49 protein-coding genes (2 of these 49 cut by a window edge) are annotated in these 57,671 nt (G+C 50.2%); 28 read left to right on the forward strand and 21 right to left on the reverse strand.

Going from position 1 to position 57,671, the window contains the following annotated elements:
- A protein-coding gene (locus tag QMZ30_RS10905) for a DUF2254 domain-containing protein (protein WP_283227374.1) crosses the window boundary here: on the forward strand, nt 1-898 show its 3' portion. Its footprint begins 347 nt before the window's first position; only the last 898 of its 1,245 coding nucleotides appear in the window; its start codon lies off the left edge, out of view; its stop codon occupies nt 896-898.
- Between the two features lie 20 nt (nt 899-918).
- On the opposite strand, the gene fos is transcribed toward QMZ30_RS10905, so the two are convergent.
- The 3 genes from fos to QMZ30_RS10920 all read right to left on the reverse strand — a co-directional run bounded on the left by fos (nt 919) and on the right by QMZ30_RS10920 (nt 2,291).
- The gene (gene fos, locus QMZ30_RS10910) at nt 919-1,317 is read right to left on the reverse strand and encodes a fosfomycin resistance glutathione transferase (protein ID WP_283227375.1); all 399 of its coding nucleotides are present in this window, start codon (nt 1,315-1,317) and stop codon (nt 919-921) included.
- 76 nt (nt 1,318-1,393) lie between these two features.
- Nucleotides 1,394-1,603, reverse strand: coding sequence for a hypothetical protein (locus QMZ30_RS10915; protein WP_058962480.1), 210 nt, complete (start codon nt 1,601-1,603; stop codon nt 1,394-1,396).
- 97 nt (nt 1,604-1,700) lie between these two features.
- On the reverse strand, nt 1,701-2,291 hold the full coding sequence (locus tag QMZ30_RS10920; protein ID WP_283227376.1) for a TetR/AcrR family transcriptional regulator: 591 nt from the start codon (nt 2,289-2,291) through the stop codon (nt 1,701-1,703).
- A gap of 77 nt (nt 2,292-2,368) precedes the next feature.
- Between QMZ30_RS10920 and bdcA the strand changes: the two genes are divergently transcribed.
- Nucleotides 2,369-3,082, forward strand: a complete 714-nt coding sequence (gene bdcA / locus QMZ30_RS10925; RefSeq protein ID WP_283227377.1) for an SDR family oxidoreductase — start codon at nt 2,369-2,371, stop codon at nt 3,080-3,082.
- A 64-nt stretch (nt 3,083-3,146) separates the two neighbouring features.
- Here bdcA and QMZ30_RS10930 read toward each other — a convergent pair whose 3' ends face one another.
- Together QMZ30_RS10930 and QMZ30_RS10935 are read right to left on the reverse strand one after the other, a co-directional pair.
- Entirely contained in the window at nt 3,147-4,712 is a 1,566-nt protein-coding gene (locus QMZ30_RS10930; RefSeq protein WP_283227378.1) for a sensor domain-containing diguanylate cyclase, read from the reverse strand.
- 419 nt (nt 4,713-5,131) lie between these two features.
- On the reverse strand, nt 5,132-6,865 hold the full coding sequence (locus QMZ30_RS10935) for an ABC transporter ATP-binding protein (RefSeq protein ID WP_283227379.1): 1,734 nt from the start codon (nt 6,863-6,865) through the stop codon (nt 5,132-5,134).
- Nucleotides 6,866-7,096: 231 nt separating this feature from the next.
- Here QMZ30_RS10935 and QMZ30_RS10940 point away from each other — a divergent pair, with 231 nt between their 5' ends.
- Complete coding sequence (locus QMZ30_RS10940) at nt 7,097-7,519, forward strand: NUDIX hydrolase (protein ID WP_283227569.1); 423 nt, start codon at nt 7,097-7,099, stop codon at nt 7,517-7,519.
- Between the two features lie 1,178 nt (nt 7,520-8,697).
- Here QMZ30_RS10940 and QMZ30_RS10945 read toward each other — a convergent pair.
- The 4 genes from QMZ30_RS10945 to QMZ30_RS10960 form a co-directional block, all read right to left on the reverse strand.
- Complete coding sequence (locus QMZ30_RS10945) at nt 8,698-9,750, reverse strand: RepB family plasmid replication initiator protein (RefSeq protein WP_058962421.1); 1,053 nt, start codon at nt 9,748-9,750, stop codon at nt 8,698-8,700.
- A 949-nt stretch (nt 9,751-10,699) separates the two neighbouring features.
- Nucleotides 10,700-11,635: a ParB family protein gene (locus QMZ30_RS10950; RefSeq protein ID WP_283227570.1), complete on the reverse strand. Its 936-nt coding sequence runs from the start codon at nt 11,633-11,635 to the stop codon at nt 10,700-10,702.
- 35 nt (nt 11,636-11,670) lie between these two features.
- Nucleotides 11,671-12,873: an AAA family ATPase gene (locus tag QMZ30_RS10955; RefSeq protein WP_283227380.1), complete on the reverse strand. Its 1,203-nt coding sequence runs from the start codon at nt 12,871-12,873 to the stop codon at nt 11,671-11,673.
- A 1,394-nt stretch (nt 12,874-14,267) separates the two neighbouring features.
- Entirely contained in the window at nt 14,268-14,405 is a 138-nt protein-coding gene (locus tag QMZ30_RS10960) for a hypothetical protein (protein WP_283227381.1), read from the reverse strand.
- Nucleotides 14,406-15,152: 747 nt separating this feature from the next.
- Between QMZ30_RS10960 and QMZ30_RS10965 the strand changes: the two genes are divergently transcribed.
- Nucleotides 15,153-16,688, forward strand: a complete 1,536-nt coding sequence (locus tag QMZ30_RS10965) for an FAD-dependent oxidoreductase (protein WP_283227382.1) — start codon at nt 15,153-15,155, stop codon at nt 16,686-16,688.
- 158 nt (nt 16,689-16,846) lie between these two features.
- Here QMZ30_RS10965 and QMZ30_RS10970 read toward each other — a convergent pair whose 3' ends face one another.
- The 3 genes from QMZ30_RS10970 to QMZ30_RS10980 all read right to left on the reverse strand — a co-directional run bounded on the left by QMZ30_RS10970 (nt 16,847) and on the right by QMZ30_RS10980 (nt 21,166).
- On the reverse strand, nt 16,847-17,554 hold the full coding sequence (locus QMZ30_RS10970; RefSeq protein ID WP_283227383.1) for a type 1 glutamine amidotransferase domain-containing protein: 708 nt from the start codon (nt 17,552-17,554) through the stop codon (nt 16,847-16,849).
- A 254-nt stretch (nt 17,555-17,808) separates the two neighbouring features.
- Nucleotides 17,809-20,082 (reverse strand): FepA family TonB-dependent siderophore receptor, encoded by a 2,274-nt coding sequence (locus QMZ30_RS10975; protein WP_283227384.1) that lies wholly within the window; start codon nt 20,080-20,082, stop codon nt 17,809-17,811.
- A gap of 217 nt (nt 20,083-20,299) precedes the next feature.
- Complete coding sequence (locus QMZ30_RS10980) at nt 20,300-21,166, reverse strand: LysR family transcriptional regulator (RefSeq protein ID WP_160869055.1); 867 nt, start codon at nt 21,164-21,166, stop codon at nt 20,300-20,302.
- 93 nt (nt 21,167-21,259) lie between these two features.
- On the opposite strand from QMZ30_RS10980, the gene QMZ30_RS10985 reads away from it, so the two are divergent.
- From QMZ30_RS10985 to QMZ30_RS11035, 11 genes are all read left to right on the forward strand, one after another.
- Nucleotides 21,260-21,760: a lactoylglutathione lyase family protein gene (locus QMZ30_RS10985; protein WP_283227385.1), complete on the forward strand. Its 501-nt coding sequence runs from the start codon at nt 21,260-21,262 to the stop codon at nt 21,758-21,760.
- Nucleotides 21,753-22,727 (forward strand): zinc-binding dehydrogenase, encoded by a 975-nt coding sequence (locus tag QMZ30_RS10990; protein ID WP_283227386.1) that lies wholly within the window; start codon nt 21,753-21,755, stop codon nt 22,725-22,727. Before QMZ30_RS10985 ends, QMZ30_RS10990 begins: the two co-directional genes overlap by 8 nt.
- A gap of 314 nt (nt 22,728-23,041) precedes the next feature.
- Nucleotides 23,042-24,298, forward strand: coding sequence for a 3-oxo-tetronate kinase (gene otnK / locus QMZ30_RS10995; RefSeq protein WP_283227387.1), 1,257 nt, complete (start codon nt 23,042-23,044; stop codon nt 24,296-24,298).
- Nucleotides 24,295-24,951: a 3-oxo-tetronate 4-phosphate decarboxylase gene (gene otnC, locus QMZ30_RS11000; RefSeq protein WP_283227388.1), complete on the forward strand. Its 657-nt coding sequence runs from the start codon at nt 24,295-24,297 to the stop codon at nt 24,949-24,951. The genes otnK and otnC overlap by 4 nt, the downstream gene beginning before the upstream one ends.
- Before the next feature lie 10 nt (nt 24,952-24,961).
- Nucleotides 24,962-25,744, forward strand: coding sequence for a DeoR/GlpR family DNA-binding transcription regulator (locus QMZ30_RS11005; RefSeq protein WP_283227389.1), 783 nt, complete (start codon nt 24,962-24,964; stop codon nt 25,742-25,744).
- Between the two features lie 109 nt (nt 25,745-25,853).
- Nucleotides 25,854-27,209, forward strand: coding sequence for a GntP family permease (locus QMZ30_RS11010; RefSeq protein WP_283227390.1), 1,356 nt, complete (start codon nt 25,854-25,856; stop codon nt 27,207-27,209).
- Nucleotides 27,210-27,237: 28 nt separating this feature from the next.
- A complete protein-coding gene (locus QMZ30_RS11015; RefSeq protein WP_283227391.1) occupies nt 27,238-28,605 on the forward strand; it encodes a hypothetical protein in 1,368 nt (455 codons plus the stop codon).
- A 436-nt stretch (nt 28,606-29,041) separates the two neighbouring features.
- The gene (locus QMZ30_RS11020; protein ID WP_283227392.1) at nt 29,042-29,785 is read left to right on the forward strand and encodes a DeoR/GlpR family DNA-binding transcription regulator; all 744 of its coding nucleotides are present in this window, start codon (nt 29,042-29,044) and stop codon (nt 29,783-29,785) included.
- 18 nt (nt 29,786-29,803) lie between these two features.
- Complete coding sequence (locus QMZ30_RS11025) at nt 29,804-30,880, forward strand: oxidoreductase (protein WP_283227393.1); 1,077 nt, start codon at nt 29,804-29,806, stop codon at nt 30,878-30,880.
- 336 nt (nt 30,881-31,216) lie between these two features.
- On the forward strand, nt 31,217-31,420 hold the full coding sequence (locus QMZ30_RS11030; protein WP_034830833.1) for a type II toxin-antitoxin system VapB family antitoxin: 204 nt from the start codon (nt 31,217-31,219) through the stop codon (nt 31,418-31,420).
- Nucleotides 31,420-31,797, forward strand: coding sequence for a type II toxin-antitoxin system VapC family toxin (locus QMZ30_RS11035; protein WP_283227394.1), 378 nt, complete (start codon nt 31,420-31,422; stop codon nt 31,795-31,797). The genes QMZ30_RS11030 and QMZ30_RS11035 overlap by 1 nt, the downstream gene beginning before the upstream one ends.
- A gap of 91 nt (nt 31,798-31,888) precedes the next feature.
- Here QMZ30_RS11035 and QMZ30_RS11040 read toward each other — a convergent pair whose 3' ends face one another.
- From QMZ30_RS11040 to QMZ30_RS11060, 5 genes are all read right to left on the reverse strand, one after another.
- Nucleotides 31,889-32,248: a hypothetical protein gene (locus QMZ30_RS11040; RefSeq protein WP_283227395.1), complete on the reverse strand. Its 360-nt coding sequence runs from the start codon at nt 32,246-32,248 to the stop codon at nt 31,889-31,891.
- 77 nt (nt 32,249-32,325) lie between these two features.
- Nucleotides 32,326-33,135, reverse strand: coding sequence for an SDR family oxidoreductase (locus QMZ30_RS11045; protein WP_283227396.1), 810 nt, complete (start codon nt 33,133-33,135; stop codon nt 32,326-32,328).
- Nucleotides 33,135-34,043, reverse strand: a complete 909-nt coding sequence (iolE, locus tag QMZ30_RS11050) for a myo-inosose-2 dehydratase (RefSeq protein WP_283227571.1) — start codon at nt 34,041-34,043, stop codon at nt 33,135-33,137. The genes QMZ30_RS11045 and iolE overlap by 1 nt, the downstream gene beginning before the upstream one ends.
- Nucleotides 34,044-34,059: 16 nt before the next feature.
- Nucleotides 34,060-35,904, reverse strand: coding sequence for a 3D-(3,5/4)-trihydroxycyclohexane-1,2-dione acylhydrolase (decyclizing) (gene iolD / locus QMZ30_RS11055; protein WP_283227397.1), 1,845 nt, complete (start codon nt 35,902-35,904; stop codon nt 34,060-34,062).
- A gap of 152 nt (nt 35,905-36,056) precedes the next feature.
- Nucleotides 36,057-36,992 (reverse strand): MurR/RpiR family transcriptional regulator, encoded by a 936-nt coding sequence (locus QMZ30_RS11060; RefSeq protein ID WP_283227398.1) that lies wholly within the window; start codon nt 36,990-36,992, stop codon nt 36,057-36,059.
- 427 nt (nt 36,993-37,419) lie between these two features.
- Here QMZ30_RS11060 and QMZ30_RS11065 point away from each other — a divergent pair, with 427 nt between their 5' ends.
- The 10 genes from QMZ30_RS11065 to QMZ30_RS11110 all read left to right on the forward strand — a co-directional run bounded on the left by QMZ30_RS11065 (nt 37,420) and on the right by QMZ30_RS11110 (nt 48,608).
- Nucleotides 37,420-38,853 carry an NAD-dependent succinate-semialdehyde dehydrogenase gene (locus tag QMZ30_RS11065; RefSeq protein ID WP_283227399.1) on the forward strand — a complete coding sequence of 478 codons (1,434 nt, stop codon included), beginning with the start codon at nt 37,420-37,422 and terminating at the stop codon, nt 38,851-38,853.
- Nucleotides 38,854-38,862: 9 nt separating this feature from the next.
- The gene (locus tag QMZ30_RS11070) at nt 38,863-39,681 is read left to right on the forward strand and encodes an HpcH/HpaI aldolase family protein (protein WP_283227400.1); all 819 of its coding nucleotides are present in this window, start codon (nt 38,863-38,865) and stop codon (nt 39,679-39,681) included.
- Between the two features lies 1 nt (nt 39,682).
- Complete coding sequence (locus tag QMZ30_RS11075; protein ID WP_224934630.1) at nt 39,683-40,675, forward strand: hydroxyacid dehydrogenase; 993 nt, start codon at nt 39,683-39,685, stop codon at nt 40,673-40,675.
- Between the two features lie 33 nt (nt 40,676-40,708).
- Nucleotides 40,709-41,704, forward strand: a complete 996-nt coding sequence (gene iolG, locus QMZ30_RS11080; protein ID WP_283227401.1) for an inositol 2-dehydrogenase — start codon at nt 40,709-40,711, stop codon at nt 41,702-41,704.
- Between the two features lie 10 nt (nt 41,705-41,714).
- Nucleotides 41,715-42,830 (forward strand): Gfo/Idh/MocA family protein, encoded by a 1,116-nt coding sequence (locus tag QMZ30_RS11085; RefSeq protein WP_283227402.1) that lies wholly within the window; start codon nt 41,715-41,717, stop codon nt 42,828-42,830.
- 359 nt (nt 42,831-43,189) lie between these two features.
- Nucleotides 43,190-44,116, forward strand: coding sequence for a substrate-binding domain-containing protein (locus QMZ30_RS11090; protein ID WP_283227403.1), 927 nt, complete (start codon nt 43,190-43,192; stop codon nt 44,114-44,116).
- A gap of 70 nt (nt 44,117-44,186) precedes the next feature.
- Nucleotides 44,187-45,239 (forward strand): sugar phosphate isomerase/epimerase family protein, encoded by a 1,053-nt coding sequence (locus tag QMZ30_RS11095; RefSeq protein WP_283227404.1) that lies wholly within the window; start codon nt 44,187-44,189, stop codon nt 45,237-45,239.
- A gap of 10 nt (nt 45,240-45,249) precedes the next feature.
- Complete coding sequence (locus QMZ30_RS11100) at nt 45,250-46,422, forward strand: Gfo/Idh/MocA family protein (protein ID WP_283227405.1); 1,173 nt, start codon at nt 45,250-45,252, stop codon at nt 46,420-46,422.
- Between the two features lie 29 nt (nt 46,423-46,451).
- On the forward strand, nt 46,452-47,033 hold the full coding sequence (locus QMZ30_RS11105) for a hypothetical protein (RefSeq protein ID WP_283227406.1): 582 nt from the start codon (nt 46,452-46,454) through the stop codon (nt 47,031-47,033).
- Between the two features lie 120 nt (nt 47,034-47,153).
- Nucleotides 47,154-48,608, forward strand: a complete 1,455-nt coding sequence (locus QMZ30_RS11110) for a sugar porter family MFS transporter (RefSeq protein ID WP_283227407.1) — start codon at nt 47,154-47,156, stop codon at nt 48,606-48,608.
- A 55-nt stretch (nt 48,609-48,663) separates the two neighbouring features.
- Here QMZ30_RS11110 and QMZ30_RS11115 read toward each other — a convergent pair whose 3' ends face one another.
- Nucleotides 48,664-49,680 carry a LacI family DNA-binding transcriptional regulator gene (locus tag QMZ30_RS11115; RefSeq protein ID WP_283227408.1) on the reverse strand — a complete coding sequence of 339 codons (1,017 nt, stop codon included), beginning with the start codon at nt 49,678-49,680 and terminating at the stop codon, nt 48,664-48,666.
- 136 nt (nt 49,681-49,816) lie between these two features.
- On the opposite strand from QMZ30_RS11115, the gene QMZ30_RS11120 reads away from it, so the two are divergent.
- The gene (locus QMZ30_RS11120; RefSeq protein WP_283227409.1) at nt 49,817-50,962 is read left to right on the forward strand and encodes a phytanoyl-CoA dioxygenase family protein; all 1,146 of its coding nucleotides are present in this window, start codon (nt 49,817-49,819) and stop codon (nt 50,960-50,962) included.
- A 65-nt stretch (nt 50,963-51,027) separates the two neighbouring features.
- On the opposite strand, the gene QMZ30_RS11125 is transcribed toward QMZ30_RS11120, so the two are convergent.
- Nucleotides 51,028-53,448 carry a membrane-bound PQQ-dependent dehydrogenase, glucose/quinate/shikimate family gene (locus tag QMZ30_RS11125; RefSeq protein WP_283227410.1) on the reverse strand — a complete coding sequence of 807 codons (2,421 nt, stop codon included), beginning with the start codon at nt 53,446-53,448 and terminating at the stop codon, nt 51,028-51,030.
- A 372-nt stretch (nt 53,449-53,820) separates the two neighbouring features.
- Between QMZ30_RS11125 and QMZ30_RS11130 the strand changes: the two genes are divergently transcribed.
- Nucleotides 53,821-54,828 (forward strand): LacI family DNA-binding transcriptional regulator, encoded by a 1,008-nt coding sequence (locus QMZ30_RS11130; protein WP_283227411.1) that lies wholly within the window; start codon nt 53,821-53,823, stop codon nt 54,826-54,828.
- 244 nt (nt 54,829-55,072) lie between these two features.
- Here the strand turns inward: QMZ30_RS11130 and QMZ30_RS11135 are convergent, their stop codons facing one another.
- Nucleotides 55,073-56,005 carry an ornithine cyclodeaminase family protein gene (locus QMZ30_RS11135; RefSeq protein ID WP_283227412.1) on the reverse strand — a complete coding sequence of 311 codons (933 nt, stop codon included), beginning with the start codon at nt 56,003-56,005 and terminating at the stop codon, nt 55,073-55,075.
- 47 nt (nt 56,006-56,052) lie between these two features.
- A complete protein-coding gene (locus tag QMZ30_RS11140; protein WP_283227413.1) occupies nt 56,053-57,153 on the reverse strand; it encodes a cis-3-hydroxy-L-proline dehydratase in 1,101 nt (366 codons plus the stop codon).
- A 101-nt stretch (nt 57,154-57,254) separates the two neighbouring features.
- Between QMZ30_RS11140 and QMZ30_RS11145 the strand changes: the two genes are divergently transcribed.
- Nucleotides 57,255-57,671: the 5' end (the start) of a GlxA family transcriptional regulator gene (locus QMZ30_RS11145; RefSeq protein ID WP_283227414.1), read on the forward strand. 612 nt of this gene lie beyond the right edge of the window; 417 of the gene's 1,029 nt are visible here — the first part of the coding sequence; its start codon is at nt 57,255-57,257; its stop codon lies beyond the right edge, outside the window.

Below are 57,671 nucleotides of genomic sequence, written 5' to 3' on the forward strand. Positions count from 1 at the left end.
GGGCATTGTTGCACTGAGTATGGGGGCTTACGGATCTCAGGGACGTGTCATCCTGTTCTTTGTCACGCTGGTTGTGATTGTGATGATTGTGATTACGTTGTTGCGATGGATCCAGCATCTGGCGCAGTTTGGTCGTATGGCAGAGACTTCCCAACGTGTCGAAGAGGTCACTCAGGCTGCGCTAGTTAGTCGGTTACAAGACCCATATATGGGCTGCTCTCCCTGGCATGTCTCCGATGAACTGCCGGACTCCTTTATACCTGTTTATGCTGAAGAAGTGGGTTATCTACAACATATTGATTTCAGTATGTTGTCTGATTTCGCTGAAGCACAGGGGATCTATCTGTATGTTGCGGTTCAGCCGGGCGCCTTCATATATCGCTCGACTCCTCTGGCCTGGCTTAAGACATCAACAAGTCTTGCTGCTGAAACGGTAAAAGATGCGTTCACGGTTGATCAGCTGCGTTCTTTTGATCAGGACCCACGCTTCGGGTTGTGCGTTTTGTCTGAGATTGCGTCACGAGCACTCTCTCCGGCAGTCAACGACCCCGGGACTGCCATTGATATTATTGGCAGACTGGTCAGGCTCTTTTGCTTGCGCGTGCAACCTGACATTGGCGATACCCGTTTTCCTCGTCTCTTTCTGCAAAAACCGTCCATTCAGGATATGTTCGATGACGCGTTTACCGCTATTGCACGTGACGGCGCAGGCATGATTGAAGTACAAATTCGCCTGCAGAAAGCGTTTATCGCATTGGCACAATTTAATGCCGCCAGGTATGAGTCTGACGCCAGGCGTCACGCGGAGCGAGCCATTGCCTTTGCCAGTGCCGCTATACCAATTGAGACGGATATAGAGAGACTCAGAACGTTGGCCAAAGGCCTTCATCAACCTTAATGTCAGGGATGGGCAAGAAACTAATAAAACGTCATGTCTTCATACGGTTGTGCCATGCAGGCGTTTAATCTACTTTCCAGAGAGCCCGCATGGAGTTCCAGCTTGTGACCATCCGGATCAAGGAAATAGAGCGATTTCCCCTCACTTCTGTTGACCTTCCATTCTTTCACGCCTGAAGCTTTCAGCCTTTCGGCAAACGCTTCAAACACTTCATCTTCAATGCTGAAGGCATAGTGCGTGTAATCTTTACCGATGGAAACGGCATCCAGTGAGAGGCACAGCCAAAGCTCACCTATCGAGAGATAAGCGCCATTCTTCCATTGTGCGCGGGGAGTGAATCCCAGCGTCTCAACATAAAAGGTGAAACTCGCAGAGACATTGCTTACAGCAAGGGTGATGTGATTCAAACCGGTCAGCATGTTGAACTCAATACAAGAAGTTGAAGCGCTAATTTAGCACAGGCGATGCGATGGAATGCGGTTGTCACGCGAGTAGCTAAGCAAACTTCTGCAGAATTCTTATCGCCATTTCCATGCCCTGCTCACGCTCGGCATCGTAGTGATGACCATCGTTTTGCGCTTCCTGCAAGACATCAATCAGCGACTGAACGGCGAACTCGCTTTTTCTGCCCAGAACTTCCAGCACCGCGCCGCCGATCTCATTGCAAATGGCTTTTCCTTCCGCGTGTTCATTTTGTTCAGACATGACTAACTCCTTTGGACTTTTAGGGATTAAACACCACCAAGCCATAAAAGCGAAAATTCAATCCTCAATTCCGCCAGCAACTTCATCAGAACTCGAATCAAACCGGAAGTAACTGCGCCAGCATCTGACCAGCCATGCGCGATGTCTCCTGCAAACGCTCGGCGCTGGCGCCCTGCCGCGACCGAGCCGACAGGCCCGACATGATCGTCACCATAAAATCTGTTATCCGCACGGCCTGTTCCGGATAGCGTTCAGCAATATAGGCGTGGAACATCTTCTCGGCTGCCGTATGAAAACCACAGGCTAGCTCGCGCGCAGAAAGATCATCGCTATGGATACCTTCCAGCACCAGACATCCGGTCGCTTCTGGATCGGCGGCGTAGCGACTTGCGGCTTCATTCAGAACTGCAGAGAGACACTCCGCCACCGGGCGATCGTGACGCAATAGCGCCTTGAGACCAATAGCGCCATTTTGGGCATAACGATCCAGCACCACGCGATAAAGCCCGAGTTTACTGCCGAAGGCGGCATAAAAGCTGGGCGGATTAATGCCAAAGGCTTTGGTCAAATCCCCCACACTCACCCTGTCGTAACCACACGAGTGAAACAAATTCTGTGCAATGCATACCGCCTGTTCCGCATCAAACTTGCGTGGGCGGCCTGGCGTACGGCTAATTTTTGTAGTCATCACTACATAATCCTTTGACAACCTGACTGACTCAATAATATTGTAATGACCACTACAATACAATTGAGGACACTCTAATGGCGGTATTTACTAACAAATCGGTACTGGTGTTGGGCGGGAGTCGGGGCATTGGTGCGGCAATCGTGCGGCGTTTTGCCTCCGATGGTGCTGCCGTGGTGTTCAGTTACGCCGGCTCGCGCGAAGTGGCAGAAAAACTGGCGGAAGACACGGGCAGTACAGCGATTCAGGCGGATAGCGCCGATCGCGATGCCGTGACTAAGCTGGTACGTGATTCCGGACCTCTGGATGTGCTGGTGGTGAATGCGGGCGTCGCAATATTTGGGGATGCCTTAGAGCTGGAAAGCGATGCCATTGATCACCTCTTCCGCATCAACATTCACGCACCTTATCACGCTGCAGTGGAAGCCGCCCGCCAGATGCCTAAAGGCGGTCGCATTATCGTAATTGGTTCCGTCAACGGAGACCGGATGCCAATGCCAGGAGGCGCGGCCTATGCCGTCAGCAAATCCGCTCTGCAGGGATTAGCACGCGGTCTGGCACGAGACTTTGGACCACGCGGAATAACGGTGAATGTCGTCCAGCCGGGACCCGTCGATACGGATATGAATCCAGCAGACGGCCCGATGAAGGAGCTGATGCACAGTTTTATGGCCATCCAGCGTCACGGTAAGCCTGAAGAAGTGGCCGGAATGGTTGCCTGGATTGCCGGCCCGGAAGCTTCATTCGTGACAGGTGCCATGCACACGATTGATGGTGGATTTGGCGCGTAAGATGTCATCAATGAACTTGAGCCAGGTTGCCCCAATAAACCTGGCTGCATATGCTCTCTCAGCTTTAGTTATTGAGATATGACTCTTCGCTCTTCACCTGATTTCTGCCCGCCTGCTTAGCAGAATAAAGTGCCATATCAGCCTGTCTGATCAACATCTGAGACGAGCGATTTTCTCTTTCTGTATTCAGCGATGCACATCCCGCGCTCAGCGTCACCCGTTGAGAAGGTAACAGAGACGAGGCATGTGTGATGTCCTGCTCACGCACGGCTTGCACCGCAGCAGCAGCCACCTTCATCGCATGTTCAATATCGGCACCAGGCAGAACGATGGCGAACTCTTCACCTCCATATCGCGCCACCAGATCGGTACCGCGCAAGGAGATGGCGTTTATCGCCTGCGCCACACGATTCAGACATTCGTCCCCGGCCACATGGCCGTAAGTGTCGTTATAGCGTTTGAAATAATCGATATCGATCATCACCAGCGAAACCGGCTCGTTGTGCGTGTCAGCGGCCAGGATGCACTCCTCAAGGTAGCGATCAAATGCACGTCTGTTCGCCAGCCCCGTTAACGCATCCGCATGCGCCAGTCTGTTCAGTGCATGGTTGGCTACGCTCAGTTCATCACGAAGATTGGTCAGTTCAAGCTGGTAATGCAAGCTGTGCCGGGCCTGACGCAGCACGAATACGCCCATGGCAACGATGGCGGATAATAGTGCAAGACTCAGCAACACATCCTGTACGCGTCCTTTCATCCATTTAATGAACAGGCTATGCGTGTCATACCCTGCTGCAACCACCAGCGGGTAACGATCCGATCGTGCAAAACCAAAGATACGCGGTTTGCCATCAAGAGCCGAGGTCCACTGCCCGCTTCCACGATTTGCGGCCTGCAGCATCTGCTGAAACAGATGGCTGGAAGAGAGGTCTTTGCCGATAAAACTATCAGGCATCGGCCGTGCGTATAACACGGAACTGTCAGACAGCATTAACACCAGTACGTCCTTGGGCCCCATCTCGTAATAAGCGTAAAAGTGCCGGAAATAGTCAACTTTCACCGTAGCCAGCAAAACGCCCTGAAACCCGCGCAGCGCATCGCTGATGCGAAGTGAGACGGGGATCACCAGATCACCGGTGCTTCGGCTACGGATCACCGGACCAAGATGAATGCTGTTGCGCGGATTGTCGCGTTGAAACCTAAAGTATTCGCGATCGGAGTTATTGATGTCTGCCGGTATCTGCGATGCAGAGGTGGCTATCCACTTGCCCTGGGCGTCGTAATAGAAAAGACCGTGCAGCTGCGGCAATCGCCCCTGAAGCTCCCGCATGGTCTGGCTCAGATTGCAGCTATTGATACCGGTCACCAGCTGCGATTCAACGTCACGCTGCATTTCACGCATCGCGAGCTCAGTTTGCAAGAAGGTATCTTCTGCCTGCCGCGCCTGCGACAGCGCCAGATTGGTCGCCGTTTCTTCACTCTGCCTGACGGTATCGTTCCAGTCCTGATGCAGCGTCCATATGCTGATACCTAACACCGCGGCAATAAGCACAATGCCTGCAAGCGTGATACTTCTGATGAGGGAGTGATAAAGGAGCCCTGCCTGTTCGCGCGTGTCTTTTTTATCCATCCTTATCCCCATCATCTTTATCCAGCATTCAGTTAAGCAGATAAAGAGAAATGCGAAAGCTTACGTGGCATTACCCGCTAAAAAGGCTGAACTATAGGATATTTCTTGCTGCCTGGTGTTGATAACGCTCAGGAATGATTACTAATTGATATCAGTAAAAATGACGAAGGGTGTTAAACAAGAAAGTTTAAATAAAGATATGTATTTTTGATGATTTTTAGAATGCCATAATCAAATTTATTTTATATACGCCATGTTGAAACTGACCTGCCTGAAAGGCCAGTTTCTATCGATGACAGGTTTTAAATATTTAATCCAGTGCGCCATTATTATTCAACCTTCTGAAGAATGCCTTTTTTTGACGCACCGGATTAACAGCATGAACTGGCTTCTCTTTCAAGGCAGTTCCGACGATTGCATTAGGCCGATTCAGCAATGACCGATTTAAACTGAGCGTGCCACATATTATAAAACTTACCCTGTTTACCCATCAAAAAAGCAAAACTTCCGTTTTCGATCACTTTTCCCTCCGCCATGACCACGATTCTGTCGAACTCTTTGATATTTCCCAGACGGTGAGTCACGGCTATAACCGTCGTATCGAGTGAAAGGATTTCATTAAACAGGCGATGTTCAGTTTCTGGATCGAGCGAGGATGAAAACTCATCAAAGATGAACAGATTGGCTTTCCGGTATAACGCACGCGCTATCGCCAGCCTTTGCCACTGCCCGATTGAAAGCTCATCTCCGCCAAACTGCTTACCCAGTCGGGTCTGCTGCGGATGAGGAAACGCGACTTTCCTGAGTAAATCGTCAACCTGAGCGGAATGCGCTTCTGTGTCATATTGACTCAGTGCGATATTCTCACCGACGGTAAATTCATACTTACCGTAGTCCTGAAACACGGTTGCCACCTGCTTACGGTAACCGTCAATCTCCAGACTCTGCAGCGGAACACCGGAAATGCTGATATCACCCTGATCATAGGCATACATTCGCAGCAGCATTTTAATCAGCGTGGTTTTACCACTTCCGTTATCCCCCAGAATCGCCACTTTCTCACCCGCCCTAATCTCAAGATCAATGCCGTCTAAGGCCCTCTTGCTACGGCCTTCATAACCAAAGCTCAGGTGCCTGATACTGAGTGAGAATGGCGTGTTATCGGGGAGTAATTTTTGGCCGTTGGTGACGGGCTCAATCTCCTCGGTCATAAAGGAGTGGTAACTATTAAAAAAGCTGCCCATTGATGTCAGATTGGCACCGTAATTCGCAATTTCATCCAGATGCGATTTCATCATCACAATGGACTGAAACACCATCACTAACGCGCCCACCGCGATATCACTGCTGCGCAGATTGCTCAGGAAAAGATACACCCCGGCAAATAACATCACCAGGCTAAGCAGCATGGCGGGAATGGGCGTTATCAGCGCCCTGACGCGTTGCTGGTGCATACGTCGATAGGTATTAAATGCTGACCCTGAGAATTTTTTTAGCAGATAACTACCCAGCCCATAGAGTCGAATTTCCTGTAAAAAGCTTTTATCCATACTGACACCATAGACGTAACGCATTGCAATTGCGTCCTTAGAGTTTTTGAATAACTCGTGCACATATTTTTTCTGGATATGGATATTAATGATAATCATCGGTAATACGGACAAGGCGCAAATGGCCGCCCCAATCCCTGAATACGCTATTAGCACCAGTAGCAAGCTTCCAGCCATCACGGCTGCTCTGAAGGCGTAAATAATGCAAATGATGAAACTAAGCGGTCGGTATGCTGCTTCTTTTTTCAAAAATTCCAGCTGCTCGTAACGCTCCTTGTTATCAAACAGGCTCAGAGTAAAAGATTCATTCATTCTCCGCATGATATTTGCGCTGAAATGGCTGGTCGAAATTTCCGTTACGTCACCCTGAATGAGATTCACCAGCGGGGTCATCAGTTGAATACCCAGCAAAGACAGACACCAGATAGCAACACTGAACATCAGTGCATGATCACTGATTTGAGGCGTATGAAGTGTGTTAATTATCTTTCCTGTCATGAAGACATTAAGCGCCGGTATCAGGCCCTGAAGAAGGACGATGGCGATGAGTGCAGTAATACGAAGCGGGCTGGATGCAAAAACGTACCTGATTGCCAATAACACTGACTGCCTCCCTTGTTGCAGTTGGAATGGGTCACGCGGGTCGAAACAATGATAGTTGAGAATGAAATTCATTTAGACTAATCGCTCACATCTACTTCGCAGCGCGTAACGAGGAAATGCGAAAAGATTTATCAAACATGTAATTAATAACCATTCTCACTTGAGCTATACTCCTCCCTCCCTTCCGCCGAACTGGTGCGAAGGCGCAGTAACAAAGAATGGAGGATGAAGATGATCGCAGACAAGGTTATCCGCATTGCGGCGGCAATCATGATCAATGCGGAGGGGCGAGTACTTTTGGTTCGCAAGCGCGGTACCCGCTATTTCATGCAGCCCGGAGGGAAAATTGAGTCGACTGAACGGCCTGTGGCTGCATTGATTCGTGAACTCAAAGAGGAACTGCAAATCAATGTCACTGAGCAGGATACGCAATATGTCGGTCAGTTCATTGATACAGCCGCAAATGAGCCAAGACATACGCTTATCGCTGAAATATTCACTGTTCTTGCACCCACTACAACGATAATGCCAGCGGCTGAGATTGAAGAGATCGCCTGGCTCCATCCTTCCGAGAATGCTTCGCTGCCGTTAGCGCCGCTCACCGGCCAGCAGATACTCCCCCTCATATTGAACGCAGGCCAAAGCGCTCACTGAGTCTAGCTATTACCAGCCAGTCATGATGAGCAAGAGCAAACGTGAAATGAAGGGGATCTACACCTGATCAGGATCGCGTGGAGCAAGTCGATCCTGTGGAACAACCACTATAGAGAGTAAACCACTCCTTCATACCCTGACGCGCTGCAATGATGACAATTATCCGTTCCTGTGCACTCGCGCCCATCACCTTTAGGTTAGTAATCACTAACACCAGTATTGCCAAGCCTTGCGAGGTTAGTAATCACCAGGGGGGTAGGTTAAACATAACCACTATAGTGAGTAGTTACTCTCTATAGTGGTTGTTTCTACTCTCTATAGTGGATGTTTGATCCTCTGCCCCGCAAATCAACGATCTTGCGATCAATATGGGATCTTCAAGTTCTTCCGATATGTGCATTGCTTGAAATTTTACTCTCTATAGCGGTTAGCCAAAAAATCAAACATCAAAAATAAATACTATAAATCATAGCCTTAAGATAATTAAACGAAACCAAATAACCGCTATAGAGAGCAAGCTCACTCTCTATAGTGGTTATTGCAGGATGCGAAAATCCCGCAATAGCGTTCCTGCTAGCAGGATCTCGGCTAAGCCGCTCATCAATGCCACCAGCAGTGCTATCCACTGTAGTGAGTAACTCCTCTCTATAGTGGATATACAGAGAAGGAAAAGCAGTTTCCGGCAGTGAAAGAGAATAACTCTATGATAATAAAACAATAAGTGTTGAGTTTTAGGCGGTATTGAACATAAATTACACTGTTATCTGAACAAATATCCCTCAATAATGATCAAATAACTCAATAAGATAGAAGTGATAACGTCACTTCCGTCTAATAACCACTATAGAGAGTACATACCTACTCTCTATAGTGGTTGTTAAAACCTGGCGACGATGCTGGACCATTCCATGACGACTAACCACAAACAGTCCCCTCTTCTATCACACTGAAAGCAGTCACATTGCGGGTTTTAGCTGGTAATGGTGCAAATTGTGAGCGATTTCCAGATAACCACTATAGAGAGTACAAGCCTACTCTCTATAGTGGTTACTGGGTCACAAATGTCTTGGTAGCAGTGAATGTGGGAGGTGAACGACGTGGATTGCAGCAGCAAATAACCGCTATAGAGAGCAGCCACTCTCTATAGCGGTTATCAAATGGGGGGCTAATTCAGAAGACTACTTCACTTTACCTTTGCGTATTTCCTCGAGGATCTTCAGCTCCGCTTTTGACAGCATCACCATTTCACCCTGCGGCTCGCTGACTGCAGCAACATCATTGGTCTCAATAGGATCATCCAACTCCAGCTCATCTTCGAGGATATCCGGCAGCTTAAGTGGCAGCTCTGCAGGTTTGAGCTTAGGCCGGCGATAGTGAATGTGGAATACCACGGAGCTACCGCGTTTTAGCTCAGTGTAATCAAGGTAACCAATGTCTTTGAGCTGTTCCATCGCCCTGCGTACGGTCGCGTTTTGCGTGATGGGACGAGATGTCAGATTCAGACGCTGTCGCAGGCGCGCCATGGAGATAGGCGCCGGATTCGGAGGCAGGCTTTCGATAAAGGTATAAAGCGCCTGAGCGGACTCCTTACGAGCCAGAGCGTTTATGGCGCGTAACTGCAGCAATACCTTGCGATCAAACTGATACAGTTCGAACAGCTTGGGATCGGCCTGAAGCTCGACCGTATCCTTTTTGACACTGTATTTAGCGGATTGCACCAGATGCGTGACATAGAGTTCATCTTTGTCAGCAGTACCGAACTGGATGGTATTGGATGCAATGCGGATCAGCGAAGCTTCCAGTCGCTCCCTCAGCTTGGCTGAAGATCGAGAGGAAGGAATGCCACACAGTTTGACGAACTCGACGAAGGGTAAAACGACTTTGTCATTGGTGACGTTGTACTTTGCAAACGCGTGAATGATCCCGACCCATGTCTTGAAATCATTGTCCATATCGAGTCGCTGGCCAATGATCCTAATCTTCTCATAACCTTCTGATTTTACAAGCGACAGCAACTTAAGCTCGTTCGTGACATCAGTAACGGCTGTCGTGTCGTTTTTACGGTTATTGGTCGATTTTAACGTAGGAACGAACAGGCCCAATCGCATTAAAGCAACTGGTTGAACCGTGTTATCTCTGTTGGGGGTAAGTACAACCAGTTCGCCAGTTCGTTTATCTGTTTCTGAAAAGGCTTCAACTATCTTGTTGTTTTTTAGCTCATTTTCCGACATTTTCGAGGATCCGGTTTATACACAGGGACATCGCGCGTTTACTCTCTATAGCGGATACTAGCACTCACTTCATCGGTTAGACTACTCTCTATAAAGGATAATTTACTCTCCATAGCGGTTAGTTTACTCTTTATAGCGGTTATCAATCTCTCCTCAGGGCTTGCGGCACAAGGCTTTAACCGTAGTGGGGATCTGTTAGGAACTTCTATGATCTTATAAGGATCTATTCTTGGATCGGGTCAGTGAATAATGGGGATAACCTTTTCTGGATAACCGCGGCTGATCTTCAGTCAATCACGCTGCAGAAATCATAGTTATGCACAGCAGAACCAGTTACACACAGCTTTCATCAATGCCTGCTCACTACAGCGGTTATCAGTCACTCTCTTCATCGGTTGTTTCACTCATTTCATCGGTTATTTTCCTCTCCATAGCGGTTAGTTTACTCCTTATAGCGGTTATTAAAGCCCTTTCAGCCCAGTCATATCAAGGCCTACAGCGATCCGGGATCTTCTTTGATCTCAATGGGATCTCATTATGATCGAATAATTGGATCTACCCTGTGGATAAAGGGGATAAAAATCAGCGTTAAATGAGACTGTTAAGCAGGTTTCAGCTGGAAGACGGTGATTTCGTTCAATTATGAATGTCGATCCTGAGAAAAAGATCCCTTTGTATAACTCGCTGGATGGATGAGCCCAGCTTTTGGATAAACACACCATCAACAAGCAGATGTTCGTAAATTGAGCCTGTACACGGTTTTAGGCGCGTTAAGGGGATTTGGCTTGCAAGATACGATAGTAGAACGTAAATCGCTTAGAACGTTGCTGAAGCGCTTAGGAGCACAGATTCAAACGGAAGGTGAATTAATGAAATGTGGGAACGGTATTAAAACAAAAGGACGTGAAAATCACGTCCTTTTGGATTTGCGTTGAACGAAGGAGCCGGATCAAGATTTAGAAAGGATCGCCTTAATAGCAATATCGATCTCTTCCAGCGTATTGGCAGGCAAACGGTGGAATTCATACTGCACATGGCGTTTTTCTGCGTTAGTTTTGCGCTTAGCGTAAGCGGTACGATCTGAGAAATGGCCAAACTTCTCAGTGGTGACACTCTTGTTTTTCACTGGCTTAACCAGCTGCTTTTTAGCAGTGGTGAAAAACGACAGGATCCGGGTTTTCTGATCATCGGAAGCCAGTTTGTGCAGCGCCTTATCGTCATCCATTCGCGCTTTGACCTGAGCCACAACCTCTTTAACCGCCACACCCTCTGCTTTCGCTTCTTCTGCCACATCCAGCAGCAATTTGTAGTCCGGAATGCTGAGGTCGGAAACGACCGGTATTAACTCGATAAATTCAGCAGGAACCCACGCAGCCTGAAATGCACGCGTCACTTTGGCGTTTGAGATCCCTTCTGCTTTCGCAATCTCGGTCTTGTTCATGCCTTGCGCTTCCATCATCAGGAAACGTTGACCCAGTTCACGCAGATTGTGCTCTTTTGCTGTCTGAATATCCGCAGCCAGCTGGCGGGCATCACTGATATCAATTTCATCCTCGGTCACCAGAACTTCGAGGCCCGTTCCGGCGAACAGACAAGCGGCACGACGACGAGAACCATCCATAATTTCAATGCGGCCATCCACCAGGCGACCAATTGCCGGAAAGAACTGCTGCAACTCAATGGTGCGCGTAATGTCTTTTACTGATTCTTCAGTGAGCGCTGACTGGTCTCGCCCATTCACCTGCGCGTCAACAAAGGTTTTGCTTTCCACTTCACCGCTGGGAATGAGCTGGCGGCTGAATGTCGCTGTGTTACCGGACTTCAGAGTGAATACGCGTGACTGATTGCCGCTGTTGATAAAGCTCGACATCTGGGATTGGCCCATGGTGCGGCCAATTCTTTTGAGTGATTTGGGTTCGGTCACTTGGTACTCCTGATATATTCAATGCGGTCAAATACAGCGCGTGAAAAATTCTCGGCTTCCTGTTTCGCCTTTCTGAGTGCATCGGCACTGCCTGGATACGAAGTCGGATTTGCGCTGATCACCGTGTCAAATGACTCACCACAGCGCTCAAAACCATCTAAACGGGGTAATACCGCATCCAGCATCGATTTTGTGAACACCTCACGTGCATAGCTATGAGACGTAATGTGGTCATGTTTGGTGGTCATCTTCGACATAAAGCCAATATTTGCTTTCAATCTTGGCTCTATCCCCTCGTTCTCAATGCGCTCAAGCATTTCCGGCAGTCGCGTCAGGTATTTCATCGTTGAGTGAAAATCAACCTGTGCTGGCGGTGTCGGCGTAAGCAGTAAGTCACTAGCGGCAATGGCATTGAGCATAAAGGCATCAAGATGCGGGCCGGTGTCGATAAAGATGAAATCGTAATCTTCAGCCAAACGATCAATGACGTTGCGGCGCAGAACTTCAGAGGGTGCGATCCCAGGTAGATTCTCAGCAACCAGTGCATCCCAGTCGCTGGCGACAAAGCCATCATCGATAGAGGCAGGCATCACATCGACGCCAGGCATCACTGTGGGTTTCACAAACTGCTCACGCAGTTGCTCGGTGCTGACATCGTTTAGCATCGCCTGTGCAGCCGTTTCCAGCACCGTACCGACACTGTTGGTATGGCTGAGGAACATGGTGCTGGAGGCCTGCGGATCCAAATCAATCACCAGAATTCGCAGATCATTATGCAGCAAGCCTGGGTGAGCACGTAAACCGTGTGCCAGGGTAACGGTCGTGACGGTTTTGGACACGCCACCTTTGAGGTTGACTACAAAAACGACGAAGGGATCTTTATGTTTGTCGCGATATTTGGGCACCTTGCGATGCTTATAGATATCGACGACGTTTTGAATGCTCATTGCATATTGAGAAGTGCTGCCGGTCTGCTTTCTGCCGAATTCATAACCCGCCTCTTCCATCTCACTGATGGCGGCGGCAACCGCGTGTTTACTCAACAGCGGTAAGTTGGCGACGGCATTACGAGTAAAGGTATGGTAGTAGCCTTGCTGGTTAAATTCCTGACGCTGCTGCTCGATATGGCTGCTGAGTCCGTGCAGCATGCCATTCGCACGGTTAGCGATGTCAAACACGTCACCGTAATCACGCTTCATAAGCACCTCAATAATAATGATTTGTTGTATTGTACTAAAAAAGCTTCCGCATGCCAGTTTTTAGGTAAAAATCAATAAAAGTGGATTTTTTAATGATTGAGTGATTTTCGCCTTTATAAATATATTTTAATTAAATCAATAGTTTATGTAGTTAAAACGTTCACCCAACCAATCAATTCATGAAAGTCATGTTTCAATCAATTCCCCTACCCTATCGTACTTAGCACGATATTTAAACAAAAGGTGTTCAGCCGAGTTATTGAAAAAAACAGGGTTGATGGTCAAGCTAATTGATGAAATGGTTGGCCGGCGTTTTCATCGGCAGGATGAAGTTGACAATATGAGGCTGCACGAGCTTTGGTATAAAAATGGTTGTAGAGGCTGCAGTGATTTTGCGTATTATCACCCACATGCGATCGTCATACAAAATACGCCTTCCCTTCCCTTCCTATGATTCATTTAAATAATGACAGTTAACGCTGTTCATTAAAATTATGCGCTACAAGCTGTGACCGCACCTTTTCAAAAAGTAGCTAATGTTGGTACGCAGTCATTTTCACTAATTTATTTACTCGCCAAACACTGAATGAATTTTATAAAACATTTTAATTTCAAAGTACATCTACTACACATTTAGCTCACATCAATGATGTGAACTTCTTCTCTGCAGCATGTTTCAAACACGCTCCTCAGAATAATTCAGTGTATGAATGTGCTAACTCTTGATCTGGTTAATTTAAGTGACAATAAAAATTCATCTGGATATGGCATTAGTATTGCCACCATTGTGATCACGTGTGTTTCAATGTACACCACACCACACCACACCACACCACACCACACTACAACTTGTATAGATTAAAATCTGTTGATAAGACTCGAGGCTTTTATTATTCGAGTTCGCGTTGATTTTGCGGTGTACAAAATAATTTGCGCACAACATTACGTAAGTACATCTAGCGCTCGATTTTCAGAATCAGAAATGTTCTGGTGGTTCAAACTGGGATTGCCTGACGGTTAACTTGAATAGGATTTGATTGAAGACTTTTATCAACCCTGACACCTGAATCTGAGAAGTATAATGCACGTAATCTAATTGAGAGAAGAACTGTAATAGTGAAAATTTATCTAAGAATGTAGATAATTTTAGATATTTAGGTGTTAACAATTAGCTCTCGAAACTTCTGCGCTGCATGTAGCATTGAGCACGTAAAAGATATCAACCTTAGATTAGGTTGAAGCCAAGGTAGTAACACACTTTGCAGGAAAATGTTTAAATTTGGCTAACTGCATGGTGATTTTCAGCCTGAAAAAGTGTGATTATTTGTTATTATTCAATATCTTAAGTTGATTTTTCGGTGGTGTGAAAATCATTAAACTGAAGGGTTTTAACTTCACTTTAGGTTATTAATGGTAATACTGCATTGTCCAGCGTCCAGCGTCCAGCGTCCAGCGTCCAGCGTCCAGCGTCCAGCGTCCAGCGTCCAGCGTCCAGCGTCCAGCGTCCAGAGTCTTACTTTTGACAAATTCATCCGTTTTCAACGACCCTGACAATTCGACAAAATTTACCTATTTGACCAATTCTCATAGCAGCATTACGTGCCGATCATCCAACCAATGTGCAACTGACCCTTACATGTAGTTATCAGATGCCATTAATCACACCTACTGGTGATATAAACGAGGAGAAATCTGGAGAAGGCTTAAATGCTGGTTTTAGCATAAAAGTCGCATTGCGCGGAAAGTGGAGGATAACGAATTACCTACTGTCGTTTAGATGCATTTCGTTATCCTGGAGTTCTGCCTGGAACAGCTGCAAAGGGATGAAGGACACGAAATGCGTTATGCAGAAATACCATCGTCATGACTCACTCGGGCATATGAAAGTAGCGTACAGACCATCCTAAGCGCCATCACTATCACTGCCTTCACCACCAATCAAAAATCCATGGTGATTTTCAGCCTGAAAATTTCAGGAAATTTCTTTTAATACACTACCTTATAGCGTTTTCAGGAAGGTGAAAAAATCCATCTGAAAAGGTGACAATGTCATTTCAAGCTTAAAGCATCAACACTCATGACAGCGAGCCCGGAAGGGCAGGGCGCCCCTCTACTGCCGGTAAGAATGCTTTACTCAGTGCGTGCGGAAGACAGTGAGCAAAAGCACGCCCAGTTCAATCAAGCACAATTATACTTTGCATTGAGCTGTGTAAATCACACTAACCTTACGCGTTCACCATGGCGTTCCTTTTTAACTCACCCCACAGTCGGATAGTCCCATGAACAATATCGACGTACTCATCGTTGGAGCAGGGCCCACTGGTTTGGTGCTGGCACTCTGGCTCACCCGGCAAGGCGTGTCAGTTCGAATCATCGACAAGAGTCAGGGACCGGGTGAGACATCACGAGCAATGGCCGTTCAGGCACGCACGCTGGAACTTTATCGACAGTTGGATTTGGCTGAAGAAACCATCGAAGCAGGCTACAAAATGCCAGCAATGAATATGTGGGCGAAGGGAAAACCGAGGGCGCGCATTCCTCTGGAGAATGCCGGAAAGGACATTTCTCCGTATCCGTTCGTGCTTGTCTTACCCCAAGACAGACATGAAAAACTGCTGGTCACCCGTCTGGAAACGGCAGGTGTTGTCGTCGAACGACAAACAGAATTCATGTCGTTCAGGGAAGAAGGCGAACAGATTGTTGCCACGATCAAAACACCTGGAGGTCAAACGGAAACCTGTACTTCCACTTATCTTGCAGGCTGTGATGGAGCGCATTCCCCGGTGCGTCATCAGATTGGTAGTGACTTCGAAGGCGGTACTTACAACCACCTCTTTTACGTAGCAGATGTACTGGCCAGTGGAGTGTCACCCGCGAATGAGGGACATATCGCCTTCGACAAGTCTGATTTTGTCCTGGTGATGCCTTATGGGCCGGAGAATCAATATCGTTTGATCGGCACTGTTGAAAGTGAGGAAGGGGATAAGCAGCAACACTCTTTTGACGATGTCAGCCAAAGGGCCATCAGCGGATTAGGGCTCAGTATCAAACAGGTAAACTGGTTTTCTACCTACCGTGTCCATCACAGGGTAACCAATCATTTTCGACATGGTCGTGCATTTCTGCTGGGGGATGCAGCACACGTCCATAGCCCGGCGGGAGGGCAGGGGATGAATACCGGCATTGCCGATGCGATAAACCTTGCGTGGAAATTGTCTGCGGTAATTAAAGCGCAGGCCCCTGAAACCTTGCTGGATAGTTATGAGGCGGAGCGAAAAGGCTTCGCTCACCAACTGGTAAAAACCACAGACCGGGTCTTCACTTTCATCACTGCCGCTGGCGGGTTTGCAGATTTCGTGCGTACACACATTGCACCGTCGATCGCCAGTCAGGCCTATCGATATGAACGTGTACGCGAATACCTTTTCCGCGTCATCTCACAAACGACGATGAGCTATCCGGACAGTCCTTTAAGTGAGGGAAAAGCGGGAGAGATAAGTGCGGGCGACCGCTTACCGTATATCGCTATGGGTGAGACAGACAATTATGCATTACTGAGAAAGATAGTCTGGCAATTACACATCTATGGTACAGCCACTGAAGAAGTCAGGAACTGGTGCGATCGCCATGGTGTGGAATGGCATGTCTTCCCCTGGCAGGATGTATTTGAGAAAAAAGGATTCAAACAGGACACCGCTTACCTGATTCGACCGGATGGCTATATCGGCCTGGTGGTCACTGAAGGACATGTGGAGCGTCTTTCCGCTTATGTCAGTCGTCTTGGAATACAGCGAGCTTTGTTGTTGAGGCATTGAAAGTCAGCTCGCTCGTGTTACTGGCCCATTCATCAGTTCATTGAGTGGCGTAGCAAGTTGCATCAACATGAGTGTGCCAACTTCGATTTGTGGGAAAAATCAGCCTATGTTGTTGGCACGAATTCAACACTGCGTCAGCCAGTTTCAGCAACAGTGTTTTAAAACGCAAGAGTCGCCGCCAGCAACGCGTGACACAAAGCCTCACCAACTGCGCTAGCCGATTGCGGGTTCTGACGGGTAATCAGCAGGCCGTCGATCACCACATTGCACTGCCAGTTATCCGCAGGCTGGTGGCGTGCCCCTCGCGCTTTGAGCGCCGCTTCCAGCATAAAAGGCACTACATTTGCCATACCGACTTCCATTTCCTCGGTATCAGTGAAGGCCGCCACGCGTTTGGCTTTTACCAGATACTGGCCGTTACGCAGTTTCACATTGATCAGCGCTGCCGGGCCGTGGCAAACCGCCGCAACGGGTTTGCCGCTCTCATACATCTGGCGCGTCAGGTATTTCAGCACGGCATCATCGGGGAAATCCCACATCGTGCCGTGTCCGCCGACAAACAGGACCGCGCTGTAATCCTCACTTTTGGCCGCCGCCAGCGGTAAGGTGTTATTCAGCCGCTGCTGAAAGCCCACGTCCTGCCAGTAGTGCTGATTGATCGCATCATCTTCGATACCATAAACCGGTGGTTTTCCTCCTTTGACAGAGGCAAAGGTCGTTCGAATACCGGCTGATTCAAGCACATGTAAAGGGTGAGTCAATTCTGGCAGGTAAAAGCCGGAGATTTCATGCCCGGCGACGATATCGCGAAAACTACTCAGTACCAGCAATACTGGTTTAACTGAGTGCGGCTGGACGCCATTCATAAAGGATCCTCAAAGTCTTATTCATTTTTTGCGTAGCGGATGCGCTGTGCCGGGAAATGAGCCAAACATCGCCCTGCCCAGAATAATTTGCGGCGTAAGATTGTGAAACGGTGATTTGCTTATAGCGGCAATAAGAATTCTTTATAACAGTGTGGTATGTAATGTTTTATCGCCGAAATATAATGTTTAAACATTTCCTGGAATATCAGACGCTTCGACATGAAAAAGAGCCTCCGCAGAGGCTCATAAATGTCTTAGAAGGAAGTAGTCACACCCGCATAATAAGCGCGGCCCGGCTCGTTATACGTTGAAGCACCTTCGTTCTCGCGGTAGATCTGTTTATTCAGCAGATTGCTGATGCCGGCACTGAAGCGAAGGTTTTTATTCATCTCATAATTTACGCCAACACCATAAATTGCATAGGCTCCGACTTCCTTATCTGATAGGCCGCTCGCTTCTTTACGTATCTCAGCCGTGGTACGTGGATGCTGACGCCCATACATGGTCCAGCTCAGGGTGGTGGATAGGGCATCGGTCATTTGCCATTCCAGCCAGCTGTTCACGGTATATTTCGGAATCAACGATAAAGGGTTACCTGTCGATTTATATTTCGACGTGAACATGTAGGTGGCATTGGTGCGCCAGTTCAGCCTGTCTTCAATCAGCGGTAGGGTTAAGTTTCCTTCGAGACCCTGGGTCAACGCTTTACCGCCGTTTTGCCACTGATAGATATCATAGGTCGAGGAGTACCATGAACCGGCTACCGCAACGCTTCCAAGAGAATCCGAGCCCGCGACTATTTTATTTTGATAGTCATTACGGAAGTAGGTCAGGCCTGCGCTGTAACCCGCATCATTCCATTGCAAACCAATCTCTTTATTTACACTGACTTCTGGTTTGAGATCGCCATTACCCATCAAATAGCAGCCATTGCTGCCGCTTACGGAACATCCGTTACCACTGCTGGCGAGAAGATAGCCTTCGGTTGATTGATAGAGATTCGGGGCTTTAAACACGCGAGCAATACCGGCTTTCAGTTTGATCGTGTCGGTTAAATCCTGCTGAATGTTAAGGCTCGGGCTCCAGTTATGACCGAATTTATCGCTGTAATCGAAGCGCAGACCGGGAATCAATGTCGTGCCGTCAAAGGCATCAATGGTGTCTTCCAGATAGAGTGCACTCAGCTCCTGGCTGTTTTTACTGCTGCGCTGCGATGGGTCGCCGGAAACACCGTTAATATCAATGCCTGTCGCATCGGTTTCCTGCATCGCCGCTGGGTCGTTGAGCTGCTCTTTATTCCACTCGCCCCCGATGGTTAAGGTATGGTCCACCAGCAAGTTAAAGGGAACGGTATATTCGTTGTTGATGCGCCAGGTTTTATAACGGCTGGTGTTGAAGGTATCGCTGTTGATCATCCCTTCTACTTTGCCGGTTGAACCTTCGGCCAGACGCGTATTATGCGTATCCTCATAGCTCAGCGTGAGTTTGGATTGCCCCCAATCCCAGATGCCATTGTGGATGAGGCTATAAGCCTGACGGTACATGCGGTTGGTTTCGCTGCCATATAAGGTCGGCACCAGCGTGCTGAGATTACTCAGGCTATATTGCGTATCCCCGGCATAAATATTGCCCTGACGGCTGTAGGCGTAATTGAAGTCGAGGTATTGTTGCTCGTTAATCTTCCACTGTAACGACGTGTTGATATCACGATTGCGCACACCTTCGTGACCGGCTGCGTAGGAGCCGTTCTCGCTGGTATTGATATCGTAGGCATCGGCGTCGGTTTTATTGATATTGCCGTACATGCGCATCGTCAGCACGTCATCGATCAGTGGGCCGCTCAAACTAAAGTTCATGCGCTTGGTCGCGCCCTCATCTTTGTCTTCGGGCTGATTGGTGAACAGGGATAATGAGCCGTGCCAGTCATTGGTCGGGCGTTTGGTGACGATGTTCACGACACCGCCCATCGCGCCGGAACCGTAGTGAGCCGCCGCCGGGCCGCGCAGTACATCGATGTGATCCACCATCTCAGCGGGAACCCAGTTGGTATCGCCTCGGGTATCACGTTCTCCGGTGCGGCTGTAGCGTACAGCGCTGCGCGAAGAAACGGGGACACCATCAATCAGGATCAAGGTGTTTTCGGGGCCCATACCACGAATATCAATCTGGCGATTATTCCCGCGGCTTCCTGTGGCACTGTTTCCAGTGAGATTAACGCCAGGCATTTTGCGAATAATATCGGAGAGATCATTGACCGGTGGATTGCGCTCAAGATCCTGTTGAGTAATCAAGGATGCACCAGGTTGCTGCTTTAATACGTTCTCAGCTTTTGCACTGACGATCATATCCGTTTCATTTGTTGCTGGCTTCTCTGCCTTTTTCGCTGAAATAACTTTCGCTTTACCGCTATCATTATTATCCAGCGATAAGACGTCACTATCATCAGCCGCCAGCACATTTCCACTGTGAACGATAATTCCAATCAGAATTGAAAGCGTTGTTTTCCTTACACCAAAGACAAAAGACATATTGTTACACCAGATTATTATTAGTTACATATCAAATGAGTAGGAGAATAATTATCATAATCATTCTCAATATTGATATTTTTGACACATTTAGACATGTCTGATGGTGCCTGTTTACATGTCTTGCCTCGGGTATTGCAAAAAAGGTTGCAAAGTGAGCAATCATGGAAAGATTGTGAAGGCGTGTGGCGGACGCTTTGTAGCATCCTCCACAAGATTAGAGGTGACGTTGTAGCCAGGCTAAGGCTAATTGGGCGCGGGCAGAGAGTGGCCATTCAGCCCGGTGCACTAACCAGATGGTGTCAACCAGCGCATCACCCTCAGCGGCAACCTCAATGGTTTCAGGGCGGGTAAACGCCAGTCGCGCATAGCGTGGCAGAACCGCAAAACCGAGCCCGCGCGCGACCGGTTCCAGAATCAGGCCGATCTGATTACTGAATCCGCGTTGGGGGAGGTTACGAATGCCTGGGTTGCCCGGAAATAATCGACTTAATAATCGTGTCGCCATCGCCTGCCCATCGGGATGGTCGATATAACCCAGCTTTTCCAAATCGTTCCAGCCAGTCACTCGCGTATTAGCCGGTACGATCAGTTCCAGCGGTTCTTCAGCAAAAGGATGGGCCTCGAGCCGTTTATCATCCGGTTTGTGTGTGACCAGGCCCATTTCGTAACGGTTATGCAAAACCGCGTCGATCACTTCACTATCCGGCGCAAAGCGGTGACGAACAGTGAGGTCGCGATGCTGTTCCTGTAATGACAACAGCAAGGGATAGAGCCGGAGTCCGATGCTGCCGGGCGAAATCACGCTCACTTCACCGCAGGTGGCTTCGGCATCACTCAGTCTCAGCATTAAGTGATGGTGAGCACGATCAATTTGCTGACAATAATCCAGCAGGGCGCTGCCAGCGGGCGTCAGTTCCAGGGGGCGCTTACTCCTCAGTATCACCGGACCTAACTGCAGTTCCAGATGGCGAATATGCTGACTCACCGCCGCCTGGGTGATGCCTAATCGCTCAGCGCTGTCGGTAAAGCTCCCGAGTTCGGCCAGCGTGGCAAAAGATTTGAGCCATTGCGGGTTCATCATAATGGAATTTTATACTTCTCATAATTGATCGTCTGTTTTCATTATAACGACAGTTACGTAGCCTGTAGATCTTTTCATCTTATGAGATTGATCATGACAACTCCTTATCCGCGCACCTTTTCACATATTGGCCTTTCGGTGACAGACCTTGATGCCGCCGTGAAGTTTTACACCGAAGTGATGGGCTGGTATCTGATCATGCCGCCTATGCAGATTGCAGAAGATGAATCCGCCATCGGTGTGATGTGCAGTGATGTTTTCGGCAAGGGATGGGAGAAGTTTCGCATCGCCCACCTTTCCACAGGCGACCGCGTCGGTGTCGAAATCTTTGAATTCAAGGCGGCAGCAAAGCCCGACAATAACTTTGAGTACTGGAAAACCGGCGTATTCCATTTTTGCGTGCAGGATCCTGATGTGGAAGGTCTGGCGGAGAAGATTGTCGCTGCGGGTGGCAAACAACGTATGCCGGTACGTGAGTATTTCCCCGGTGAGAAACCGTATCGCATGGTCTATATGGAAGATCCGTTCGGCAACATCATCGAGATTTACAGCCACAGTTACGAGCTGACCTATTCTGCAGGTGCGTATGTCTGAGCATAAATTCGCCATTCCCGCCGACTGGCGAGGATGGGTGTGGCAGGGGGGTGATAACCCGCTGGCGCTGCAGGAACGCTACCTGAGTTTGTCACCCCTCCAACCGGGCGAAGTGCTGGTCAGGAATGCCGCGATAGGTTTGAATCCGGTTGACTGGAAAGTGCTCGACACTCAGAGGGATCAGGTGCCTGGCGTCGATGGTGCGGGCACGGTGGTCGCGGTTGGCTCCGATGTCGACCAGCACTGGTTGGGCAGGCGCGTTGCCTACCATCAGAATTTACAACGCAATGGCAGTTTCGCTGAGTATACCGTGCTGGCCGCGCAGGTTTTGCTGCCTATCCCGGATGGACTCGACTTCGCTACTGCTGCTGCTTTCCCTTGCCCGGCACTCACTGCCTGGCAGGCAATCGATAAGATCCCGGTTGAGCCTGGCGCGCCACTGCTGATTTCCGGAGCGGGGGGATCTGTCGGGCAATTTCTGGTGCAGATGGCCCACTCGCGAGGGTTTGAGATCACGACGTTAAGTAGTGAACGCCACTGGTCACGTCTGCATGCACTGGGTGCGAAGCGCTGCTACGACGAATTAACGCACACTGCTGCTGCCGTGAAAGAGCGATTTTATGCCGTTATCGATGCAGTCAGCCCGCAAAAGGCGGCGCAGTTGGCAGATTACCTGATGGCGAATGGGCATCTGGTATGCATTCAGGGGCGGGTGAAAGAGTGGCCGAATCCGGCGTTTGGTCGTGCGTTGTCGTTGCATGAAGTGGCGCTCGGCGCGCTGCACCAGCATGGTAATGCACAGCAATGGCAAAGACTCACGCAGCAGGGAGAACAGATGCTGAGGCAGATTGCGCAGGGCACACTGCAAAGCGAGTCGTTACTGCACTTCGCATGGGAACAGCTTCCGGCGCAACTGCTGGCTCTGCAGCATCGCAATTTCAGTGGTAAGCAGGTAATTCTGCTTTAAAAAAAGGTACCCATCGTGGTACCTCTCATCTTCACTATTAGAAAGTCATTAAATTCATCTGGCTTCTTGCTGCGCTTACCACCACTCATATCTATTGGCTTGCCGATGCTCTCGCTTTTAACCCACCAATCAATTATCACAAAACCTCACAATGACATGTGAAATACTGTAATGAGTGAAAATTATTTTATTTCAACAAGTTAATTAGTTATCTAGGCTGATTATTAGTGTGAAAATTGTGAGTTTGCTCATCTATTTGTGAAACAATTCCGTCCAAAATATCTCACATATTCACAACATGATTGGAACGGGTTATGGCGCCTAAACTGGGCATAATTGCTGACGATTTTACAGGGGCGACAGACATCGCGAGTTTTATTGCGCTCGCCGGGTGGCAAGTGATTCAGTTAAATGGCATTCCTGAGGAGACTGTCGATCTTAACAACGTTGATGCGGTAGTGATTTCACTTAAAAGTCGTTCGTGTGCAGTTGCTGAAGCGGAGACATTAAGCCGTCAGGCTATGGAGTGGTTAAATCAGCAGCACTGTAAGCGCCTTTATTTTAAATATTGTTCCACGTTTGACTCCACGGCGATGGGAAATATCGGTCCTGTCACCGACCTGTTATTGACAGAAACAGGTTTAAACATGGCCGTACTTTGCCCTGCGTTGCCAATCAATGGCCGTACGGTGGTGCACGGACATTTATTTGTTCATGGTCAACTGCTCAATGAGTCCGGCATGCAGAACCATCCCTTAACCCCCATGATGGATGCGAATCTACTGCGTGTTATGGAAAAGCAAGCTTCGGGGGAGTGCGGACTGATCCCATTAAGCTGCATTCAGGCAGGTAAACAAGCCATTCAGTGGCATCTGCTAGCCTTACAAAAGGCGGGCAAGCGCTATGCCGTGCTGGATGCGTTGACGGAAGAGGATCTGAGGACTTTAGCTGCCTCACTGCCTGAAGATGTGTTGCTAACGGGTGGATCCGGTCTGGCAGGTGCGCTTGCAGCGAACCAACCTCTCAATCCGCAGTTTGTTGGTGACGAGCTTCCGTCGCGGGAAGGCAATTGCGTAGTGTTGGCGGGCAGTTGCTCGATGATGACCAATCAACAAGTCGCGCACTATAAACAGACTGCTCCTGCGAAGGCCGTTGACGTGGAGCGAGCACTACAAGCGGAAGATTTATACCTGCAGGAACTCACTGACTGGTATCAGTCCCAACCTAAAGAGTGGGCCCCTCTGATCTATGCAACCCGCCCGGCAGAGGAGGTCAAAGCTATGCAGGCTCGCTTTGGTGCGGAAATTGTCGGAGCAGCAATTGAAAATCTGCTGGCTGCTTTGGCTGTGCGCCTGAATCGGCTTGGGGTCAACAAAATCATTGTGGCCGGTGGGGAAACCTCAAGTCAGTTGGTGCAACAGCTTGATGTTAAAGGATTTACCATCGGCGGTGCGATCACTCCGGGCGTTCCCTGGGTAAAAGATGTTCGTCGCCCCCTCTGGCTGGCACTGAAGTCAGGCAATTTTGGTGACGAAAACTTCTTCTTTAAAGCGCAGGAGGTCTTTGCATGAATGCGTCAGCTTTACGTGAACAGATGGTGGTTTTGGCGCAGTCCATGTTTATGCGTGGCTATAGCAGCGGTGGTGCGGGAAATTTAAGCGCGCGCCTGCCAGATGGCGGCTTCCTTGTCACACCCACCAACTCCAGTTTTGGATCTCTGGATCCAGCAACCTTAAGCGAGCTGGATGCTGAGGGTCATTGGGTCTCGGGCGAAAAACCGTCAAAAGAGTCGTTGATGCATCTGGCTTTCTATCGACAGCGCGCCGACATTGGCGGCGTTGTTCATTTGCACTCGCCGTTTTTAACCGCGCTTTCCTGCTTACCGGGATTAGATCCTGTAGATTGTCTGCCTCCTGTCACCCCCTATTTTGTGATGCGAGTGGGGAAACTGCCCTTGGTGCCCTATCTGCGACCTGGACACCCAGGGCTGGCGGATGAAGTGGCAAGACTGGCACCGAACTACAATGCCATGCTGCTGGCGAACCACGGTCCGGTTATCGGCGGTGCTACGCTCAGAGATGCGGTATTTAATGCGGAAGAGCTGGAAGACACGGCCCGATTATGGTTCACCCTGCGACCTCATGGCATGGTGATTTTAAATGAAGAGCAGGTAACAGAACTGCAAACAGTCTATCGAACGAAAAAAATCCCAACGGATTGCTAAGGAATGATTAATGCTACCTGATGAACGCCGCGTTTTTATTTATAGCTATCTGCACCAGCATGCTCATGCGGCCATCAGTGATTTGGTAAAACTTCTCGACGTCTCCCATATGACGATTCGTCGAGATTTAAAAGAAATGGAAAATGAAGGCAAGGTTGTTTTAATTAGCGGCGGTGCAAAACTTAATCAGGCATTAATCCAGGAATTGCCTTATACCGAGAAAACCATGTTGCATCATGCGGTGAAACGCAACATTGGCCAGGTAGCAGAACGATTAATTGAGTCCGGCAGCGTTATTTATCTGGATGCTGGAACGACAACCTATGAAATTGCCAGAGTTATCGCCAGTAAATTAAAAAAAATCACAGTGATCACCAATGACTTCACCATCGCAGATTTCCTGATGGCATCACCGATGATTGAGTTGTTTCATACCGGCGGGCAGGTCGATGTACGCAACCGCTCTGCGGTGGGTCATAGCGCTGCGCAATTTATACGCCAGCATAACATTGACATTGCTTTTATCAGCTCCAGCTCATGGGATGCCGTACGCGGCATTTCAACGCCTGATGAAGGTAAGATGCTGGTCAAGCAAGCTGTGTTGGCGGCTTCACGCCGTAAGGTACTGGTTTCAGACAGCAGTAAATATGGCAAATATGGTATGTTTCATATCAGCTCATTGAATGAAGTGGACGACATAATATGTGATAGCCAACTGCCCACTGAAATAATCCCAAAACTGCAGGAACTAAATTTGCGCCTTCACCAGGTATCTTCTGCGGTAGTTGATTAGGAGGGAAAAAATGTAACTTAATTATACTCTACCCTGCATGGCGTGATGATCACGTTAATAATAATAGAAAATATAAGGCGTGTTATTTTTCGACATGCCCGGAGGTTTTATGCACTTTGAAATAAGTCAGTTTATTGCGCTGTTTTGCGCAATAGCATTGCTCATTATTTTAATCAGTAAGTTTAAATTCCATCCTTTTCTCGCCTTAATTATCACTGCAGGATTTCTCGGCATTGCAGCGGGATTATCGCCAACACAAACCATAAAGAGTTTTGAAAAAGGCTTTGGTGGTGTGTTGGGCTCCACTGGTCTGGTTGTTGGCCTGGGCACGATGCTGGGAGGATTGATGCTGGAGTCCGGCGCGGCCGATAAAATCGCCAACACCTTTATACGGCTGGGGTCGGTGCGCATGATCCCGCTAACCATCTGTATCGCAGCACTGATTATTGGCCTTCCTCATTTGTTTGATGTCAGTTTTGTCATGCTGGTACCGCTGGTGTATGCGATTGCACGCCGCACCCGTAGCCAGTTGATGCGCATTGGCATTCCTCTGGCTGCGGGTCTGTATATTGCACATGGGCTGATGTTGCCGCATCCCTCACCCACACTGGCTATGACGACGTACGGTGCTGATGCGGGTCTGTGCATGCTTTTTGGCATTTTGCTTGCACTGCCTATGATTATCCTGTGTGGGCCATTGTTCACCCGCTGGGCACTAAAGGTATTTCCCGATCTCAGGCGTCAGGATTTCTCACAACAGGACAACGAACACGCGGTTGTAGATTCTCCACGCCATCATTCACCGACATTCTTTCTGTCGATGTTAACCATTTTACTGCCACCGATTTTGATGATGCTGAAGACATTGGCGAAAGGGCATCTGGCGGCAGACGGTCATGCTTCGATGATACTGAACACCATCGGCGATCCCATCGTGTCATTGCTGATTGCCGTACTGTTTGCCATCTGGGCGCTGGGCATTAAAAGCGGCCTCACCATGGCGCAGTTGCAAAAAATCCTCGGTAAATGCCTGGGGCCCTGTGCTGCCATCATCCTCATTCTGGGGGCGGGTGGTGGGCTCAAAGAGATGCTACTCGCTACCAACGTCAGCAAGTTAATCGCGGATTCAGCGCTGCACTGGAACATCTCGCCGTTGGTGCTCTCGTGGCTGGTGGCTGCGCTAATCCGCATCGCCATTGGCTCCGCAACCGTGGCGGTGGTCACTACCGCCGGAATCGTAGCGCCGCTTGCGGCGCACAGCGGCGTCAATCTGGAATTGCTGGTTCTGGCAACGAGTACCGGCGGATTAATGCTCTCTCACGTCAATGATTCTGGTTTTTGGCTGTTCAAAGAGTATTTCCAGCTCACGGTCGCCGAGACACTGAAAAGCTGGACGCTATTGGTGTCGTTTATTTCCCTGCTGGGACTGATTTTTGTTCTTCTGCTCGACATGTTTGTCAGCTGATTGATCGCTCTGATATTGAGGTAACATCATGAATTACGAATTGTTATTTGATGCACTTAAATCGCGCCGTATCCGCATTGCAGTCACTGGAGCGTCGGGCGGATTTGGCCGCTCACTGCTGGTTCAGTGCCGTGATATTCCGTCATTGGACATCGTGGCATTGTGCGACTTGAACACTCAAGGTGCACAGGATCTGCTGCAGGAGTTGAACTACGGTAAACAAGCCACAGTGTGTGAAGATGCTGTCTCTGTACAGACCGCCCAGGGGCAAGGGAAAACAGCGATTGTTGCTGATTTTAATCTGCTGGATAACCTTGAACTGGATATGGTCATAGAGGCTACGGGTAAGCCCGAGATCAGCGTGCGCATCGCAGTGAATGCACTGCAACGCGGGGTTCATGTGGGGATGGTCAGCAAAGAGACCGACTCAGTGGCAGGACCCTGGCTGAATCAAATGGCATTAAAAAATAACGTCGTCTATACCACGGTGGATGGTGACCAGCCTGCAAACTTACTGGGATTAATAACGTGGGCTCGTGTGCTCGGATTCGAGATAATCGCTGCGGGTAAATCCAGCGAGTATGACTATGTCTGGTCACAAGCCAGCGGAGAGCTGGATTATTGTGGTCGCAAGGTTGAGGCTAAGGGCCTGGCCGGGCATTGGGCCTTGGGGGAGGACGTTCAATCCACGCTGGCTGAGCGAAAAACACTGCTCAGTATGCTTCCGTTGAGCGCTACTCCTGATTATTGTGAAATGAATGTGGTGGCCAATTCTGCTGCCCTGGTACCCGCCAGTGATACGTTGAACTATCCACTCTGCCACATCAGCGAACTGGCGGATGTTTTTATACCGGTCGAAGATGGCGGCATTCTGACTCAAACAGGAGTGGTTGATGTTTTCAACTGCCTGCGCCGTGATGACGAAGTGAGCTTTGGTGGGGGCGTATTTATCATCGTACGCTGTAAAGATGATGACACCTGGGAAATGCTCGCAGGTAAAGGGCATGTGGTGGGACGCAATCGCAAATACGCCTGTATCTATCTGCCTTACCATATTATGGGGCTGGAATCGCCGCACTCGATTTTCTCTGCTGTACTGCATCAGCGTTCATCAGGATCAACCCAACAGGCAATTTATGCCGTGATGGCCGGTTATGCGGATCGTGATTTGAAAAAGGGCGAGTTGCTGGAAATGGGCGGACATCACCATACCATTCCTGATGTCAGTGCACGTCTGTTAGCAAAAGCGGACGCTGAACAGGTAGCCCCTTACTATTTATTGTCCAATAAGGTCCTGACTCGTGATGTGGCAGCAGGCGAGCTGATTAAACTTGACGCGCTTGAAATGGAAGATTCACTGCTCTGGACAGCCTGGCAGGAGAGTTGGGGCATGTAGCATAGAAGGGGGCAAAGCAGGCTTAAAGAGCAGCAAACCTGTCCGCTGGAGATAGCCGGATTACGTCACCCGTAACCCGGCTAATATTTCAATAGTTTCATACGGCAGCTTGTCACCGATAAAATATTGCCATGATTAATGTCGGGGCCGTTTCATGGTCCTTAACCATCTCAACAAAATCTCTATTGTCTTCGCCCTGAATAGTGTTTTCCTTAAATGGAACCATCAATCGCAGCTACAAGAACGGCAACTTCCACCTCTTAGGCTACATCCCTGCCCGATAACTGGTTCACACCGCATCTTAACATTCCCATCTTGCTACGCTCGTCATTGCTGTCGATGTAGCGTGCGTTTCATCGCTGTAAAAGGGTATTAACTGCCTCTTTCTTGCTGTATTCTGCTGTATATTGCAATATTTTGCGGTTTTGAGATCGGCATGCATAAAACAGCCAGACAAAAATTATTGATGGAATTGCTGCTTGAAAAAGGGCAGGTGGGAATTAGGCAGCTTGTTGAAAAGTTGCAGGTTTCTGCGGATACCGTGCGCCGCGACCTGGCCGATCTGGAAAAACAGGGTCTGGCGCAGAAAAACCATGGTGGAGCCGTGGCACAGGATCTGTCAGTGATGAATCGCCACCAGCGCAGCGCACTGATTCCCGATGTCAAAGTTGAACTTGGCAGGCAGGTGGCGGAAAAAATACCGGCAGGTGCCACGCTGTTTCTGGATGCGGGCAGCACAGTGCTGGCGGTCGCCACGCTGCTAAAAGGCCCAGCAACGGTCATCACTACGTCACTGGATATTGCCCATCACCTCAGTGATAAGCCGGATGTCGAACTCATTCTTTTGGGCGGCAAATGGGACAAGCAACAACGGCTGTTTTCCGGCAGCGCCACGCTATCTCTGCTTGAAAAGTATCGTGCCGACATCGCCATTCTGGGGGCTTGTGCGCTGCATGCCCGGTTTGGATTGAGTGCCAGCCAGGAGGGTGACGCTGAGGTGAAGCGCGCCATGCTGGCGGCAAGCAGCGAACACTGGGTGGTGGCCGATCATATGAAGCTCAACCGTTGTGAACCCTATCTGGTCGCACCGCTCACCGATATCCATCAACTTTTCCTTGATGCGCCCTGGAGCGAGTTTGACGTCACCGACGCTACACAGGTCAACATCACACATTTTTAATGGCAAGAGGAGTCAGAAATGAGTATTCAGAAAGAGATTCGCGTCGCCCTCATCGGCTACGGATTTGTCGGCAAAACATTTCATGCCCCTTTAATTCAATCCGTTCCCGGTTTGAAGCTTCAGGTCGTTTCATCCGGCAGTGAGGAGAAGGTCAAAAAAGACCTGCCTGACGTCATCGTTCTCGACTCCCCGGAAGCGGCCATCCAGCATGCAGATATTGATTTGGTGGTGATCGCCTCGCCCAATGCGACTCATGCACCCCTGGCGAAGCTGGCATTGAACGCCGGTAAGCATGTGGTGGTGGATAAACCCTTTACGCTGGATCTGGCAGAGGCCAGAGAGCTGGCAGCACTGGCCCGTGAGAAGACATTACTGCTCTCAGTATTTCAAAACCGCCGCTGGGATACCGATTACCTGGGGGTGAAAAAGGTCATCGATTCAGGCGCGATCGGTCAGGTCAAACATTTCGAGTCTCACATCGACCGATTCCGCCCGGAAGTGCGCGACCGCTGGAGAGAACACGATATTCCTGGTAGCGGCTTATGGTTCGACATTGGGCCTCATATCATCGATCAGGCGCTGCAACTTTTCGGACTGCCAGAAACCGTATCTGGTGACATCGCCGTACTGCGTCATGGCGGTAAAAGCAATGACTGGGCACACGTCACGCTCAGCTACCCGGAGCATAAAGTGATTCTGCATGCCAGCATGCTCGCCGCGGGTGGCGTGTCACGCTTTACCGTTCACGGGGATAAGGGCAGCGTGGTCAAACCCAAAGCCGACCAGCAGGAAGCGCAACTGATTGCTGGCATCGTGCCGGGTTCCGTGACCTGGGGCGAAGATCAGGATGATTTGATGGTGTTTGACAGTAATCTGCAGGTCACGTCACTCAAAACACCAAAAGGCGACCAGCGTCAGTACTACATCCAGGTGCGTGATGCGCTGGCGGGCAAGCAGGCTAATCCAGTTTCTCCCGCTCAGGCGATTGCCGTCATGGCGGTGATTGAAGCAGCAGTGCGCTCATCTGAGACCGGCACGGTGCAAAAACTCGCGCTGAGTGAAGTGGAAGCTGGTGCGTTTTATCAACTGAGTTAACCGGGCGGGGCTTTCCGGACAAGCTTTTATACGCTGGTACAGCCTGCTAGCGGGTTAAAAGTCTCTGGCAAGCCTGTCATGCATGGAATCAATCGTGCTGCAATGGAATCTCACATCTCCGATAGCAGCGCGATTGATGTCCTGATCGTCTTCGCAAGATTTTATCCAAGGCAATGAAGGATGAAATTTGGTGAAATGCATGCACGCTTAGCTACGATCATCATTGCCATCGATGTTGCTCGCTTCTTACCCAAGTCATCATCGCGGTGAGAAATTGACCTGATTCATATTTTGATGCATGATGACATCAGTTTGTGAATCATATGAGGTGGCGAGATGCGTACTACAGTGACGATTGATGATGTGCTGTATGCTCAGGCTCTGGATATGGCCGATCCAGATATGGACAAGGCTGATATTTTCCGTGAAGCGATGAAAACGTTTGTTCGGGTACAAGCGGCAAAGCGCCTTGCTTCATTGGGTGGCGCAGCGCCTGAAATGGAAAGCATTCCCCGCCGTCGCGAGGAACCGTCTGCATAATGTCCATTCTGGTTGATACATCTGTCTGGGTAGATCATTTCAAAAACAGAAATGAAGAGTTAGTGCGGTTACTGAGCGGGGACCTGGTATTGATTCATCCAATGGTGATTGGAGAACTTGCCTGCGGCACTCCGCCAGCGCCCCGCGTGCACACACTCCGTGACCTGAACCTGTTACCGCAATGCCATCAAGCCAGCATGAGTGAGGTGATGGCATTTATTGAAAATAAAATGCTGTATGGACACGGGTGTGGCCTGGTGGATATCAACTTGCTTGCATCTGCTCTCATCACCCCCGGAGCAACGCTCTGGACGCTCGATAAACGGCTCGTCAAGTTAGCCAATCATCTTAATGTCGGTTATCAGCCTGTTCACTAACCTTAACTTCATCGTTAAGTTATTCCGCCCGCACGATCACAGCGAGATAAACCGCCTTCATAGTCGCTAACAACATCATATCCAACACCAATCACACGCGTTCCGATATTCGCCGCTGCCAGTTCGGGGTTATTTTAACGTCCCTGAGTTGCAACTTATCCTCAAGCTCCAGCCGTATGCCCTCACAATTACTTTCCAGATTGCCTATTTTCTTCTCGAGTTCGCAGACCGTCACTTCCGATGCCACTAATTCCAGCATATGAAAAATTTCGTGGCGTACGTGTTCACCGAAGGTTTTGGCGGATTTATGATGAATCAGCCATTCTGATAATTCTGACTTCTTATATTCGGTGGATTGTTTTCTGTAAAACTGGCTGGTTTCGAGTTGTCTGATTTTGACCAGGAAATGCGTATAAAAACACTGTATCTCACTGAGTTGTTTAATATCCATCACAACCTCATTAAATCAATTTAGTGAAAAATACGGATGCCAGCCCAGTTAAATGGGCTGGTATCGATTAGGCGAAATTACAGAGGATTATCCGGCGTATCCGCCTGATCATAGGCGCCCCAGATAGTTTGATCGTAATTGATCATGGAACCGCTCATCAGCCCTGACTCATCGCTGGCGAGGAATGCCACGGCGCGCGCCACTTCTTCTGGCGAAATTAAACGCCCAAACGGCTGTTCTGCTGCGGCTTTCTCCAGCCAGTTTTCTTCGGCGCCGTGATAGGTGCGCATAATACGGTCTTCACCTTCAGATGCCATCCAACCGATATTAAGGCCATTTACGCGGATGCGATTGCGCAGCAGGGCATAAGCGGTGTTGCGTGTCAGCGTCGCCAGCGCGCCTTTTGAAGAGCAGTAGGCGGCAATAAAAGGCTGGCCCGCCAGTGATGACATTGAGCAGATATTGACGATGCTGCCTTCAATTTTTTCTCGACGCATAACCTTGATCGTTTCCTGCATCAGGAAAAAGGGACCGCGCACGTTGGTGGCAAACATTTGGTCAAACAGTTCAGGCTCCGTATCGAGGATGGTTCCACGATCGGTCATCCCGCCGGCATTCACCAAAATATCCACGCGGCTGAAGATCTCATCCGTCGTCGCCACAACTTTGCGGCAGTCTTCAACCGAGGAAAGATCGGCTCGGACAAATTCAACGCGGGTTGCGCCTTCCGCATTCAGCCGGGCAGCAATCTCTTTTCCTTTTGCTTCATTGCGGCCACAGATAACCACACCCGCCGCGCCATTCTGCGCAAAGTGGCGGGCGATAGCGGCACCTAAACCCTGGGTTCCACCGGTAACAATCGCGACTTTTCCTGAAAACTGATTCATCAGATGATTCCTTCAACAATAGTGTATCCCGCTGCGCTGAGACATTTGCGCAGCGTGCCATTTCCAATACGTGCATATTCCAGCGGTGGGGCTTTGGCCGGATCCTGCTCGGCTTCCACCACAAACCACCCCTGATAGCCAATTTCAGCCAGGGTCCGGGTGATCGCCTCGAAATCGATCATCCCGTCGCCGGGCACGGTATAAACGCCTTTCAGCACCGCATCCAGGAAACTGTCTTTATTCCAGTCGAGCGATGCTAACACCTCTTTTCTGACGTCCTTGGTGTGAACATGATTGATACGACTGCCGTGTTTTTTTAAAATGCTGAGCGGATCAACACCCGCAAACGTCAGATGCCCCGAATCAAACAGTAGCCCAACATCTTTGCTGGTGGCGGCCATCAGACGGTCAATATCATTCTCGTCCTCAATCGACGTCCCCATGTGATGGTGGAAGGCCAGTGGAACACCAAAATCGGTACAAAATTCAGCGAAACGAGAGAGCTTCTCACCGTATTCAGCGACTTGTGCATCCGACAGACGGCGACGCTTTGCCAGCGGGACATCCTGTTGATTCTGAATTGTCCCAGCGGTTTCACCGTAAACCAGGCATACCGCACCGCAATCGCGGAAGAGCTGCATTTGCGGCAGCGATTTCTTGATCTCGTCTTCGACGCTGTTATCCAGCAGGGTGCCGGAGTACCAACCCGAAACCAGATCCAGCTGATATTCCCGCAGCAGCGGCTTCAGCAACTCGCTGGTCTTGGGAAATTTCCCGCCGGTTTCTACCCCCTGGAAATCAGCAAGATGACTCTCACTCAGACAGGTAGCAAGTGGCGTATCCCCGCCGAGCTGAGGCAGGTCGTCGTTAGACCACGCAATCGGGGCAATACCTAATTTGGCTTTCAGCATTTTAAGACTCCTGTTAAATGCCTACGCGTTGATTTTTACGCCCGGCAACGTGCTCTTCGCGGGCCTGATTAACACTTTCGCGGGCGCTCACCTCTGGCACACCGACATCCCACCAGGCATCACCCGGTGTCCAGTCAAAGGCATGCGTGGCCAGCGTTATCACTGTGGTGCGATCATTGCCTTTCGCCCAGACGATCGCCTCCTGCAATTCATCGAGCGAGTTCACTTTGCGGGCCAGTGCACCCATTGACTGGGCATTGGCAACGAAATCAACGTGGAACGGTTCCTGAACGCGGCAGTCTTTCAACAAGTTATTAAAGGATGCGCCGCCTTTGGCATTTTGCAGTCGGTTGATCACCGCATAGCCGCCGTTGTCACACACGATCAGAATGAATTTATGGCCCGAGAGCACGCTGGAGTAGATGTCAGAATTCATCATCATGTAGGTGCCATCGCCAATCATGACGAACACGTCACGATCCTGTTCGGCCATCGCCACACCCCAGCCGGCGGACAGTTCGTAACCCATACAGGAGAAACCAAACTCGCAGTCAAAAGTGCCTGGATTTTTCACCTTCCAGCCTTTCACCAGCTCACCGGGTAAGCCGCCTGCAGCGCTGATGATGTAATCCTCGGGCGCTGCCTGGGCGTTCACTACGCCAATAACCTGTGCGTAGGTGGGATCGTCCGAGGTTTGGGTTCGCTCCTGACGCGATGCAATCAGATCATTCCAGCCCGCAAAGGCTTTGCGACCACGCTCCAGCCAGTTGCTGTCTGCTTTCCATCCACTCAATGCCGCATCCAGCTCAGTCAGGGCTTCACGCGCGTCACATACCAGCGGAATGGCGCGGTGTTTGTGCGCATCAAAACGCGCGGCGTTTAAGGCAATAAACTGCGCGTTGTCATCGAATACCGTCCAGGAACCGGTGACAAAGTCCATCAGACGGGTGCCTACCGCAATAATTACATCCGCATTACCTGCCAGGTCATTGGCTGAGGTCGATCCCAGAATGCCGACCGGCCCCATATGCAGCGGGTGATCGTGGGTCAGGGCGCCTTTGCCAGCGATGGTTTCAACCACCGGAATGCCATGCGCCTGGGCGAACTGCTCCAGCGCCTGTTCAGCCTGCGAGTAACGCACGCCGCCGCCTGAAATGATCAGAGGCCGTTTAGCCCGCAGCAACGTTTCTTTGGCACGCGCCAGTAGTTGCGTATCCGGACGTGGGCGCGGCATGCTGTGAACGCGAGGCTGGAAGAAGGCTTCCGGATAGTCATAGGCCATTTCCTGCACGTCCTGACATACACCAATAAACGCGGGGCCGCAGTCACCCGGATCGAGCATGGTGGCGACTGCCTGCGGCAAGGAGGAAAGAATCTGCTCAGGCCAGGTGATGCGATCCCAGTAACGGGTGACGGCCTTGAATGCATCATTGACGGTCTGCGTAGGGTCATTGAAATGCTCGACCTGTTGCATCACCGGATCCGGCACACGGCGCGCAAAACTGTCACCGCAAATCATTAATACCGGCAAACGGCTGGTATGCGCCACGCCCGCAGCGGTTAGCAGGTTGGTGGTGCCCGGACCAATGGATGCCGTAACCACCATAATCTGACGACGCACCATGGCTTTCGCGAAGCCCACGGCGGCAAAAGCCATCGACTGTTCATTCTGACCTCGCCAGGTGGGCAACGTATCTTGTACGGCTTCGAGCGCCTCACCCAGACAGGTCACGTTGCCGTGGCCAAAAATTCCATAGACCCCGGGAAACAGTGGAACGCGTTTCCCGTCAACTTCCGTAAACTGATTGCTCAGGTAGCGAACAATTGCCTGAGCTGTTGTGCAACGAATGGTAGCCATAATGTCACTCACTCTTATGGGACGCTAATAACAGCATCATGGTTTCTATCAACAACGTTATTTGCCTGATGGATAAAATGGCAATAAAAGTTGCAAATTCAGCATGCAGTTATCCCTCCCCAATAAGGGATAAGAGATAACGTTGTTACCTATTAAGCGCGGGAGCGTTTACGCGTTAAATCTGCCTGTTCCCGTTCTGTAATCGTTTCAATGCGCGGCTGCGTTTTTTCTGGATGCAGCGCACTGGCCAGCGCCATGGCAATACTTTGAGCCAGGCAAACCGGCGCGGCCAGTGAACGTGAGAAGCTGTACTCTTCTTCCGGCACCGTAAATAAAACCCGCGCGTTTTTCGCCAGCGGCGACAGCGTACTGTCGGTAATGGCGATAATCGGCAGACCTCTGGCGTGCACCTCATCCGCTATCGCGATAACTTCTTTCGCGTAATGACGGAAGGCGATGGCCATCAACACGTCATTGTCGCGCATGTTTTTTGCCATTTGCGGCGCCAGTCCGCCTGCGGCATCGAGCAGCACCACTCTGCGATTTAGCATCGTGAACAGATAGCGCAGCAACATCGCTATCGGTTCTGAACGCAGCTGACCAATCAGATAAATGGTGTCAGCGTCCTTCAGCAGGCTGGCGGCATGATCGAGGTCAGCCTCCGTCACGTTCTGCAGCAGCTCCTGCAGTGTTGCTATATCGCGGATCACCAGGCTCTGCAGGAAACCCGCACTTCCTTTTTGTTCATTCTTCTGTAAATCAGCTTCCAGCGCATTGATACGCTCGTTGTAGCCTGGTGCAGCGGTGGCCAGACGTGACTGAAACACGCTCTGCATTTGCTTAAAGCCGCTGTAGCCAAAAACCTGGGCAAAGCGCACCAGCACAGAAGGGTGCAAACCACATTTTGCGGCTACCGCATTGATCGACTCGAGCGCGACGGTGTTCGGGTTTTGCGTGATGTAACGCGCAGCCTGCTTATGTCGTTCAGATAACTTCGTATATCGTTCCGAAATATCGTTAACGACTTGCTCATAGGACTCGTGCGGCAAGAGAGGGGCAGCCGACTTAATTTTGCTTACTTTCGTCATGTTCGGCACACCTCTGAAGCATTGCCTTTCTCAATTTCAACTGTCTTTCGCAATAAAAATTGCAATAAGAACTTCCATGCAATTAGTTCTAACCCATTCGCTGCAGCGATGGAAAATATCTTCGTGATTTTTGTGATAGCACTCTAAGAATTCATTTTAAATTTCATGTCCTCCATTGCTGCAAGATATTCGTCATCATTTTAAATCGTTGAATATTATCAAAATAAAATCACATTTTTAGCGATTCAATCCACGACGCACCCGTATTGCAATTTTTATTGCTGTGATCCTACTATTGCAATCATCAGTGCTTGCATGAGTCTCTTGCTCAGTAACAGCGAAGAGTTTCATCAGCCATCGCCCGCTCATTCAGGCCAATGCGGCGAACTCGCCGGGCCCGATTTAGATGCCAAAGGAGTAGTTAACCATGTACGACAATTTTGGACAGTTTATTGATGGCAAATGGTGCCACGGTAACGGCAAAGAACCGATTCGGGTGACTGATCCGGGTAATGGGCTGCTGCTGGGAACGATTCCCGCGGCCTCGACTGAGGATACCTTAACGGCTTTGGCCTGTGCTGAACGTTCATTTGACGGCTGGAAAAATACCCAGGCCTGGCTGCGCGCGGACTTATTACAGGCCGTTGCACGTGAAATGGTGGCGGCCACTGCTGACGCCGCGATCACCATCTCTAAAGAGAGCGGTAAGCCGGTGGCTCAGGCTAAGCGTGAGTGGGAATTATCCATCGATCAGTTCGTCTGGCATGCCGAAGAGGCGCGCCGTATTTATGGCCGTGTCGTTGAAAGTCGCGTACCGGGTGGTCGTTGTGAAGTGACCCATGAAGCCGTGGGGGTTGTTGCTGCTTTTACCGCATGGAATTTCCCGGTGGTGCTGGTGGCACGCAAACTGGCCCCCGCGCTGGCGGCGGGCTGCACCGTGGTACTGCGCCCTTCTAATGAAGTGCCGGGTTCCGCCATGCTGATCTTTGAGTGTCTGCGTAAAGCCGGCATTCCTGCCGGGGTGGCCAATCTGGTGGTGGGGCCGACAACAGATACCTATGAGCCGTTAATCGCCTCGCCGGTGGTGAAAAAAGTCTCTCTTACCGGTTCAACCCAGCTTGGCCAGCAGATGATCCGCGACTCAGCCGCGACCATCAAACGCCTGAGCATGGAGCTTGGCGGCAATGCCCCGGTGATCGTGTTTGACGATGCCGATCTCGAAAAAGCGCTGGATCTCTCCGTGGCGACGAAATTCGCCAACTGCGGACAAGTTTGTGTCACCGCTGACCGTTTCTATGTCCACGAAAGCCTGTATGAGGCCTTTGTTGAAGGGTTTGCCAGCCGCACCAGCAAAATCAAAGTGGGCTACGGCCAGGAAGAAGGCACCGGCATGGGGCCGCTGATCAATACCCGTCGCCTGCTGGCGATTGAGGCCATCGTTGCGGATGCACGTAATAAAGGGGCAAAAGTGGTCACGGGCGGCCATCGCCTTGATATCAATGGCGGTTACTTCTATGCCCCCACCGTGCTGGCCAACGTACCAGACGATGCACTGGCGATTGCCGAAGAGAACTTTGGCCCTATTGCCGCTATCACTTCGTTTACTGACCACGAAGATTTGTGGGCACGCGTTAACAACTCTGCCTATGCGCTATCCGCTTACGCCTTTACCCGCGATCCGGCGCGTATTCGCGAAGCCGTGGCCAAACTCGAATCCGGCATGGTGGGCATTAACAGTTATGCGCTGGCAGCGGCTGAAGTGCCGTTCGGCGGCATCAAAGCCAGCGGAATGGGACGTGAAGGCGGTAGCGAAGGCATTCACGACTATATGAACGTCAAATTAGCCCAGATCGTTGTTTAAGGAGCAGGGATGAAACTCAATAACATTAAAGCGCGCTGGAATGACAATAAAACCGTGTTGAACGGCTGGTTGAGCATCGGTAATACCTTCAGCGCCGAGATTATGGCTCAGCAGGGTTATGACTCACTGACTATTGATTTGCAACACGGTTTTGTTGGCTATGACGAAGCCAAAACCATGCTGCAGGCCATGCGCGCCAGCGGTGTCGCGCCGATGGTTCGAGTGCCATGGCTAGAGCCGGGCATCATCATGAAAGCACTGGATGCGGGCGCCTGGGGCGTGATCTGTCCGATGGTAAATACCGCTGAACAGGCACAGCAGTTGGTTTCGTTTGTGCGCTATCCCCCGTCCGGCAGCCGCAGTTTTGGCCCGACGCGTGTCTCCATCTCGGAGGGCGCAGATTATGGCCAGTATGCTGACGATCACGTGGTGTGCTTTGCCATGATCGAAACAGCAGAAGCCTTCGACAATCTTGAAGCTATCGTGGCGACGCCGGGTCTGGACGGCGTTTACATTGGCCCGGCGGATCTGACCCTCGGTTTGACCGGGCGAAAATACCGTACCGGCTTTGATCGTGACGAGCCGGAAATCGTCGATGCAATCAAACACATTGTTGATGTCGCGCACCGGGCAGGCAAAAAAGCGGGACTGCACAACGGTTCAGCCGCGTATGCCGCTAAGGCAGCGGAGTGGGGCTTTGATCTGGTAACCGTGTCCAACGATGTTCAGCTATTGCGCTCAGCGGCGACCGCCAGCATCCAGCAGTTCAGAGAACTGAATGAAGGACAATCAGTAGACAAGCGTTCCACTCAGACAGGGGGATACTGAGATGCCACATGTACTGGTCGCGGGAAAAATTCATCAAGCCGGGCTGGCCGTATTACGCCAGGCAGAAGGTATCACTCTGACTCAGGTACAAGAAGTCAGCGTGGAGAGTTATGCCCCTTATCTGGCGGATGCGGATGCGCTGCTGATTCGCACTCAGCCGCTCACGGCAAAGGAAATTGCGGCTGCCCCCAACCTCAAAGTCGTCTCGCGTCATGGTGTGGGTTATGACTCCGTGGATGTAGAAGCCCTGACAGAACGCAACATCCCTCTGACGATTGTGGGTGACGTGAATTCGCTGTCGGTTGCTGAGCATACGCTATCGATGCTGCTGGCTCTGGCAAAACGCATTACCTATTTCGACAGTGGCATTCGTGCAGGGGAATGGAACCGTCGCAACAGCTTCTCAGCGGTTGAGATTGCGCACCGCACGCTGTTTATCCTGGGATTTGGGCGTATTGGCCGGGAAGTGGCTCGTCTGGCGCAGAGCTTCCGCATGAACGTGGTGGCGTACGATCCCTATCTTCCGGATGAGGTTTTCCAGCAGCAGAATGTTCGTCGCGTGACGGATATCCAGGCGGGTTTGCAACACGCTGATGCTGTGACCGTGCATTTACCGCTCAGCGGTGAAAAGCCGCTGATTGGACGCGAGGAACTGGCGTTGATGAAGCCCGGCGCCATGCTGATCAATACCGCACGGGGTGGGATCGTCGATGAAAATGCGCTGGCCGAGTCACTCTCACAAAATCACCTCGGTGGCGCCGGACTCGATGTGCTTAAAGCCGAACCCGCGGACCTGAACGCGGCCCTGCTGCAGCACAGCGATCGCCTGATCCTCACGCCGCACACGGCCGGTCTTACGGAGGAAGCGGCGATGCGCATGTCAGTGTCCGCAGCGGAAAACATCGTCAACTTCTTTAACGGAAGTCTGGATACAAAACTGGTGGTTAATCAGCAGGTGCTCGCCCTGCATGACCTGATGAACCAATTACCTTAACAACAATAAATTACCTCTCTACTGGAGTATGTCATGGTCAGAATCGCCATTCTCGGTGCCGGCCGTATCGGACAAGTGCATGCCGCCAACGTCGCGCGCCACAAAGACGCCACGCTGGTTGCTATCGCCGATCCCTTTATTAGCAACGCGCAGTCACTGGCTGCCACCTGGGGCGGCATCGCCATCGCCGATCCGCTTGAGGCCATCAACAATCCAGACATTGATGCTGTGATCATTGGCACGCCGACGAACACCCACGTCGAACTGATGCTGGCCGCCGCCAAAGCGGGTAAAGCGGTGCTGTGTGAGAAGCCCGTTGATTTGGATATCCGCAAAGCGGTTGCAGCGGAAGAGGCCTTAGGAGAACAGCGTAAAAAAGTCATGCTGGGCTTCAACCGCCGCTTTGATCCGGGTTTCACTGAAATCAAACAGCGCATTCAGCGAGGCGATATCGGCGATCTCCATCAGGTGATGATCTGCAGCCGCGATCCTGGTCTGGCCCCGTTAGGGTATCTGCAAACTTCCGGCGGCATCTTCCGCGACATGGTGATCCATGACTTCGACCTCGCTCGCTGGATTCTGGGCGAGGAACCCACCGAGATTTTCGCCGTCGGCAGCCGCCTGTTTGAACCCTCACTGGAGGCGCTCGGTGACTACGACACGGTGATGGTGCAGATGCGTACCGCGTCGGGCAAACAGTGTCAAATCAACTGCAGCCGTCAGGCGGTATATGGCTATGACCAGCGTATGGAAGTGTTTGGTTCAGCGGGCATGTTGTTGAATGACAATTTACGCGAAACCACCGTGCGCCATTACGGCGCTGAACAAACTGAGACGCGCGGTCCGCTGCTGAACTTCTTTATGCAGCGTTACACCGATGCCTATCGTCTCGAAATGGAGGCGTTTATCAGTGCGATCAAAGACGGCACTGACTTGCCCACCACCGTGTTTGACGGTTGCCAGGCGTTACGACTGGCAGACGCGGCGCAGTTGTCGGCGGATACGCATGCGGTAGTGAAGCTCAACTAAGGAGAAGACGATGCGTAAGCTTGGAGTGGGATTAATCGGTACAGGTTTTATGGGCAAATCACACGCGATGGCGTGGCGTGCTGCCGCGTCATTCTCAGGTGAGGTGCAGCCGGTGTTGGTCAGCGTGGCGGATATCGATGGTGCCGCGGCTGAAAAGGCAGCAGCGCAATATGGATTCCAGCGCTGGACCACAAACTGGCAGGACCTGATTGATGATCCCGAGATAGATGTTATCTCCATCACTTCGCCCAACCGATTCCACGCTGAACAATCTCTTGCAGCGATTGCGGCGGGGAAGCACGTGCACTGTGAAAAACCTTTGGCGCCAAACAGTGCCATCGCCGAAGAGATGTATCGCGCCGCAGAGAAAGCAGGCGTGGTCACGCAGGTGGGGTTCAATTACATCAAAAACCCGTTACTTAAACACGCCAAAGAACTGATTGCGGCGGGTGAGTTGGGAGACATTACCGGCTTCCGTGGTATTCACGCCGAGGATTTCATGACCAGCCCTCAGGTGCCGTGGTCGTGGCGGCTTGATCCCACCGGTGGTGCAGGTGCGGTAGCCGACCTGGGCAGCCATATTCTGGGCATGGCGCGTTTTCTGTTAGGGCCGATTACCGAACTGTTTGCCGATCTGGACACAGTGGTAAAAGCCCGTCCGGAACAGGCGGGTTCCACCGTCCTGAAGCCGGTTGAAGTGGATGATATCGCTCGTCTCACCGTGAAGTTTGCGCGTGGCTGTGCCGGGCATATCGAAGCGAACTGGGTCGCATCCGGTCATAAGATGCAGCTGGGTTTTGAAATCACCGGCACGCGGGGTTCGCTGATTTTTAATCAGGAGCGTTTTAACGAACTGCAGTTATTCCAGTTCAGCGAACGTGAAGGCAGCAATGGGTTCCGCACTATTGTTGCAGGCCCTGAACATGCGCCTTATGGGCTGTTCTGTCCGGCGCCCGGCCACCAGATTGGTTTTAACGATCTGAAAACCATCGAGATGTTGGAGTTTATCCAGTCAATCGACCGCGGTCAGGCGGTTGGGCCCGATTTCAAAGAAGCTTACGAGATCCAGAAGCTGGTGGACGCCTCGCTGGTGTCCTCAAAAGAGCGCAGTTGGGTCTCAGTGTAATCACGTAGAGGTGAGAAGGCAGGACGCCCCTGCGAGGCTGGATGCCTCAACTATTCATAGCTCAGTTGAAAGAAAGTTGCTCTGCCTGGAATAATCCAGAACGCTCATCTTTCAATTGTTCTTTATTTAATATTAGAAAGTGCCCGAATATTGAGTGTTGTCTTTCCATTATGCTGGTTTTGATAATGGGAAAGCCATGCAATAAATCATTATCGTTTGTGCCGTATCTATTGAAGGCTATCGAAATAGACAGGGACGATAATCATCAGCAGTAGAAGTCACCCCTACGTAATAGCAGTAATAATAAAATCATCATATCAGCATCAAGCTGACGTTAACGACTATTGTGGAAGGCCAATATGAAAAAGATCATCTTACTCTGTCTTACGCTCCTCTCTATCAGTCCGTCGGTATTCGCTATTCAGGTCGGTGTCAGTATTGCCCAAATGGATGATGTATTTCTCTCCCGTCTGAGGGGATATATTATCGAACATGCGAAGCAATACCCCGATATGAAAGTTCAGTTTGAAGACGGGCAGGGCGCGGTTGATAAACAATTAAGCCAGGTGCAAAGTTTTATTAGTGCCAAAGTAGACGTGATTATTGTTAACCCGGTGGATACGCAGGGCACCAAAAATATGTCTGAGGCGGCGCGCAAAGCCAATATTCCGATTATTTATCTCAACCGTATGCCAGCAGATTCCAAAATGGGTAACGGAGTGAGTTATATCGGCAGTGATGAAGTAGAAGCGGGTCGCCTGCAAATGGGCTATCTCGCGGAGATGGTCAAAGATCGCAAGGACGTCAAAGTCGCCATTATGAAAGGGCTGCTGAGTAACGATGCCACTCGATTCAGAACCCAGGGCGCGAAAGAGGTGATCGCTAAGCATCCGAATATGCACGTGGTGCTGGAAGACACCGCTAAATGGATGCGTGAAGACGGTATGAATCTGATGAATAACTGGATCCTCACCGGGCAGAAAATTGACATCCTCTCCGCGAACGCCGACGAAATGGCGATCGGCGCTGCGATGGCCATCAAGAGCAACGGTCTGAATATCGGCAAAGATATTCTGGTCGGCGGGACGGACGGAGGTCCAAACGGTCTGCAGGCCATTAAAAGCGGCATGCTCACGGTGACGGTGTTCCAGGATGCAAAAACGCAGGCATTTGGTGCTGTCGATATGGCGGAGAAAGCCGCTAAAGGCGAAAAACTGCAGGACATTAATTTCATCCCGTTCCAGTTGGTCACGCCACAGAATTACCAAAAGTTTGTGACGAACTAAGCACGATTTCTTTCTGTGTCATTGGCACCTGTGCAGTCGCAGGTGCATTTTTTTTCAATCGGGAGTGGATATGAAGACGATTAAAGGTCCTGGCGTTTTTCTTGCGCAGTTTGCGGGAGACAGTGCGCCTTTTAACACGCTGGCAGGCATGGCGGGCTGGGCGGCAGAAAAAGGATTTAAAGGCGTGGAGATCCCGAGTTGGGACACGCGATTAATTGACCTGCGTAAAGCGGCGGAGAGCCAGACCTACGTAGATGAAATTCTCGGTGTGCTGAGTGAGCATGATCTGACGCTTACCGATCTTGCCAGCCACTTACAGGGCCAGCTAGTGGCACTGCATCCGGCATTCGATTTACCCGCCGATAGCTTTGCCCCCGAGGAAGTACGCAATCATCCTGAGCGCCGTCAGGCATGGGCGACAGAGCAGTTGTATCTGGCAGCCAAAGCCTCTCGCCGCTTTGGCCTGACAAAGCACGTGACGTTTTCCGGCACCCTGTTGTGGCCCTATCTCTATCCCTATCCGCAGTGGCCAGAGGGGCTGATTGATGAAGGATTCAACGAACTGGCGCGACGCTGGACGCCGATCCTGAATGCTTATGACGAGCAGGGCATCGATCTTTGCTATGAGATCCACCCGACGGAAGATTTGCACGACGGGCTGACCTTTGAGCGCTTCCTGGAAAAAACCGGCAATCACTTACGGTGTCACATTATGTACGACCCCAGTCATCTGGTGCTGCAGGGGATCGATTATCTCACCTACATCGATCACTACCATGAGCGCATCAAAGCCTTCCACGTTAAAGACGCCGAGTTTCGCCCTAACGGTAAAACCGGAGCCTACGGCGGTTATCAGCCGTGGACCAGCCGCGCCGGACGCTTCCGTTCACCGGGTGACGGGCAAACCGACTTCGGCGCGATTTTCTCGAAACTCACCGGTTACGATTTCGATGGCTGGGCGGTGCTTGAATGGGAATGTTGCTTCAAAAACGCGGAAGACGGCGCGCGTGAAGGCGCGCAGTTCATTGATGAGCATATTATCCGCGTCACCGGCAAATCGTTTGACGACTTCTGTAAGTCGTATGCCGACCCGTCACTGAACAAAAAAATTCTGGGTATTTAAGGAGAAAGTCATGAGTAAGTCATCTCTGCAGGGGCGCCGCATCCGTCTTGGAATGATTGGTGGCGGTGAGGGCGCGTACATCGGTGGCATCCACCGTTTTGCTTCACGCCTGGATAATGAATACGAACTGGTCGCCGGTGCATTTGACGTGAATGCAGAACGTGGGCACGCTTTTGCCGCACAAAATCATATTGCCGCCGATCGCTCTTATAACGACTACACGGCAATGGTTGCCGCTGAAAGTGCGCGGGAAGATGGCGTGGATGTGGTCGCCATTTGCACACCGAACTTCACGCATTTCCCAATTGCGCGCGCTTTTCTTGAGGCGGGCATCGATGTCATCTGCGAAAAGCCTCTGACTTCCACGCTGGATGACGCAGAAGCCCTGGCAGAAGTCGTCAAATCCACCGGTGGTTTTCTTGGCGTCACGTATACCTATTCCGGTTATCCCCTGATCATGGAAGCGCGTCATCGCGTGGCTGAGGGGTTGATTGGCAGGGTGCGTACCGTACAGGTGGAATATCCGCTGGAGTGGATGGCAACCGGTGTGGAGCTGAAGAACAATCAGCAGGCAGCCTGGCGCGTCGATCCGAAAAAGAATGGCCGTGGCGGTTCTATCGGCGATATTGGTACGCATGCCTATCATCTGGCGGGTTACGTGACCGGCTTGAAAGCAGAAAGCGTGATGGCCGATCTGGCCACCTTCGTTGAAGGCAGGGCGCTGGATGACAATGCACACGTCATGATTCGTTATGAAGGCGGCGCGCGCGGACTGCTCTGGTCATCGCAAGTTGCCATTGGTTGTTCCAACGCACTGCGTCTGCGAGTATTTGGTGAAACGGGTAGCCTGATGTGGTCACAGGAACAGCCCAATGAGCTGATTTTTACCACGCTGGAAGGCTATACCCAGATCATTAAACGCGGTCGGGATGACCTTTCTGCACTGACGAAAGCGCGCACCCGTACTCCACCGGGACACCCGGAGGGTTACATCGAAGCTTTCACTAACCTGTACAGCGGTTTTGCTTCGGCACTGCGCGCGCGTGACCAGCAACGTGAGATTCACGGTATTGGTGCGGCCGTTCCGCAGATTTATGACGGACTGAAAGGCGTGGCTTTTGTTGAAGCCGTGGTCGACAGCCATGAACAGGGTACTGTCTGGAAGACACCAAAATACAACTGATTTCAGCTTAATTCAGGAAGCGTCCCCTTATGCAAAGCACGAATTCGAGCCATGTCGATGTTCATTCAATAAAACGGATTGAAAAAAGGTTCCGGCAGGTAGCTGAGTATCAGGGGATTTCCTCAAAACAGCTCAAATTGAGTTTGATGGAGCACTATGTAAATCAGTGGCTATGTAAAAACGACCTGCTGAATATCACCGTCTGCGATATTGATAACGATTTCCGGCGCAGGTTGTTCAAACCTGTACCAATTTTTGTGAAGGTGAGCGGATTTGCATCCAGAATGGGGATGAAATCGCTGACGTTTTCGCTTCCTCATTATGATTTTCCATATGAACACTGTCGAATAATATCGGATGAGCCTTTCAGGGCTAAAGATTCAATTCGAAAACACAGTTCCGAAGCTGTGCTAATACAGGATAATAATTCTTCTACCTCAATGGTATGGCATGGATATATTCAAGTGTTTGAGCCAAGATTTTTTCATTTCCCCCATCGAAACGAGATGATAGAGGGCGTGAAAAGTGACATTTCTGTTAGCATTAGAAAGTCAATTAATCTAAATTTTCCCCACCTTTTATTAGACAAGGAATACGAACCTGAGCTCTAAATGACCTCACCCGCTATGAAGCTATGATAACAAATGGAGTTGTCTGCTTATTGTGTCGAGGTGGCCATTCAAATTTTCTCAATAATCATATTTTATTTTGAACTAAACGGATGATTTACTATGAAGAAGTTTCTGCAAGATTCTGCTTACGAAAATTCTCCTGCATGGTTAACGATTCCTCAAAGACTTTATTTTGTAGTATTGGTTGCAACTATGGGATCCTTAGCTTTTGGTTATGATACTGGAATTATTTCTGGCGCTTTGCCTTATATGGGGCTACCTCCCAGTCAAGGGGGATTAGGTCTCAACCCTTATACAGAGGGGCTGGTTGCTTCATCTCTCATTTTTGGTGCCGCTGTTGGGGCATTTGTGACAGGTTACATTACAGACTATTATGGACGACGTGTTACGTTGCGTTTTCTTTCTTTAATATTTGTACTAGGGTCAATAGGCACTGCAGTTTCTCCGAACACAGAATCCATGATTATCATGCGATTTGTGCTAGGTATTGCCGTGGGTGGCGGTTCTTCAACTGTGCCAATTTTTATTGCTGAAATTGCGGGGGCAAAAAGGAGAGCACCTTTAGTAAGTCGTAATGAGCTGATGATAGTATCCGGTCAACTCATGGCTTATGTCGTGAGTGCAGTGATGAGTGTTGTACTGAACGATGCTCATATCTGGCGATACATGCTGGCATTAGCTTTGATACCAGGCGCATTGTTATTTTTGGGTACATTCTTTGTTCCTGCATCTCCACACTGGCTTGTTGCAGAAGGTCGACATAAAGAAGCTAAAAAGATTCTCGAAAAACTGCGGGAAACTTCTTTAGAGGTCAAACACGAAATTGATGAAATGTTAAATCATGCTCGGGAGACTCGGGAAGGTCCACCGCCTCGTGAATTGCTTAAGCAGAAATGGGTTATCAGATTACTTATTGTTGGCTCAGCAATGGGTATTGTACTCCAGTTCACAGGCGTGAATGCGTTCATGTACTATACACCGATAATTTTGAAAACGACGGGCATGGGCACCAGCGCAGCTATTACAGCGACCATAGGCAATGGTGTCGTTTCAGTGTTGGCAACTATTGCGGGTATCCGTATTATTGGCCGCTATGGGCGAAGAAAATTGCTGACCATTGGTCTTTTGGTGGTTATTGCCATGCAAATAACGCTTGGTGTTGTATTAATGTTCGTCCCCTCTGGGCTGACACAGAGTTATCTTGCTCTGTCTTGCATTCTTATCTTCCTCTTCTTTATGCAAATGTGCATTTCACCCGTTTACTGGGTGCTCATGTCAGAACTGTTCCCGATGAAAGTTCGTGGAGTGCTTACTGGCGCGGCTGTGTCATTCCAGTGGATCTGCAATGCCATTGTAGCATTTGCCTTCCCGCCTTTACTGGCCGCAGCAGGAAATAAGACCTTCTTTATCTTTGCCGCTATCAACGTGGCTTCCTTAATCATGGTTCTCACGATGCTACCTGAAACCCGTGGTAAATCTCTGGAGACGATTGAGAAAGAAATGCGCGAACGTTTCGGTGAACAGGAACACGAGCAGGCAGCAGATGCAGTTTAGGTGTCCAGCCCCCTGATATATTTGATTATCAGGGGGCGGCATAGCGTTAAGCAGCTCAGGTATGCATGTTATATCGGGTGATGATATTTACTTTTGAATAAAGCTGTTGAACTTCGTTTACAGGTAAAAAATTATGGAATTCCAATAGCGTTTTTAGCGCATTCTGAGCATCAAGCTGTAAATTATGTTCAATTAATACGTCAATTTTACCGGCTTGCATCAAGGCTCTGTTTTCACGATCGAGATCGTGTCCAATAAAAGCACGGATAGTGATGCCATGTTCATCTAATGCCCTGAGGATCCCGGCATTTCCGCCCCCGACGGTATAGACCGCTATAATCTCCTTTTCCCTTTCCAATGCCTTGTTGATGTAATCGTACATCTGGTGGTCAATGCCATAACCGCCGGCTAATTGTACTATTCTGCAATCTGGCTTGAACTGAGTAATGGCTTTGATAAACCCTTCACACCTTTCCATCTCTCCGGTGAAATCCTCACTCCCCACTATCGTCGCGATAGTGCCATTATCGGATGACAGCCATTTCGACATGATCAATGCGGCCGCTTTTCCTGCGCTGAAATTGTCCATACCGATATAGCGCAGTCGGGCGCTGCCGGGAATATCAGTCACGATAGTCACAACAGGTACACGTTGACGTATCAGTGCCTCGATGACCGGGATCATTTCTGGCGAATGCTGGAGCTTGAGCACAATGCCATGACTGTCCACGGCACATTTCTTTATCAGCGTTTTAATCTCGGTGAAGCTCAGGTCTTCATAGCAGTGAAAACGGAGTTGAATGCGGAATGAAACGAAGCTTGATATCTGGCTGACGAAGGCTTCGCGCACTAACTCACTAAAGCGTTCGGGAGTATGGAGAATGACGTCAATATAAATGGTTCGCCCTTTTGCAAGGCTGGCTTTCTGCTGTAATTCGAGATCGGCTATTGCCTGAATTATCCGGTGCTCGGTCTGTGGGTGAACGTTGCCCCGCTGATGGAGAGCCCTATCAACCGTTGCCAGACTGAGGCCTGACTGTGCAGATATCTGCTTGAGCGTAAACTGCTTCATATTATGAGGTTTTTTTGAGGGTTTTTTGATGTTTTGTTAACTCAATGTAACTGCTAGCTTGTGGTGTAGCAAGCCAGCAGTTGGGCTGAAGATGCGTTAGCAAACCCTGCAATGATTAAAATTAAATGAGGTCGTTATGTCTCCAGAATATTTCGCAACTGAGGGTCAGGTTTCTGTAGATGATTTCAAAACCTTCTGCAATCAGCGCGTGAATGCTGCAGATTACCCTCTATCCGCTGAAGTGCAATCTGAGGTGATTATCTATGATCGTTCAACTTTGGAAGATGCCGCCGCCACGGACAAACGGTCAGTACTGAGTGAACTCCATAAAGCGCTTTCCTATGGGCCTGGCGTTTTTGTTATCAAAAATCTGTTCTCTGATGTATCCGTCATAGACAGAGCTTCAGCAGCATTTGAGAAAATCATGCGTGAAGAGGCCGCTTCGAAAGTGCAGGCGGACCATTTCTCCAAGGCAGGCAACAATGGAAGGATCTGGAACGCGCTGCAAAAACTTGGCGAAACCAGCCCTGAAGTCTTTGCCGAGTACTATGCTAACCCGATGCTAAACCTGATTTGTACTGCCTGGCTGGGTCCCGCCTGGCGCATGACTTCACAGGTTAATCAGGTTCGTCCAGGCGGTGAAGCGCAGCAACCTCACCGTGATTATCACCTTGGTTTTCAGCAAAGTGCATTTGCTGCTGAATTTCCCATACCGGTGCAAATCCTGACGCAGTATCTGACATTGCAGGGTGCAGTTGCCCACTCTGACATGCCGTTGGCCTCTGGGCCGACGCAGCTGCTGCCCTGGTCACATCAATATGAGTTGGGCTATATCGCTTACAGACGGCCTGAATTTGCCCAATACTTCGCAGAGAATTTTGTGCAGTTACCCCTGAAGAAAGGCGATGGATTATTCTTTAATCCTGCGCTTTTCCATGCTGCCGGTAATAACACAACCGAAAGTCACGTCAGGACGGCCAACCTGTTGCAGATCTCATCGGCGTTTGGCGTTCCAATGGAAGAAGTGAATCATGAACATTTGCTAAAGCTGGTGTACCCGATTTTTTTGAAAAGCCGTAAACCAGCCGATCAAACCAGGGCGTTGATCGAGGTGGCAGCCCGCGGCTATTCATTCCCGACTAACCTTGATACCGACCCGCCTGTGGGAGGAATGGTGCCTAAAACGCAGCAGCAGCTGGTTATGGAAGCATTGGATGCGCAGTGGAGTGTTGAAAGATTTCATTCCGAACTGGATGCACAGACGTTAAAGCGAAAAGCTTGAGTAAGAAAAACGGGCGCTGTTAACAGCGCCCGTTTTTTATTTCCTGCTAAGCATTAGCCTGGCAATTAAGGGAGTGCATAAGCAATCACGTAGTCACCGCGGTTGTCATTGGTGCCGGTGCGTGTCGCACCGCCAGCCACGACAACAACATATTGTTTGCCGTCTTTGCCCATATAGGTCATTGGAGCGCCTTGTCCGCCTACTGGCAGACGTCCACGCCATAGTTCTTTACCAGTATTATTATCAAAGGCGCGCACGTAGTAATCCAAAGAACCATGGAAGAAAGTCAGTCCACCTTTGGTAACTAATGGACCGCCCATCGTTGGCATACCCAGCGGGATATTGATGCCTGGCGCCACACCATGAATCGGTGCGTCCTGGATACTGCCAACCGGGACCTGCCAACGAGTTTTACCGGTGGTCAGGTCAATGGCTGTCATCGATCCAAACGGTGGTTTGAAACAAGGAACGCCCAATGGCGACATGAACATTCCGCGCTCAACACCCCAAGGAGTACCTAACTGTTCAGAGTACTCACCTTCAGTCGTGGCTTTCAGCCCTCGGCGATCTGCGTCTTCACGCTTAATGAATTGTCCCCACTGCGCCATACGAATGTCGTTGACGATCAACGTGCCGGTAGACATATCCAGTGCGCCACCACCCCAGTTAAACCCACCGTAATAGCCTGGGTAAATTAGCGTCCGTTGTTTATCAGTAAGCGGAGTGAACGGGCCTCCGGTGCGCATTTGCTTGTATTGAATACGGCAGTAGAGCTGATCAAAGATTGATGCGCCCCACATGTCGCTCTCTTTAAGCGGCGTGGTACCCACAGAAATAGCAGAGAACGGTTGGGTATCGGCCACCTGCATACCCGGCATGACATCAGTTGGCACTTTACGATTTTCAACCGGGATAACAGGCTTACCAGTACGGCGATCCAGCACGAAGATTTCACCACGCTTGGTCAGCTGAATGAGTACCGGTGTTTTCTGACCCTCTTTGCCTGGCAGGTCAAACAAAATCGGCTGTGAGGAAACGTCATAGTCATACTGGTCAATGTTGGCGGTGCGGAAGTGCCAACGCTCCTTGCCGGTTTTCAGATCGACGGCCACGATGGCATCGTTATACTCATTAGAGTACGGATGGCGGTTGCCGGTCCAGAAGTCAGGCGTCTGGTTACCCGTTGGGAAATAAGCCAGGCCCAGTTTTGGATCGTAAGCGGCCGTGCCCCAGAAGTTAGGCGTTTCAAGTGGGTAGGTCTCGCCGGCTGGCAGCGGGGTGCTGTCGCTGGCTCCGCGTTTCGCATCCCAGGCCCAAAGAATTTTGCCACTGACCACATCATATCCACGTACCACGCCACCAGGCTCGCCAATGGTAAGGTTATCGTTCAGACGGCCTCCCACCATGATCACGCCATCGGCCACCAGTGGCGCTGAGGTCACGTTATAGCTACCCTGCTGGCCTCCTTTGGCGTCAGCTGGCATGTTCAGAGTCAGATCGACGTAACCGCCGTTGCCAAAGTCTTCACAGAGTTTTCCGGTTTCGGCATCCAGTGCCACGATGCGGGCGTCAATGGTTGTTTCAATGATACGTTTGCGACAGGTCGCAGCAGAGGAAACAGGCGTCGCGGCAATCCCGCCAGGGGTTTGGTTGTTAGCAGGCAACTGGTCGAGATCGGCATAGCCCACCCCTCGGCATCGCTTCCAGCCCTTGTCGCTTTCAAAGATTTTCGCTTGTGGATCGAAGCGCCATTTCTCTTTGCCAGTTGTGGCGTCAATCGCAATCACCTTGCTAAGCGGCGTACACATATACATCGTGTCACCCACTTTCAATGGTGTCGTTTGATATTCAGCACCATCAATAGCAAGGTCACCGGTGCGATATGTCCAGGCTACTTTCAGATCCTTAACGTTGGCGGTATTAATTTGTTTGAACTGTGCAAAGCGCTGTCCCAGGGTATTACGGCCCCACGCGGTCCAGTCATCACCGCTATTGTCTTCTGCTGCCTGGTCGATAACTTTTGCCGGGCCAGCGCTGGCATTCGCTTCCATTTCCGGATGTACGCGGAACATGTTAGCGAAGATAGCAACGAGTGAAACAACGGCGACCAGTGAAACGATGACCGATGCCATTTTAGGCAGAGCAGGGCGGCCAGCTTCATTGGTGAGAACTGGCGAACAAATTGCTGCCAATATGAATACAACAAGGAACGCAACGGTGCGCGGAACCAGTTGCCAGAAATCGGTACCGACCTCTGCAAATGCCCAAATGAGGCTGCAGACCAGCAATGCTAAGGACAGATAGAATGTCCATGCTTTAGCGCGGAAAAATCCAACGCCACATACGGCCATGGCCAGTCCCGCGGGTAAATAAAACCAGGAACCCCCAAGGCTGATTAAATAAGCGCCACCACCCGCTAAAGCCAGCCCGAGGATGAGTAGAAATATCCCCACTATTTTTGTGAAAATTGACGTACTACTTTTCATTTTCAGTTAACCCTTGCGTTAAAAAATCCAGCTTTTATAGAAGAGAGTATTTAAAGCGGTTATTGCTCTTGTTGCTTCCTGTCTAAAGTTATTTGAATAAATAAGGCCCATAGGGGCTCGCTCCTTTAAAATGAATTAAGGAGTTAAGATTTTTGAATAAAGTGGCCATTAGACTATAAAATACACGCGTAAAAATCAGGGCTAATAAATAGCCTTCACCTGGTTCAATGGTTTATATCGAAAATCCAGGTGCGCGAAATATTAATTTTTAGTGACCAATTGTCAATTTTTTGCGGTTTCGGTTACGCGGCGAAACATTATCATGTACATTTAAATAACAAAAGAACTTAAAGACCTCAAAAAGACCTCAAAATGAAGTTTACCATCAAACAAATCGCAGCTCAGGCTGGCGTGAGCAAGGCGACGGTTGACCGGGCGCTTCATGGTCGAGGAGCCGTACATGCCCGTACTGAAACCCGGATAAAACAAGCGATTAGGGATTTAGAGTTGCAAGAACGAACCAGTCTTGCTTCCGGCAGAACCATTCCCATTGACGTCATTCTCCATACCCCTGAAAGATTCAGTAAATTGGTCTGTGATGCACTTATTGATGAAATGAGTCATTTTGTCTCGTTTCAGCTCCGTTTGCGGTTTCATTGTGTTGAAACTATTAACACGGAAGAAATGAGAAAGCTTATGTTGAAATGTGCCAATGACAGTTACGGCATCATTTTAAAAGCGGAAAATAATCCACTGATCAGTAAAACCATCGAAGAATTACAGCGGCACCGTGTGCCGGTTGTGACGATTGTGACAGACGTAGCGGATAGCAAGCGCCTTCGTTATGTTGGTATGGATAATGTCGTCGCAGGGAAGACGGCCGCTTATTTAATGTCACAGTGGATTAAAGAGGCTGAACTGGATGTCGCGGTGGTATTAAGTAGTCAGCATTTCCTGGGTGAGGCCGAGCGAGTTAAGGGATTTTGTCAGGGTTTAAAAATGATGGCGCCTTCACTGAATCCTGTCTGGGTGAGTGAAGGCTATGGTGTCGATGGAATGACCTTCGATGTCATGATGAATACCTTAAATCATTATCCAAATTTAAAAGCGGTTTATTGCGTGGGCGGTGGCAATGCAGCCATTCTTCGGGCGTTCAAACAGGCCGGGCGAGATATCGTCAGTTATATTGGCCATGACGTCGATGAAGAAAACCGCTTCCTGCTGACCGATCATAAATTGAATGCGGTGATTCAACATGATCTGCGAAGCGATGCGCGAACGGTATTCCAGACGCTGTTGACGTTCCACGGTTTCCTGCCCGTCATCGAGCCGACCGATCTCTTTTCCAAGGTGAACGTGGTGACGCCTTATAACGTGTAGTGTAAATCGCTGAAATGCTGCTGCTGATAATGACCATTTCAAGCAGAATGAAATCAGTGGAATTCTCAGCAAAACCTGCCAGGTTGTCTCACTAAAACCAGTAAGACCGGATAAGTACTTATTCCCGATTGGTGATTTAATTGCCGGTGATTAGCGCAATACTGTTTCACCGGGCCATGCCATGGGTTTTCATACAAAAGGGGATGTCACTGAGGCCGAAATTGAATTTCCAAACACCCGTACATCAACCCCCCTTCAAAAGATCGATCACGCACTGACTCATCATCAAATCAAGATGCGCACCGCCCGCATTTTTAAAAACGGTAATGTCCTCATCCGTGCGCCGATGGTCAGAACGTTGGCACAGTTCGAAAAGGTCCGCCTCAATCTGCTGTTCGCTAATCTCTCCGCTCTGCAGTGGAATAGCGATATCTCCTGAAAGCAGCGCGGCGGCGCGATCATCGACAAAGACTCGTGCCTGATGCAGCAGTGCACCGTCCGCTTCCTGCATATCCGGGCGGTAACCGCCGACTAAATCGATATGTGTACCTGGCTTGACCCAACTCCCTTTGATAACCGGGCTGGTGGCGCTGGTTGCCGTGGAAATAATATCTGCGCGCGAAACGGCGGTGGCGAGATCGTCCACAATACGGGCGTTGATGCCTTGCTGTTGCAGGCTATCTAAAAGTGGGTGAAGCTTCTCTGCGGAGCGATTCCACAGCAATACGTCAGTAATACCAGGGCGAACCTGTAAATGTGCGTGTACCAAAGCTCGCGCAACAGGGCCCGCGCCAATCACCAGCAGTGTGTGGCTATCTGGACGACTCAGATACTGGGATGCCAATGCTGAGTCGGCTGCCGTTTTGAAACAGGTGATGGCCGGACCATCCAAAATGGCAGTTACCGCTTTTGTTGTCTGATCGAACACCACAAAAGCGGCGTGCTCTGCTGGCAAGGGAGGCTGCGCCTGCACATTTTGCGGGTAGATAGAAGCGAGCTTAATACCCGCGCCATAGCCAGGCAGGATCACCCCGCGGCTGAACAGGCCAAAGGTGGCATCGCCAATGAAATACTGGTCGCCAAGCGGACGTGCGCCCTGGTGTCCTCGTTCGAGCGCCTCAATCGCCGTTTTCCAACTTAACGTTGCATTGATGTCCTGTGCAGATATGAATTGCATAATTTCTCCAGTCAGAGCGGGGGCCACGACGGGTGGCACCGGTTTTCTTATCGCGTAATAATCGCGACAGGCTCGCCTAATATAGACATATCCGGGACCACACCCAAACCCGGTTTATCGGAGGCGATCATAAAGCCATCCTGGATGCGCGGTCCGCCGTCAGCAATCTTGATGCTGTGATACTCGTGGAAAGCCGAGGACTGGAAATGGCACTCGTTGGGTGTCGAATGGGCGAGATGGTTTAGCGCGGAGGTCGCGATTTCACCGCCCCATGAATCTTCAATCGTCAGGTTGATACCTAGTGACACGCAGAGGTCTCTGAATTGTCGTGCTTTGGTTAAACCACCGATACGGCTGACCTTAAGGTTGACGACATCCATGGCACTGTCCTGGTAACCGCGCAGCAAAACGCGAAGATCATCCATGCATTCATCGAGAATAAAAGGGTGATCGCTGTGGCGGCGCACTGTCGGGCACTCTTCATACGAGAGGCAGGGCTGTTCAATGTAGATATCGACATCTTTGATCGCCTTAACCACTCTGACGGCTTCGTGTTGCTTCCAGCCGGTGTTGGCATCTGCCGCCAGCACGTTGCCTTTTTTCAGCACTTCACTCACCGCAAAGATGCGCTCTATATCATCGCTGGCATTGGCACCGACTTTCATCTGGAACTGGCGAAAGCCTTGCTGCTGATATTCCATTAACTTTTTCGCCATCGCGGCCGGTTCCTGACGGCTGACCACCTTGAACAGCGTGACCTTTTCCTGCAACAGCCCGCCTAGCAAGTTGTAAACCGGTTGGCCGGTGGCTTTACCGAGCAGATCCCAGCAGGCCATATCAATCGCTGATTTCACGTAAGGATGGCCTTTCAGTAAGGCATCCATGGTTTGATTGATTTTGCCCAACTGCAATGGATCTTCGCCAATCAGGCCTTGGGCAATTTTAGCCAGTCCCGCACGTGCACCTTCAGCATAAGCCGGAAGATAAGAGGGGCCCAGCGGGCAGATTTCGCCGACACCGGTCAAACCGCTGTCGGTCTCAATGATAATCACCGTGCTGTCAAACGCATCAAAGCTTTGCGTTGACCAGCTGTAAGTCTCTTTCAATGCCAGATCGACCTGATGGATGGCGATTTTAACGATTTTCATTTTTGCGCCTTGTAGAGGAGATGAGGCTTAACTGTAACTGTATATTTGATGTATAAATTGTAGATACAAGACAAATATGGGTACATTCCGGCAGGTATGAAATGAACCAACTCACGTCACCGATAACCTCAATAAAACCCGCTTTTGAGAGCGATTCACCGTTACGTGTCGGTATCCTTGCGGCACCTGATTTCACCCTGCTGTCGCTCTCGTGCTTTATTGATTTTTTGCGACTTTCCTCCGATGAACGTGACTACAGTCGACAAATCTATTGTCACTGGGATTTACTCTTCGATAACACTGACCCCATTTATTCCAGCTGTGGCATTCCCCTGATCCCGCGCCGTTTGTTTGGCGATCCTCGGGAATATGACTGCATTGTGGTACACGGCGGAATACTGCATGGCACTACCCCCGTACCGGATGCCTATCTCGCGTTTATTCGCCAGGCCGTCGCCAGCCAGGTCAGAGTGATCGGACTGTGCACCGGGCAATTTCTGCTGGCGAGATTGGGCTTA

This window comes from Pantoea sp. EA-12 (genome assembly GCF_030053355.1).
Lineage (GTDB): Bacteria > Pseudomonadota > Gammaproteobacteria > Enterobacterales > Enterobacteriaceae > Pantoea > Pantoea vagans_C.

Bases quoted from the DNA above. Each gene is read 5' to 3' on its own strand.
- fos (WP_283227375.1), bottom strand. From the start codon at position 1,317: ATGCTGACCGGTTTGAATCACATCACCCTTGCTGTAAGCAATGTCTCT.
- QMZ30_RS10915 (WP_058962480.1), bottom strand. From the start codon at position 1,603: ATGTCTGAACAAAATGAACACGCGGAAGGAAAAGCCATTTGCAATGAG.
- QMZ30_RS10920 (WP_283227376.1), bottom strand. From the start codon at position 2,291: ATGACTACAAAAATTAGCCGTACGCCAGGCCGCCCACGCAAGTTTGAT.
- bdcA (WP_283227377.1), top strand. From the start codon at position 2,369: ATGGCGGTATTTACTAACAAATCGGTACTGGTGTTGGGCGGGAGTCGG.
- QMZ30_RS10930 (WP_283227378.1), bottom strand. From the start codon at position 4,712: ATGGATAAAAAAGACACGCGCGAACAGGCAGGGCTCCTTTATCACTCC.
- QMZ30_RS10940 (WP_283227569.1), top strand. From the start codon at position 7,097: ATGATCGCAGACAAGGTTATCCGCATTGCGGCGGCAATCATGATCAAT.
- QMZ30_RS10945 (WP_058962421.1), bottom strand. From the start codon at position 9,750: ATGTCGGAAAATGAGCTAAAAAACAACAAGATAGTTGAAGCCTTTTCA.
- QMZ30_RS10950 (WP_283227570.1), bottom strand. From the start codon at position 11,635: ATGGGCCAATCCCAGATGTCGAGCTTTATCAACAGCGGCAATCAGTCA.
- QMZ30_RS10955 (WP_283227380.1), bottom strand. From the start codon at position 12,873: ATGAAGCGTGATTACGGTGACGTGTTTGACATCGCTAACCGTGCGAAT.
- QMZ30_RS10960 (WP_283227381.1), bottom strand. From the start codon at position 14,405: ATGAATTTGTCAAAAGTAAGACTCTGGACGCTGGACGCTGGACGCTGG.
- QMZ30_RS10965 (WP_283227382.1), top strand. From the start codon at position 15,153: ATGAACAATATCGACGTACTCATCGTTGGAGCAGGGCCCACTGGTTTG.
- QMZ30_RS10970 (WP_283227383.1), bottom strand. From the start codon at position 17,554: ATGAATGGCGTCCAGCCGCACTCAGTTAAACCAGTATTGCTGGTACTG.
- QMZ30_RS10975 (WP_283227384.1), bottom strand. From the start codon at position 20,082: ATGTCTTTTGTCTTTGGTGTAAGGAAAACAACGCTTTCAATTCTGATT.
- QMZ30_RS10980 (WP_160869055.1), bottom strand. From the start codon at position 21,166: ATGATGAACCCGCAATGGCTCAAATCTTTTGCCACGCTGGCCGAACTC.
- QMZ30_RS10985 (WP_283227385.1), top strand. From the start codon at position 21,260: ATGACAACTCCTTATCCGCGCACCTTTTCACATATTGGCCTTTCGGTG.
- QMZ30_RS10990 (WP_283227386.1), top strand. From the start codon at position 21,753: ATGTCTGAGCATAAATTCGCCATTCCCGCCGACTGGCGAGGATGGGTG.
- otnK (WP_283227387.1), top strand. From the start codon at position 23,042: ATGGCGCCTAAACTGGGCATAATTGCTGACGATTTTACAGGGGCGACA.
- otnC (WP_283227388.1), top strand. From the start codon at position 24,295: ATGAATGCGTCAGCTTTACGTGAACAGATGGTGGTTTTGGCGCAGTCC.
- QMZ30_RS11005 (WP_283227389.1), top strand. From the start codon at position 24,962: ATGCTACCTGATGAACGCCGCGTTTTTATTTATAGCTATCTGCACCAG.
- QMZ30_RS11010 (WP_283227390.1), top strand. From the start codon at position 25,854: ATGCACTTTGAAATAAGTCAGTTTATTGCGCTGTTTTGCGCAATAGCA.
- QMZ30_RS11015 (WP_283227391.1), top strand. From the start codon at position 27,238: ATGAATTACGAATTGTTATTTGATGCACTTAAATCGCGCCGTATCCGC.
- QMZ30_RS11020 (WP_283227392.1), top strand. From the start codon at position 29,042: ATGCATAAAACAGCCAGACAAAAATTATTGATGGAATTGCTGCTTGAA.
- QMZ30_RS11025 (WP_283227393.1), top strand. From the start codon at position 29,804: ATGAGTATTCAGAAAGAGATTCGCGTCGCCCTCATCGGCTACGGATTT.
- QMZ30_RS11030 (WP_034830833.1), top strand. From the start codon at position 31,217: ATGCGTACTACAGTGACGATTGATGATGTGCTGTATGCTCAGGCTCTG.
- QMZ30_RS11035 (WP_283227394.1), top strand. From the start codon at position 31,420: ATGTCCATTCTGGTTGATACATCTGTCTGGGTAGATCATTTCAAAAAC.
- QMZ30_RS11040 (WP_283227395.1), bottom strand. From the start codon at position 32,248: ATGGATATTAAACAACTCAGTGAGATACAGTGTTTTTATACGCATTTC.
- QMZ30_RS11045 (WP_283227396.1), bottom strand. From the start codon at position 33,135: ATGAATCAGTTTTCAGGAAAAGTCGCGATTGTTACCGGTGGAACCCAG.
- iolD (WP_283227397.1), bottom strand. From the start codon at position 35,904: ATGGCTACCATTCGTTGCACAACAGCTCAGGCAATTGTTCGCTACCTG.
- QMZ30_RS11060 (WP_283227398.1), bottom strand. From the start codon at position 36,992: ATGACGAAAGTAAGCAAAATTAAGTCGGCTGCCCCTCTCTTGCCGCAC.
- QMZ30_RS11065 (WP_283227399.1), top strand. From the start codon at position 37,420: ATGTACGACAATTTTGGACAGTTTATTGATGGCAAATGGTGCCACGGT.
- QMZ30_RS11070 (WP_283227400.1), top strand. From the start codon at position 38,863: ATGAAACTCAATAACATTAAAGCGCGCTGGAATGACAATAAAACCGTG.
- QMZ30_RS11075 (WP_224934630.1), top strand. From the start codon at position 39,683: ATGCCACATGTACTGGTCGCGGGAAAAATTCATCAAGCCGGGCTGGCC.
- iolG (WP_283227401.1), top strand. From the start codon at position 40,709: ATGGTCAGAATCGCCATTCTCGGTGCCGGCCGTATCGGACAAGTGCAT.
- QMZ30_RS11085 (WP_283227402.1), top strand. From the start codon at position 41,715: ATGCGTAAGCTTGGAGTGGGATTAATCGGTACAGGTTTTATGGGCAAA.
- QMZ30_RS11090 (WP_283227403.1), top strand. From the start codon at position 43,190: ATGAAAAAGATCATCTTACTCTGTCTTACGCTCCTCTCTATCAGTCCG.
- QMZ30_RS11095 (WP_283227404.1), top strand. From the start codon at position 44,187: ATGAAGACGATTAAAGGTCCTGGCGTTTTTCTTGCGCAGTTTGCGGGA.
- QMZ30_RS11100 (WP_283227405.1), top strand. From the start codon at position 45,250: ATGAGTAAGTCATCTCTGCAGGGGCGCCGCATCCGTCTTGGAATGATT.
- QMZ30_RS11105 (WP_283227406.1), top strand. From the start codon at position 46,452: ATGCAAAGCACGAATTCGAGCCATGTCGATGTTCATTCAATAAAACGG.
- QMZ30_RS11110 (WP_283227407.1), top strand. From the start codon at position 47,154: ATGAAGAAGTTTCTGCAAGATTCTGCTTACGAAAATTCTCCTGCATGG.
- QMZ30_RS11115 (WP_283227408.1), bottom strand. From the start codon at position 49,680: ATGAAGCAGTTTACGCTCAAGCAGATATCTGCACAGTCAGGCCTCAGT.
- QMZ30_RS11120 (WP_283227409.1), top strand. From the start codon at position 49,817: ATGTCTCCAGAATATTTCGCAACTGAGGGTCAGGTTTCTGTAGATGAT.
- QMZ30_RS11125 (WP_283227410.1), bottom strand. From the start codon at position 53,448: ATGAAAAGTAGTACGTCAATTTTCACAAAAATAGTGGGGATATTTCTA.
- QMZ30_RS11130 (WP_283227411.1), top strand. From the start codon at position 53,821: ATGAAGTTTACCATCAAACAAATCGCAGCTCAGGCTGGCGTGAGCAAG.
- QMZ30_RS11135 (WP_283227412.1), bottom strand. From the start codon at position 56,005: ATGCAATTCATATCTGCACAGGACATCAATGCAACGTTAAGTTGGAAA.
- QMZ30_RS11140 (WP_283227413.1), bottom strand. From the start codon at position 57,153: ATGAAAATCGTTAAAATCGCCATCCATCAGGTCGATCTGGCATTGAAA.